The organism is Lachnospira multipara ATCC 19207 (genome assembly GCF_000424105.1).
Taxonomy (GTDB): Bacteria; Bacillota; Clostridia; order Lachnospirales; family Lachnospiraceae; genus Lachnospira; species Lachnospira multipara.
In genome coordinates this window covers 1-57,671 of record NZ_AUJG01000007.1, presented here as the reverse complement: position 1 = coordinate 57,671, position 57,671 = coordinate 1, and the positions used below count along the sequence as shown (strand labels likewise).

Annotated in this window: 56 protein-coding genes and 1 rRNA gene (1 of these 57 running past the window's edge); all 57 read left to right on the top strand. The window is 36.1% G+C overall.

All coding sequences use genetic code 11. The features are described from left to right. On the top strand, nt 1-260 hold the 3' portion of the coding sequence (locus G600_RS0107360; RefSeq protein ID WP_027431369.1) for a DUF5057 domain-containing protein. 2,311 nt of this gene lie to the left of the window's left edge; only the last 260 of its 2,571 coding nucleotides appear in the window; the start codon falls outside the window, past its left edge; the stop codon is at nt 258-260. Between the two features lie 113 nt (nt 261-373). Further along, complete coding sequence (locus G600_RS0107355) at nt 374-1,921, top strand: YifB family Mg chelatase-like AAA ATPase (RefSeq protein ID WP_027431368.1); 1,548 nt, start codon at nt 374-376, stop codon at nt 1,919-1,921. Nucleotides 1,922-1,948: 27 nt separating this feature from the next. Next, nucleotides 1,949-3,100 carry a DNA-processing protein DprA gene (gene dprA, locus G600_RS0107350; protein WP_051195418.1) on the top strand — a complete coding sequence of 384 codons (1,152 nt, stop codon included), beginning with the start codon at nt 1,949-1,951 and terminating at the stop codon, nt 3,098-3,100. Between the two features lie 22 nt (nt 3,101-3,122). Then, nucleotides 3,123-5,201 carry a type I DNA topoisomerase gene (gene topA / locus G600_RS0107345; RefSeq protein ID WP_027431366.1) on the top strand — a complete coding sequence of 693 codons (2,079 nt, stop codon included), beginning with the start codon at nt 3,123-3,125 and terminating at the stop codon, nt 5,199-5,201. An 18-nt stretch (nt 5,202-5,219) separates the two neighbouring features. Next, nucleotides 5,220-5,999, top strand: coding sequence for a GTP-sensing pleiotropic transcriptional regulator CodY (codY, locus tag G600_RS0107340; protein ID WP_027431365.1), 780 nt, complete (start codon nt 5,220-5,222; stop codon nt 5,997-5,999). Nucleotides 6,000-6,316: 317 nt separating this feature from the next. Continuing rightward, entirely contained in the window at nt 6,317-6,709 is a 393-nt protein-coding gene (gene flgB / locus G600_RS0107335; RefSeq protein WP_027431364.1) for a flagellar basal body rod protein FlgB, read from the top strand. Nucleotides 6,710-6,738: 29 nt separating this feature from the next. Continuing rightward, nucleotides 6,739-7,224, top strand: coding sequence for a flagellar basal body rod protein FlgC (gene flgC / locus G600_RS0107330; protein ID WP_027431363.1), 486 nt, complete (start codon nt 6,739-6,741; stop codon nt 7,222-7,224). 114 nt (nt 7,225-7,338) lie between these two features. Next, nucleotides 7,339-7,674, top strand: coding sequence for a flagellar hook-basal body complex protein FliE (locus G600_RS0107325; RefSeq protein ID WP_027431362.1), 336 nt, complete (start codon nt 7,339-7,341; stop codon nt 7,672-7,674). A gap of 36 nt (nt 7,675-7,710) precedes the next feature. Next, nucleotides 7,711-9,324, top strand: coding sequence for a flagellar M-ring protein FliF C-terminal domain-containing protein (locus tag G600_RS0107320; protein WP_027431361.1), 1,614 nt, complete (start codon nt 7,711-7,713; stop codon nt 9,322-9,324). A gap of 17 nt (nt 9,325-9,341) precedes the next feature. Beyond that, the gene (gene fliG / locus G600_RS0107315) at nt 9,342-10,364 is read left to right on the top strand and encodes a flagellar motor switch protein FliG (RefSeq protein ID WP_181022508.1); all 1,023 of its coding nucleotides are present in this window, start codon (nt 9,342-9,344) and stop codon (nt 10,362-10,364) included. Next, nucleotides 10,345-11,469, top strand: a complete 1,125-nt coding sequence (locus G600_RS15035; protein ID WP_162141497.1) for a FliH/SctL family protein — start codon at nt 10,345-10,347, stop codon at nt 11,467-11,469. Before fliG ends, G600_RS15035 begins: the two co-directional genes overlap by 20 nt. A 66-nt stretch (nt 11,470-11,535) precedes the next feature. Continuing rightward, complete coding sequence (fliI, locus tag G600_RS0107305) at nt 11,536-12,900, top strand: flagellar protein export ATPase FliI (protein WP_027431358.1); 1,365 nt, start codon at nt 11,536-11,538, stop codon at nt 12,898-12,900. Nucleotides 12,901-12,914: 14 nt separating this feature from the next. Further along, a complete protein-coding gene (gene fliJ, locus G600_RS0107300; protein WP_027431357.1) occupies nt 12,915-13,361 on the top strand; it encodes a flagellar export protein FliJ in 447 nt (148 codons plus the stop codon). Between the two features lie 244 nt (nt 13,362-13,605). After that, nucleotides 13,606-14,370, top strand: a complete 765-nt coding sequence (locus G600_RS0107295) for a MotE family protein (RefSeq protein ID WP_027431356.1) — start codon at nt 13,606-13,608, stop codon at nt 14,368-14,370. 199 nt (nt 14,371-14,569) lie between these two features. After that, nucleotides 14,570-16,000 (top strand): flagellar hook-length control protein FliK, encoded by a 1,431-nt coding sequence (locus G600_RS0107290; protein ID WP_027431355.1) that lies wholly within the window; start codon nt 14,570-14,572, stop codon nt 15,998-16,000. A 16-nt stretch (nt 16,001-16,016) separates the two neighbouring features. Then, nucleotides 16,017-16,484, top strand: a complete 468-nt coding sequence (locus tag G600_RS14040; RefSeq protein WP_051195416.1) for a flagellar hook capping FlgD N-terminal domain-containing protein — start codon at nt 16,017-16,019, stop codon at nt 16,482-16,484. Between the two features lie 21 nt (nt 16,485-16,505). Continuing rightward, entirely contained in the window at nt 16,506-16,928 is a 423-nt protein-coding gene (locus tag G600_RS0107280; RefSeq protein ID WP_027431354.1) for a TIGR02530 family flagellar biosynthesis protein, read from the top strand. Between the two features lie 134 nt (nt 16,929-17,062). Beyond that, nucleotides 17,063-18,385, top strand: coding sequence for a flagellar hook protein FlgE (locus G600_RS0107275; protein WP_027431353.1), 1,323 nt, complete (start codon nt 17,063-17,065; stop codon nt 18,383-18,385). Between the two features lie 548 nt (nt 18,386-18,933). Then, nucleotides 18,934-19,140 carry a flagellar FlbD family protein gene (locus tag G600_RS0107270; protein WP_027431352.1) on the top strand — a complete coding sequence of 69 codons (207 nt, stop codon included), beginning with the start codon at nt 18,934-18,936 and terminating at the stop codon, nt 19,138-19,140. A 30-nt stretch (nt 19,141-19,170) separates the two neighbouring features. Beyond that, the gene (locus G600_RS0107265; protein WP_027431351.1) at nt 19,171-19,959 is read left to right on the top strand and encodes a motility protein A; all 789 of its coding nucleotides are present in this window, start codon (nt 19,171-19,173) and stop codon (nt 19,957-19,959) included. Continuing rightward, nucleotides 19,959-20,762: an OmpA/MotB family protein gene (locus G600_RS0107260; protein ID WP_027431350.1), complete on the top strand. Its 804-nt coding sequence runs from the start codon at nt 19,959-19,961 to the stop codon at nt 20,760-20,762. The genes G600_RS0107265 and G600_RS0107260 overlap by 1 nt, the downstream gene beginning before the upstream one ends. A 35-nt stretch (nt 20,763-20,797) precedes the next feature. Then, nucleotides 20,798-21,310 carry a hypothetical protein gene (locus tag G600_RS0107255; protein WP_242826362.1) on the top strand — a complete coding sequence of 171 codons (513 nt, stop codon included), beginning with the start codon at nt 20,798-20,800 and terminating at the stop codon, nt 21,308-21,310. Between the two features lie 104 nt (nt 21,311-21,414). Then, nucleotides 21,415-22,398 (top strand): flagellar motor switch protein FliM, encoded by a 984-nt coding sequence (gene fliM, locus G600_RS0107250; protein ID WP_027431348.1) that lies wholly within the window; start codon nt 21,415-21,417, stop codon nt 22,396-22,398. A 4-nt stretch (nt 22,399-22,402) separates the two neighbouring features. Further along, nucleotides 22,403-23,650: a flagellar motor switch phosphatase FliY gene (gene fliY, locus G600_RS0107245; RefSeq protein WP_027431347.1), complete on the top strand. Its 1,248-nt coding sequence runs from the start codon at nt 22,403-22,405 to the stop codon at nt 23,648-23,650. Between the two features lie 97 nt (nt 23,651-23,747). Then, on the top strand, nt 23,748-24,110 hold the full coding sequence (locus G600_RS0107240; protein WP_027431346.1) for a response regulator: 363 nt from the start codon (nt 23,748-23,750) through the stop codon (nt 24,108-24,110). Continuing rightward, nucleotides 24,111-24,488, top strand: coding sequence for a flagellar biosynthetic protein FliO (locus G600_RS0107235; RefSeq protein ID WP_027431345.1), 378 nt, complete (start codon nt 24,111-24,113; stop codon nt 24,486-24,488). Between the two features lie 17 nt (nt 24,489-24,505). Continuing rightward, on the top strand, nt 24,506-25,306 hold the full coding sequence (gene fliP, locus G600_RS0107230; protein ID WP_051195415.1) for a flagellar type III secretion system pore protein FliP: 801 nt from the start codon (nt 24,506-24,508) through the stop codon (nt 25,304-25,306). Between the two features lie 95 nt (nt 25,307-25,401). Next, on the top strand, nt 25,402-25,671 hold the full coding sequence (fliQ, locus tag G600_RS0107225; RefSeq protein ID WP_027431343.1) for a flagellar biosynthesis protein FliQ: 270 nt from the start codon (nt 25,402-25,404) through the stop codon (nt 25,669-25,671). A 23-nt stretch (nt 25,672-25,694) separates the two neighbouring features. After that, nucleotides 25,695-26,471, top strand: a complete 777-nt coding sequence (gene fliR, locus G600_RS0107220; RefSeq protein WP_027431342.1) for a flagellar biosynthetic protein FliR — start codon at nt 25,695-25,697, stop codon at nt 26,469-26,471. 11 nt (nt 26,472-26,482) lie between these two features. Continuing rightward, a complete protein-coding gene (gene flhB / locus G600_RS0107215; RefSeq protein ID WP_051195414.1) occupies nt 26,483-27,649 on the top strand; it encodes a flagellar biosynthesis protein FlhB in 1,167 nt (388 codons plus the stop codon). 79 nt (nt 27,650-27,728) lie between these two features. After that, on the top strand, nt 27,729-29,774 hold the full coding sequence (gene flhA / locus G600_RS0107210; protein ID WP_034245903.1) for a flagellar biosynthesis protein FlhA: 2,046 nt from the start codon (nt 27,729-27,731) through the stop codon (nt 29,772-29,774). Beyond that, the gene (gene flhF / locus G600_RS0107205; protein ID WP_027431339.1) at nt 29,775-31,169 is read left to right on the top strand and encodes a flagellar biosynthesis protein FlhF; all 1,395 of its coding nucleotides are present in this window, start codon (nt 29,775-29,777) and stop codon (nt 31,167-31,169) included. Next, entirely contained in the window at nt 31,169-32,047 is an 879-nt protein-coding gene (locus G600_RS0107200; RefSeq protein ID WP_027431338.1) for a MinD/ParA family protein, read from the top strand. The genes flhF and G600_RS0107200 overlap by 1 nt, the downstream gene beginning before the upstream one ends. Before the next feature lie 45 nt (nt 32,048-32,092). Then, on the top strand, nt 32,093-32,818 hold the full coding sequence (locus G600_RS0107195) for a flagellar brake protein (RefSeq protein ID WP_027431337.1): 726 nt from the start codon (nt 32,093-32,095) through the stop codon (nt 32,816-32,818). A 2-nt stretch (nt 32,819-32,820) separates the two neighbouring features. Beyond that, nucleotides 32,821-34,005, top strand: coding sequence for a chemotaxis-specific protein-glutamate methyltransferase CheB (gene cheB / locus G600_RS0107190; protein WP_027431336.1), 1,185 nt, complete (start codon nt 32,821-32,823; stop codon nt 34,003-34,005). Beyond that, the gene (locus G600_RS0107185; protein WP_027431335.1) at nt 34,006-36,117 is read left to right on the top strand and encodes a chemotaxis protein CheA; all 2,112 of its coding nucleotides are present in this window, start codon (nt 34,006-34,008) and stop codon (nt 36,115-36,117) included. A gap of 12 nt (nt 36,118-36,129) precedes the next feature. After that, a complete protein-coding gene (locus G600_RS0107180; RefSeq protein ID WP_330361992.1) occupies nt 36,130-36,609 on the top strand; it encodes a chemotaxis protein CheW in 480 nt (159 codons plus the stop codon). A gap of 16 nt (nt 36,610-36,625) precedes the next feature. Further along, a complete protein-coding gene (locus G600_RS0107175; RefSeq protein WP_027431333.1) occupies nt 36,626-37,249 on the top strand; it encodes a chemotaxis protein CheC in 624 nt (207 codons plus the stop codon). An 89-nt stretch (nt 37,250-37,338) separates the two neighbouring features. Next, entirely contained in the window at nt 37,339-37,824 is a 486-nt protein-coding gene (locus tag G600_RS0107170) for a chemotaxis protein CheD (RefSeq protein WP_027431332.1), read from the top strand. A 20-nt stretch (nt 37,825-37,844) separates the two neighbouring features. Beyond that, on the top strand, nt 37,845-38,162 hold the full coding sequence (locus G600_RS0107165) for a hypothetical protein (RefSeq protein WP_027431331.1): 318 nt from the start codon (nt 37,845-37,847) through the stop codon (nt 38,160-38,162). 31 nt (nt 38,163-38,193) lie between these two features. Next, the gene (locus tag G600_RS0107160; RefSeq protein ID WP_027431330.1) at nt 38,194-38,952 is read left to right on the top strand and encodes a FliA/WhiG family RNA polymerase sigma factor; all 759 of its coding nucleotides are present in this window, start codon (nt 38,194-38,196) and stop codon (nt 38,950-38,952) included. Between the two features lie 17 nt (nt 38,953-38,969). Next, entirely contained in the window at nt 38,970-40,580 is a 1,611-nt protein-coding gene (locus tag G600_RS0107155; RefSeq protein WP_027431329.1) for a FapA family protein, read from the top strand. Nucleotides 40,581-40,672: 92 nt separating this feature from the next. Next, complete coding sequence (locus G600_RS0107150) at nt 40,673-40,987, top strand: hypothetical protein (protein ID WP_027431328.1); 315 nt, start codon at nt 40,673-40,675, stop codon at nt 40,985-40,987. A 20-nt stretch (nt 40,988-41,007) separates the two neighbouring features. Next, entirely contained in the window at nt 41,008-42,246 is a 1,239-nt protein-coding gene (locus G600_RS0107145; protein ID WP_027431327.1) for a DUF6115 domain-containing protein, read from the top strand. Nucleotides 42,247-42,257: 11 nt separating this feature from the next. Further along, on the top strand, nt 42,258-42,761 hold the full coding sequence (locus G600_RS0107140; protein WP_027431326.1) for an endolytic transglycosylase MltG: 504 nt from the start codon (nt 42,258-42,260) through the stop codon (nt 42,759-42,761). Between the two features lie 261 nt (nt 42,762-43,022). Next, nucleotides 43,023-43,757 carry a 30S ribosomal protein S2 gene (gene rpsB, locus G600_RS0107135; RefSeq protein WP_027431325.1) on the top strand — a complete coding sequence of 245 codons (735 nt, stop codon included), beginning with the start codon at nt 43,023-43,025 and terminating at the stop codon, nt 43,755-43,757. Between the two features lie 94 nt (nt 43,758-43,851). Then, the gene (tsf, locus tag G600_RS0107130) at nt 43,852-44,778 is read left to right on the top strand and encodes a translation elongation factor Ts (protein ID WP_027431324.1); all 927 of its coding nucleotides are present in this window, start codon (nt 43,852-43,854) and stop codon (nt 44,776-44,778) included. A 169-nt stretch (nt 44,779-44,947) separates the two neighbouring features. After that, complete coding sequence (locus G600_RS0107125) at nt 44,948-45,673, top strand: polymer-forming cytoskeletal protein (RefSeq protein WP_027431323.1); 726 nt, start codon at nt 44,948-44,950, stop codon at nt 45,671-45,673. Nucleotides 45,674-45,705: 32 nt separating this feature from the next. Next, a complete protein-coding gene (pyrH, locus tag G600_RS0107120; protein WP_027431322.1) occupies nt 45,706-46,398 on the top strand; it encodes a UMP kinase in 693 nt (230 codons plus the stop codon). A gap of 26 nt (nt 46,399-46,424) precedes the next feature. After that, nucleotides 46,425-46,976, top strand: a complete 552-nt coding sequence (gene frr, locus G600_RS0107115) for a ribosome recycling factor (protein ID WP_027431321.1) — start codon at nt 46,425-46,427, stop codon at nt 46,974-46,976. A gap of 139 nt (nt 46,977-47,115) precedes the next feature. Continuing rightward, complete coding sequence (locus G600_RS0107110) at nt 47,116-47,850, top strand: isoprenyl transferase (RefSeq protein ID WP_027431320.1); 735 nt, start codon at nt 47,116-47,118, stop codon at nt 47,848-47,850. A gap of 2 nt (nt 47,851-47,852) precedes the next feature. Next, on the top strand, nt 47,853-48,662 hold the full coding sequence (locus G600_RS0107105; RefSeq protein WP_034245900.1) for a phosphatidate cytidylyltransferase: 810 nt from the start codon (nt 47,853-47,855) through the stop codon (nt 48,660-48,662). A gap of 54 nt (nt 48,663-48,716) precedes the next feature. Then, the gene (locus tag G600_RS0107100) at nt 48,717-49,868 is read left to right on the top strand and encodes a 1-deoxy-D-xylulose-5-phosphate reductoisomerase (RefSeq protein WP_027431318.1); all 1,152 of its coding nucleotides are present in this window, start codon (nt 48,717-48,719) and stop codon (nt 49,866-49,868) included. A 47-nt stretch (nt 49,869-49,915) separates the two neighbouring features. Then, complete coding sequence (rseP, locus tag G600_RS0107095; RefSeq protein ID WP_027431317.1) at nt 49,916-51,292, top strand: RIP metalloprotease RseP; 1,377 nt, start codon at nt 49,916-49,918, stop codon at nt 51,290-51,292. 143 nt (nt 51,293-51,435) lie between these two features. Continuing rightward, nucleotides 51,436-52,491, top strand: a complete 1,056-nt coding sequence (gene ispG / locus G600_RS0107090; RefSeq protein WP_027431316.1) for a flavodoxin-dependent (E)-4-hydroxy-3-methylbut-2-enyl-diphosphate synthase — start codon at nt 51,436-51,438, stop codon at nt 52,489-52,491. Nucleotide 52,492: 1 nt separating this feature from the next. Beyond that, a complete protein-coding gene (locus G600_RS0107085) occupies nt 52,493-56,989 on the top strand; it encodes a PolC-type DNA polymerase III (RefSeq protein WP_027431315.1) in 4,497 nt (1,498 codons plus the stop codon). 518 nt (nt 56,990-57,507) lie between these two features. After that, nucleotides 57,508-57,671, top strand: a 16S ribosomal RNA gene (locus G600_RS0107080); the annotation flags it as partial.

Sequence of the window (57,671 nt, the reverse complement as noted above, 5' to 3'; positions counted from 1 at the left end):
TGGACGGAGATGGAAGCTTTACAGAAGGAGTGGATGTGATATTAGAAGAATATGAGGGAGACAATTGCCTCAGAAATAAAGTGGAAAATGTACTGGATTTACGAGATTATCTAAATCTAACAAATAGTGAAGGAATAACCCTTTATGATAGTTTAACTAGGGGAGATTTAGTAATTACAATCTATGCAGAGGATGTTAATAAAACTAGGGGAACTACAAGCTTTAGTCTTGCAAGAAGGGATTTATTTGACTTAGATTAGAATTTATGATAGTCTAGGAAAGTCTTTTAGCTAGAATCTAGCAAAATTCCAATTAACAAAACAAAACTAAAGCAAAAAGTAATTAACAAAAGAATCAAAAGAAAGGACATTAGATGTATAGTTGTATTAAATCGGCCTCTGTTTACGGACTTGAAGCTATTTTAGTGGAAGTGGAAACAGATGTATCAGATGGTCTACCAGATTTTAACATGAGTGGTTTACTAAGTAGTGAAGTAAAGGAAGCTAAGGAAAGAATCAAGGTAGCAATTAAAAATTCAAATTTTAAACTTCTACCCCAAAGAGTAGTAGTAAACATATCTCCTGCAGATATTAGAAAGGATGGAACGGGCTTTGACCTGCCTATTGCACTTGGCTTACTTGCGGCAAATAATCTAATAACTAATGAATCTTTAGGAGAGTATTTCTGCATTGGAGAGCTTGGCCTTGATGGTAGTATAAAAGGGGTTAAGGGAATTTTGCCTTGCGTATTAATGGCTCAAAAAGCTGGCATTAAAAATGTAATTATTCCAAAAGCTAACAAAGAAGAGGCCCTAATTGTAGAAGATATAAATGTAATTACCGTATCTAATCTAAAGGAATGTGTAAATATAATTAATGGTAAATTAGAGCCTTCAAGTCTTAATTTTGATAGTCTAGACACATTTTCAAAATCCCCAATTATAGAAGAAAAGGATATAAAGACCCCGGATTTTAGTGATGTCAGGGGGCAAAATAGCGCTAAAAGAGCCACAATGATTGCAGTAGCCGGGATGCACAACATCATGTATATGGGGCCTCCAGGCAGTGGAAAAACCATGCTTGCAAGTAGAATTCCCTATATTATGCCAGATATGACAAAAGAGGAAAGGCTTGAGGTCACTAAGATTGAAAGTGTGGCAGGAATACTAAAGGAGGGCAGTGGTCTTGTAAAAAAACGACCTTTTAGAAATCCTTATCATAACATCACCTTGAATGCCTTAATGGGAGGTGGCGCTTTTGCTAAACCTGGGGAAATCACCTTAGCAAGTAAGGGGGTTTTATTTCTTGATGAAATCACAGAGTTTAATTCTAATGTTATTGAAAGTCTTAGAAGTCCTATTGAGGATAGAAAGGTTAAGGTTACAAGACTTAATTATTCTTATGACTACCCTGCAGATTTTATGCTAGTGGCGGCCATGAATCCTTGTAAATGCGGCTATTACCCTGATAGAACTCGATGTAAATGTAGAGAAGTAGACATAAGAAGATATATTGGAAAGATTAGTAATCCAATTTGGGACCGCTTCGACATTTGCATAAAAACTAATGAAATTAAGTTTAAAGATATAGCCTATGAGACGGAGACGGATGAAAATGTGCTCTCAAATAAAAAGATGAAAGAAATGATTTTAAGGGCTAGGAAGGCACAGCTAGAAAGATTTAAAGACACTAATATCAATTTTAATTCCCAGATGAATTCAGAAATGGTAAAGAAATACTGCCAGTTAAAGGATAGGGAAAAGGAGCTTATGGAGCGCTTTTATGAAAAAAAACATTTAACTGCTAGAGCTTATACAAGGATCCTTAAGACGGCTAGAACTATTGCGGATTTAGAAGGGGAGAAGGACATTAACTGGAGTCATATTTCAGAGAGCTTTTCCTATAGAAGGGTTAATGAATAAAAACAAAAGAAGAATAAGGAGAATTTTATGGAAAATTTAAGCGAGATTACAAAGGGATTTTACTGGTATTGGATTAATAGCATCCCAGGGGTGGGCCTTGTAAAAATCCACAAATTACTAGAATATTTTGGAAATCCTAAGAGGGTATTTTTTGCAAAGAAGTCGGACTATTTAAATATAGAAAAGATTAGTGAAAATGATGCTAAGGCCATTGAAGAATCAAAGGAGGTTGGCTACATTTTAAAGGACTATATTAAGCTTAGAAAGTCAGATATGAAATTTAGCTATCCAGGAAAGGAAGACTATCCAAAGCAGTTACTTGATATAGAAAATTATCCTGTGAATCTATATTATTATGGAAGACTTCCGGATTTTAATAAGCCAATTGTTTCTATTGTAGGGGCTAGGGGCTGTACTGATTATGGAAGAAGAATTGCCTATGAGTTTGCAAAAAGCTTTGCAGCTAATGGTATTCAAGTAATTAGTGGCATGGCCCTAGGAATTGATTATTATGGACAAAAGGGGGCTATTAGTGCTGGCGGTTATTCTTTAGGAGTTCTTGGAACTGGGGCAGATGTATGTTATCCAAGAAATAATTTAGAGCTATATCTTCATTTAAAAGAGCATGGAGGAATACTGTCAGAATATAAGCCAAATACTCCTGCAATTCCCGGACATTTTCCAGAGAGAAATCGTATTATTAGCGCACTAAGTGATGCGGTAATTGTAGTTGAGGCAAGGAATAAAAGTGGTAGTAAAATTACGGTGGATTGGGCTCTAGAACAGGGAAAGGACGTCTTTGTAGTGCCGGGGAGAATCTCTGATCCTTTATCAGTTGGATGTTTAGAATTATTGAATGAAGGTGCTAATCCTATACTTAGACCAGAAGATATTTATCAATGCGATTTAATTTCTACTAAAAGCAATAAAAATCAGGCTTTATCTAGTGAAATTTCCCCACAAAATGAACAATTTAGACACAATTTAAATAAATTGCCTATTGCCAGTCAAAAAAATATGGTGTATAGTGAACTCGATTTGTATCCTTGTGCGTTAGATGATTTAGTAACTAAAACAGGGTTACCTTTAAGTATCGTGGTGGAAAATTTATTAGAATTAGAGCTAGAGGGTTTAGTGGAGGAGACAACGAAGAATTGCTATGTAAGGGTACAAATCTAACATAGTAACGGAGGAATATGAAGTGGCTAAGTATTTAGTAATAGTAGAGTCGCCAGCTAAGGTAAAAACAATTGGGAAGTTCTTGGGTTCAAATTACAAGGTAATGGCCTCTCAAGGACATGTACGTGACCTTCCAAAGTCACAGATGGGTATTGATCCAGAAAACGATTATGAACCTAAATATATAACAATTAGAGGTAAGGGTGAATTACTTGCTGCCCTAAGAAAGGAAGCAAAGAAGGCAACTAAAGTATATCTTGCAACCGATCCCGATCGTGAGGGAGAGGCTATTTCTTGGCATTTAGCAGCAGCTCTTAAATTAGAAGATAAGGACATTTATAGAATTACCTTTAATGAAATTACAAAGGGTGCAGTTAAGGAATCTTTAAAGAATGCAAGAAAGATTGATATGAATCTTGTTGATGCACAGCAAGCAAGACGTGCCCTTGATAGAATCGTGGGTTATGGAATCAGTCCTCTTTTATGGGCAAAGATTAAGAGAGGTTTATCAGCTGGTAGAGTTCAGTCTGTTGCACTTAGAATCATTTGCGATAGAGAGAAGTTAATAGATGAATTTATTCCAGAAGAGTATTGGACAATTGAGGCTAATTTAAATATTGAAGGTGAGAAGAAGCCTATTGTTGCCCAGTTTACAGGAACATCTAAGGGTAAGCTTGAAATCAAATCAAAGAATGAAGCAGATGAGATTTTAGCTAAACTTAAAAAAGAGAAATTTAGTGTTGATCAGATAAAGAAGGGTGAGAGAAATAAAAAAGCTCCACTTCCATTTACAACAAGTACAATGCAGCAGGAAGCAGCTAAGGCCCTTAACTTTGCAACTCAAAAGACCATGCGAATTGCACAGCAATTATATGAAGGTATTGAAATTGAGGGAAGAGGTAGCGTAGGTTTAATTACTTATTTACGTACTGATTCTACAAGAGTTGCAGATGAGGCAGTAGCTACAACAGCAAGCTTTATTAATGATAATTATGGTAAAGAGTATGTAGCTGGTAATCATATTGAGGCAAAGAAGGATGAGAAGAGAATTCAGGATGCCCATGAGGCAATTCGTCCTACAGATTTAACTCTTTCACCAGTTGTTGTAAAGGATTCTCTATCTAGAGATCAGTTTAGATTATATCAATTAATATGGAAGAGATTTATTGCAAGTCAGATGACTCCTGCAGTTTATGAAACAACTTCTGTTAAGATTAAGGCAGGAGATTATAGATTCTCAGTATCTGCATCTAAGGTTAAGTTTGAAGGTTTCATGGCAATTTATAAGGAAGCTGATGATGAAGAGAAGTCTAATACTTTAGCTAAGAGCTTAGATGAGAATTCAAAGCTTAGCTTAGAAAATGTTGAGGGAATTCAACATTTTACACAGCCACCTGCACACTACACAGAAGCTAGCTTAGTAAAGAGTCTTGAAGAGCTTGGTATTGGTAGACCATCTACTTATGCACCAACTATTTCAACAATTATTGCTAGACATTATGTGGCAAAGGAACAGAAAAACCTTTATGTAACAGAGCTTGGTATTGCAGTTAATAACGCAATGACAACAGCCTTCCCAGTTATTGTAGATACACAATTTACAGCTAACATGGAATCTTTACTTGATGGAGTTGAAGATGGATATGTGGATTGGAAGGATATTATTAGAAACTTCTATCCAGATTTAAAGGAGGCAATTGATACAGCCTCTAAGGAATTGGAAAATGTAACAATTGAAGACGAGGTTACAGATGTTATCTGTGAAAACTGCGGTAGAAACATGGTTATTAAATATGGCCCACACGGTAAGTTCCTTGCTTGCCCTGGTTTCCCAGAGTGTAGAAATACAAAGCCTTATCTAGAAAAGATTGGCGTTCCTTGTCCTAAGTGTGGTAAGGATGTTGTTCTTAAAAAGACTAAGAAGGGTAGAATCTTCTTTGGTTGTGAAGGCTATCCAGAATGTGACTTTGTTTCATGGCAGAAGCCATCAGTTAAGCCATGTCCTGAATGTGGCGGCTATATGGTTGAAAAGGGTTCAAAGCTTGCTTGTGCTAACCCAGAATGTGGCCATGTAGAAGCGTTTAAAAAGAACGAAAACTAGTATTATAGGGGTGAATTTATGAGTATACAATTATTGGACAAAACTCGTAAAATTAATAAGTTGTTACACAATAATCACACCTTAAGAGTAAATTTTACAGATATTTGTCTTTGCCTTTCAGAGATTTTATTATCTAATATTATTGTTACTAGTAAAAAGGGCAAAGTCCTTGGAATGGCTAATTTAGAGGAAGGTCCCTTTATAAAGGATTTAGTAATATCTAAGGGAGGTTTTATTGACCCAGAGCTTAATGAGAGATTCTTAAGTGTCCTTAGTACTAATGAAAATGTTAATCTTGCCATCTTAGGTTTTGATAGCAAGGATGTAAAGAATATTACAGCCCTTATTACACCTATTGAAATTGCTGGCGAGAGACTTGGTACACTTTTTATGTATCGAAAGAATAATAATTATGATATTGACGATATTATTCTTAGTGAATATGGAACTACAGTAGTAGGCCTTGGTCTTATGCAGTCTGTTAATGAAGAGTCTGCAATAGATGCAAGAAAGCGCCAGATTGTAAAGTCTGCAATCTCAACCCTTTCTTCTTCAGAGCTACAGGCTATGAAGTATGTTTTAAATGAACTTGATGGAACGGAAGGAATATTAGTTGCCTCAAGAATAGCTGATAAGGTAGGCATTACTCGTTCTGTTATTGTAAATGCCCTAAGAAAATTTGAGTCGGCTAATGTAATAGAAACTAGATCTTCAGGTATGAAGGGAACTTATATTAAGGTTTTAAATGACTTAATATTTGACGAGGTTGAGGCTAAGGATGGCAGTCTTTCTCTTTAGCTTATTAGGCTAAAAATCATAGAAAGACGAAAAATCCTACTAAAATTACTAAATATATAAACAGTCTTGCTTTTTTACTATAAAGATAGTACAATATTACTATCCAAGGAGGATAAAGCGACGAATGGATGGATCCACATTAGTGGGTCCATTTTTTGTTTTATCCTGAAATACGTGATTTAAAGATCTTGCAAGACTTTGGCAAGGCAAAATTTACTTGTAATTTTATTAATTTATTTTATAATTAAATTAGTATTATTCGTGAATTAAATATACTCATAGTAAATAAAAAGCTTTTTCTTTTGAAAGGAGAATCTATGGCGACAGGAGCATTTGGTTATGTAAACCTATTAACAACTGCTGCTAATGCAAGTTGGGCGAGGGAAGAAGTACTAAGTAATAATATTGCTAATGTTGATACTCCAAACTATAAAAGGCAAGACATAGAATTTACTACATTTTTAGAAAATGCCCTTCAAAGAGCAGGTAGCGATGCCACCTCTCTTAGTCAGAGAGTAAACAATGTTAATTACAATGATATTGCAATTAGAACTTATACAGATAATTCTACACTTTCATATAGAACAGATGGAAACAATGTGGATTTGTCCACTGAAAATGTAGAATTAGCCTCAGAACAGTTAAACTATTCGGCATTGATTGACAGCATTAAAAATGAGTTTAATAGGTTTGGTTATGTGATTAAGTAGTAGGAATAGTCTAGCTAAAGGAGGATTATATGGCACTTTTTACATCCTTTAACATTAGCGCTTCTGGAATGACAGCACAGCAGCTAAGAACTGATGTTATTGCAGAAAATATTGCTAATGCGGATACAACTAGAACTTCTGATGGAACAGCATACGTAAAGAAAAACGTTGTATTTACAGAAAAGACTTTAACAGGCACAGCACTTGGAAAGAAAGCAAGTGTTTATCAGAGCTATTCTACATTTGCAGACGCACTTCGTATGGCAAATGGAGGAATTGTAGGAAATGGTGTTAAGGTAACAAGCGTTTATGAAGATACAAATACAGATATGAATATTGTTTATGATCCATCTCACCCAGATGCAGATGAGAACGGTTATGTAACATATCCTAATGTAAATGTAGTACAGGAAATGACAGACTTAATTGATGCTTCAAGATCTTATGAGGCAAATATTTCAGCCTTTAATGCAGCAAAGGCTATGGCTCAAAAAGGCTTAACCATTGGAGAATAGGAAATAGAAATTATTAGTAAAAGAAATCATAAAGAGAATTATAAAGAGAGATTATAAAGAGAAATTAGTAAGGTTTATAAAGAGAAGTAAGATACTAATATTTGGAGGTGGCTTATGGATGTTACACAGGCTGTAAATAATTTAAATTCAGACTATGTCTATAAGGTAACAAATGCCATGAATCAAGGGACACAAGAAAAAACTAGTGAAACTAATTCAGGGGATGCTTTTAGTGCAGTCTATTCTTCTGTTACAAGCTTACTTGAAAGTACTAACGACTATATTAAACAAGCTCAGCAGGCAGAAGTTGACTTCGCCCTTGGAAACTTAACGAACACACATGAATTAGGGGTATATCAGCAACAGGCAAATATTGCATTGCAATACACTGTTGCCATAAGAGATAAGGCGCTAGAAGCCTACAACGCAATAATGAATATGCAGATTTAACAAAACCATTTTTGAAGGATTTGGGGTGTGAGAATTATGTTAGAGAGAATTAGGGAAATACCGGCTAAGCTTCTAGACATTTGGAGAAGTTTTTCGAAAGCTCAAAAAATAATTATTGTCAGTGGTATAACTGTCTTTATTGTAGCAGTAATAGTACTTGCTTTTGTGCTGTCTAGACCTAAATACGAAGTCTTAAAGACTTGTAGTGATTATGAGACTTTAGGAGAGGTACAGACATTACTTGATGAAAACCAAATCAAATACAAAATTGATAATCTTATAGTTTATGTCGAAGATAAGGATTTAACTAAGGCTAAGGTAGCAATTGCCTCAGGTAATTTAAAAGCTGATGGTTATACCTTTGAAGAGGCAATGTCTAATGATCTAACAACAACAGACTCCGATAGAATTAAGAAATATGCCAACTATTTGCGAAGTAAATTATCCGCTGACCTTGAAGGCTATAATGGCATTAAGTCCGCTGAGGTAAATGTAACAATACCAGAAGATACCTCAAGCTTTTATGCAAACTCAGCTGAAACTACTGTAGCTGCAAAACTTACAACTACAGGAAGCTTTGATGAGTCACAGGCAGAGGCGATTGCCCTTTTCCTTGCAGCCTCAGTTGGTAATTCCTCAACAGATAACATTACCATTACAGATGATAATGGAAATGTATTGTTTAGCGGTATTAATTCTGACTCCACATCCACAGTTACATTAAATAAAAAGCTTAAATACAAATCAACAATAGAAAATACAGTGGTTTTATCTCTTCAAAAGGCCATTACAAGTAGTGGTTTATATGATGAGGTAAATGTTGCTATTAATCTAGATTTAGACTGGGATACTATCAATGAAATCTCAACTACTTATACAGCACAAGAAGGTAGAGAAGAAGGTCTATATTCAGAAAGTTATGAACTTGAATCTACTGGAAATACAGGGGCTAGTGGAACTCCTGGAACTACAAGTAATGATGAGACAACTTATGATGTTACAGATGGCACAAATTCTACATCTACTTATACAGTAAAGCAGTATTCATATTTGCCAAATGAAATCCGAAAGACTACTACTAGTTCTCCTGGAGATATTGTTTATGATTCATCTACAATTGCAGTAACCCTTATACAAAAGGTTGTTTATAAGGAAGAGGAGGTGCAGGATGCTGGACTCTTGTCTGGTACAACTTGGGACCAATATAAGATAGATAATGCTGAATCTGTAAAGTTAGAGGTAGATGATGACTGGATTCAGATTATTGCTAAGGGTACAGGTATTACAAACACTGATAACATTTCAGTAGTTGCCTACCAGGTACCATATTTTGAAGATAAGCCAGCAACTAATATTTTAAAGACAGCTAGCTTCTGGATTCAGATTGTGCTTGCTGTGGCTATCTTAGCAATTCTTATCTTAGTAGTTCTTAGAAGTACAAGACCTCTTACAGTTGAGGAGACAGAGCCTGAGTTATCTGTGGAAGATATGTTAGCTACTACTAAGGAAGCAACTGCTACACAAACAGTTGATGATATTGATGTACAAGAAAAATCAGAAACCCGAATTGCTATTGAGAAATTCGTTGATGAAAATCCAGAGGCCGTGGCGCTATTGCTGCGTAACTGGTTAAATGAAGACTGGAATTAGTAAGGGAGGAAGAGTATATGCCAAAAGTACCTAATGGTGAAAATGAGATGGATGGCGTTGAAAAAGCCGCCACACTATTAATTGCACTTGGACCAGAAAAATCAGCTAAAATATTTAAACATTTAAAGGAAGAAGAAATCGAACAGCTTACTCTTGAAATTGCCAACACAAGTAGTGTTTCACCACAGACTAAAGAGGCAATTCTTTCAGAGTTCTATGAAGTTTGTTTGGCTCAGCAGTATATTGCTGAAGGTGGTATTTCTTATGCTAAGGAGCTTCTTGAGAAAGCCCTTGGTGAAGATAAGGCTAAGGATGTTATTGGTAAGTTAACTGCCAGTCTTCAGGTTCGTCCCTTCGAATTTATTAGAAAGACTGATTCATCACAGTTACTTAACTTCATTCAGGATGAGCATCCACAGACTATTGCCCTTATTTTATCCTACCTACCAGCAAGCCAAGCTTCAATGGTTGTAGGTTCTCTAGCACCAGAAAAGCAGGCAGATGTTGCAAAACGTATTGCCTTAATGGATAGAACAAGTCCTGATGTAATTAAGCAGGTTGAAAAGGTATTAGAGCGTAAGCTATCAAGCCTTGTAAATCAGGATTACACAATCGTTGGTGGTGTAGATGCCATTGTTGAAATTTTAAATACTGTTGATAGAGGAACAGAAAAGCATATCATGGAGACTTTAGAAGTAGAAGAGCCAGAGCTTGCTGATGAAATCAGAAAGAAGATGTTCGTATTCGAAGATATTCTTTCACTTGATGATAGATCTATTCAGAGAGTTCTTCGTGATGTTGAAAATTCCGACCTTTCTCTTGCCCTCAAGGGTGCCACAGAGGAAGTTCAAAATGTTGTGCTTAACAACCTTTCAAGCCGTCTTGCTTCTATGATCAAGGAAGATATGGAATTCATGGGTCCTGTTCGTATGAAGGATGTTGAAGAGGCTCAGCAGAAGATTGTTAATATTATTAGAAAGCTCGAAGATTCAGCAGAAATTGTTATTGCTAGAGGTGGAGGTGACGAAATCATTGTCTAATCTTCTTAAACGTGGAAGTATTGTTAATAAGGACGAAAGAGTCATTGATTACAATGAAATAATACAAAAAAAGATCGAGGCTCTTAGTGAAAGCTACGCAAGAAGAGATGAGGATGGTTTTGTTAATGGCCTTGATGCAGATTACATAGACTATGATGACTATGAAAATGATGAGGATATAGATTCCTTACTTGAAGATGGTGAAGGGCATGAGGAAGATTATTCAGAGCTTACAGCTGATGTAGATGAGGAATTACAAAGGCTTTATAATCTTGAGAATATGGGCTTTGATGATGATATATCACCAGAGGAACGAGACGCCATTTTACAAACAAGAGAAAGAAGAAAGCAGGCTCTTTTAGAAAAAAAAGAGGAGCTAATTGAGGAGGCAAGAAAGCTAAGAGGCAAATCTAAGCCAAAGGAAAGACAGGCAAGATCTGCACCTAGGCCTACTTCTAATATTACTACAGAGAGTCTAGCCCAAATTAATAAACAGTCTGAGGAAATACTTGCTGCTGCCAATGAAGAGGCAGAAAGAATTTTAGAGGAAGCAAGACAAATGGCTGAGGGCATTGTTAATAAGGCCAATGAAGAAACAGAGGCTATTAAAAATGATGCAGCCCAGTCAGGTTACAACGATGGTTGTATTAAAGCGGAAGCTAAAATTGAAGAAATGCGACAAGAACTTGATAATGAATATAATCAAAGAAAAGAAGAGCTTGAAAGAGAGTACGAAGAAAAGAAGGCCAATATTGAGCCGGAGCTTGTGGACATTTTAACAGATGTATTTAAAAAGGTGACCTTAACTGTGGCAGAGGATAATCAAGAGATTATTATGCATTTAATTAATGGGGTTATGAGAAATGCAGATAGCAGTCATAACTTTATTATTAAGGTTTCACCAGATGACTATAAATTCCTGATTAATAATCAGGGAAAGCTTTATGTGGCCATGTCAAAAGAAGTTAATATTGACATATTAGAGGATCCAACCATGAAGCGAAATGAGTGTATCATTGAAACAGATACGGGAGTATTTAATTGCGGCCTTGATATTGAGCTAGATAATCTAATTAAGGATTTAAAGCTACTTAGCTGCATTTAGTTATTTAGATATTTACATTAGTAGATACATTTTTATTAGTAAATAAGAATAAGAGGGGGAGTGGCATTGGTGTCATTAGTAGACAGAAATAAATACTATGCTTTAACAGATAAGTCTTTTTATGACAAACTTGGTAAGGTTACCAAAATCGTAGGACTTACAATTGAATCTATTGGCCCAGATGCTAAGTTAAATGATTTATGTCGCATTGTATCTGCGGATAAATCTGTGGTTTTATATGCAGAGGTAGTAGGCTTTAGAGATTCCAGGGTTTTACTTATGCCCTTTGATGTAGTAGATGGCATAGGTCCTGGTTCCGTTGTGGAAAATACAGAACATCCCCTTTCTGTTAAGGTAGGAGATGAAATTTTAGGTCACACCCTAGATGGTCTTGGAAATCCCACAGATGGCTTTAAACTTGAAACTAGCAAAGAGTATTCTGTTGAGGCCGCACCACCAGATCCTATGGATAGGGTAATTATTAATGAAGTGCTTCCTCTTGGAGTTAAGGCAGTAGATGGACTTCTAACTGTTGGTAAGGGGCAAAGAATCGGTATATTTGCTGGTTCAGGTGTTGGAAAATCCACCCTTCTTGGTATGTTTGCAAGAAATACTAAGGCGGATATTAATGTAATTGCCTTAATTGGCGAGCGAGGAAGAGAAGTAAGGGAGTTTATTGAAAGGGATTTAGGTCCTGAGGGTATGAAGCGAAGCGTGCTTGTAGTTGCTACCTCAGATAAGCCTGCCCTTATTAGAAATAAGGCAGCAAAAACTGCCACAGCCATAGCAGAATATTTTAGAGACCAGGGAAAGGACGTGCTTTTAATGATGGATTCTCTGACACGTTTTTCCATGGCACAACGTGAAATAGGTTTGGCCTCTGGTGAGCCGCCAGTTACAAGAGGTTATCCACCTTCAGTTTATTCTGAAATGCCAAAGCTACTTGAAAGGGCTGGAATGTCAGATAAAGGTTCTATTACAGGTCTTTATACAGTCTTAGTTGATGGCGATGATTTTAATGAGCCCATTACTGATACTGCAAGATCTATTCTTGATGGTCATATTATGTTATCTAGAAAACTTGGACATCAAAATCACTATCCAGCAATTGATGTTTTACAAAGTATATCAAGATGTATGAGCCAGATTGCAAGCCCTGAACATAAAAAAATGGCAGGACGACTAAAGACTGTTATGGCAACCTATAATGAAGCAGAGGACTTAATTAATATTGGAGCCTACAGGTCTGGTTCTAATAAAAATATTGACTATGCCGTTTATAAAATCGACAAGGTTAACGCCTTTTTATGCCAGCAAACAGATGAGAAGTTTAGTTTTGATGAAGAACTTGCCCTTTTAGCTGACATTTTCTCAGATTATGAAAGCTTTGAAAAAGGGGAACTTAACCTATCTGGTATAAAGCGAAAGTAGGGAGTGAGTAGTCTATGGCAAAGTTTGTTTATAGGATGGAAAATGTATTAAAACTTAAGGAACAAATCGAGAGCCAAAGACAGATGGAATTTGTACAGGCACAAAATAAAGTTCTTGAAGAAGAGGAAAAAATGAAGGCCTTAATTAATCGTTACAGAGGATATGTAAATGATCAAAAAGAGGCCTCAAAAAATAAAATTAGCATTGTAAATTTACGACATTTTGGAGACTGTATAAGAGTTACAAAGGAGCTAATAAAGGCAGAAACGGTGCAAGTTAAGGTTGCAAAAAAGAATTTGGAGGTTGCACAAAAACGACTTGCAGATGCAGTTATGGAAAGAAAGATTCAGGATAAGTTAAAGGAAAGAGCCTTTGAAGAATTTAAGCAGGAATTAAGTAAGGAAGAAATGAAAGAGATTGACGAAGTTATTAGTTTTAATTACAATAATCGTAGTATTTGAACGCAGTGTAAGCGATCCCCGCTTCAAAAGCGTAAGCTTTAAGCGGGGGTATAAAGCTTACTAGTGTCAGAAGGGGTTAAAGCCCCTTCTGACAGGTGGCACAAAGTGCCACTGCGTTCATGAGGAAGTAGCGAAGCGGATTCCGAATGTCCGCTTTACTTGTATTAAATTAATAGTTTTAAAATAACGCAGGGGATGAAATTTTAAAGAGTAGCTAGTTTACTAGACAAAAGGGGAGGTCTATATGGCTAAGAAAAAGTCTAAGGACGAAATTGAAGACGAGTTACAAAACGAAGATGAGGAAAAAGAAGGCGGGATATTAGCTAAACTTGGCAGTATCTTTATTGCTTTAATTGTCATCGCTATTTGGCTTGCAATCTTTGCCCTACTGATTAAGATGAATGTAGGGGGGATTGGTAGTATGTTGCGCCCTTATTTAAAAAATGTACCTGTAATAAATATGATTTTGCCAGAGGGTTCTGATGAGGAGACTGCAAAAGAAACTGGCAGCAGCTATAAAACCCTAGCAGAAGCCCTTGATAGAATTAATGAGTTAGAGGCTCAAATTGAGGAGTATGAAAATAATGGCCAGACAGAAAAAATCTCAGAGCTTGAAGCAGAGGTAGCAAGACTTAAGGTCTTTGAAGAGAATGCAGAATACTATCAGCAGCTAAAGGATAAGTTTGATACAGAGGTTGTTTATACAGATAACGCCCCTGATATTGAAAACTATAAATCCTGGTATGAGTCTATTGATGCAGATAATGCGGCTAAAATCTATGAGCAAGTTATAAAGGATTTAGCATATTCTGAGGCAGTTAAGGAATGGGCTAGTACCTTTGGTAGTATGGAAGCTGCCAATGCTGCAGCAATTTTAGAAGAAATGACAGGAGATACAGACCTTGTGGCAGATATTTTACTAAATCTTGATACAGATGTTAGAGCTGCTATTATGGCAGAGATGGATACTGTCTTTGCTGCTAAGCTAACAAAGATTATGTACCCATAGCTTTAACTCAGTCGGAGTACAAGCTCCGACTGAGTTAAACGCTCCTCGATGATAAAGATTACAACCCTTTCTAATTAGGAAAGTTTTTTTAGGAAAATGTTACTAATTAGGAAGGGTTATTTTTGTGCCTGTAATTAGAAAACTTGTACTAAATTAGCAGCTATTCACTTCCGATATATTCTTTGAAAGGAGGTAGTAGATGCAACTAGCCAATTTAGAAACTAGCTTAAAGCTAAACTTTAACAGGGGTCCAAACAGCACATCATCAAAATTATCGGGCCCTGAGACTAATCCTTTTGGACAAGTTTTAAAAAACACACTAAAGACAAGTAAAAGCACATCAAAAGAAACTAATGAAAGCTTTGCAAGTACACAGACAAAGCAAGTTAAAACTAATGATAATAATACTAATAAGGCTGATTTTGATAATGAGATTAAAACTTCTAATAATGAATTAGAATCAAGCGTAAACAAGTTAGAAGAAGTAGATGAAAGCACATCAATTCCTACAGATCTTATTAATGAAGAAGCCAAGGAAATTATTAGTGAAATTGCAGACCTACTTGATATTGACAGCGATGAAATTATTGAAACCATGGCAAGTCTTAACATGAATGTATTTGACATATTTGATTTATCAAAGATTCAAGAACTTATGTTAGAACTAAATGGCGAGGGTGAAATTGCTTTAATTGTAGACGGAGATTTTTCATCTAAGCTTGAAGACATATTAGCATTTGTAAAGGACAAAATAGAAGGCTTAGCAGAAAGTTTTGATATTCCAGTTGAAGATCTTAGAAAAAATTTTGAGGGAGAGAAAAATATCTTTGAGGGAATATTCCTTAAAGAAGACAATAAAGAGTTAGTAGATACTAGTAAGCTAAATGCACAAAGCCAGGTTATAAGTCCTAAGGAAGCTTTTAACGAAGCTTCATTAGAAGAACCAAAGGAGGATTCACTAGAATCGGTAATTGAAGAAAAAACAATTATTAATCTAGAAAAAAATCCGGCCCAGGCAAATGAAAATGCAAGTTCTAATGAAAAGGGACAAGACATTTTTAATAACAAAAAGGAAGACTTAAATACAGTAACAGTTAATAATCAGACAGTAACTTCCGATGTTTATAAAAATTTTGCCAACGCATTAGAATCCATTGAAAACACTACAATCAATCAGGTAGACGTAGCAAGACAGGTAATTGATCAAATCAAACTAACTAGCAGTCAGAATCTAAATCAGATTGAGGTAATGTTAAATCCTGAAAATCTTGGCTCAGTACATGTAACAGTTACAGCTAAGGAAGGAATTATAACAGCAGAACTTACAGCTACTAATGAGGCGGTTAAGAAAGCCCTAGAAAATCAGATGCAGACCTTAAAGGAAAACTTTAATAATCAGGGAATTAAGGTTGAGGCAGTTTCAGTAACTATTGAGAGCCACTCTTTTGAGGGAAATACTAGTTTTGAAGGGGATACAAGCAAGGACAATTTAGGACAGGATAAGAAAAAAAGAATGAATCTTGATTTAAGTTCGATAAATGACCTTGATTTTGAAGAGCTAACTGCCGATGAAATAAGAGCAAGGGATTTAATTGAAAACGGCGATGCTTCCGTTTCTTATTTAGCATAAAAGAAAGGAGTTTTTTATGGCATCAGAAGTAGGAGTTTGGTCGCAGGTTAATGCCGATGGCAGCGTTTCACAAACCGCTACAACAATGAGTTCAAGTCTTAGTTCTATGGGTTCTACAAAAAGTAAGACAACAATTGATGTAGACGGATTTTTACAGTTAATGGTAGCTGAAATGCAAAACCAAGACCCATTAGAGCCAACAGATAATTCAAAATACATGGCTCAGCTTGCTACATTTACACAGGTAGAAGCAACAACAGAAATGAATGACAATCAGATTAAGCAAACAGCTTCTAACTTAGTTGGTAAATACGTAATTATGAAAACTAGTACAAATAATGACGGTTTTGTTGGTGGCAAGGTTGATTATTGGGAAGAGATAAGCGACGTTTTATATCTAGGCATTGGAGATAAATTATATGACATTAAGGATTTAGACACAGTAATGGACGATGAATATTTCGACGTTTGGTCAGCACAGTAATCTAAAGAAGAGGTGACCGATATGAATAATATTGTAAATGGAAATATTAACTCAATTGAAGCTATGACCGATGCCGTACTTAAGTCTACTAAGCAAACTAGTAAGAAAAATGAGTATAGCGGTCCAAGTTTTAAAGAGATATTTAATTCAAAAGCTTCTATTGATTCCGTTATTTCAAATAGTAGTATTGGCCAGGTAAAATTTTCAAAACACGCAAATCAGAGACTTGAAGAAAGAGACATAAATTTAAGTGATGAACAATTAAACAGGCTAGAAGAAGGAACACAAAAAGCAATTTCTAAAGGAATAAAGGAATCTTTAGTATTAGTTGATAACCTTGCATTTATAGTTAATACAACTAACAAAACAGTTGTAACAGCGATGGATAGTCAATCTAATGAGGAAAACGTATATACCAATATTGATGGAGCTGTTGTAATTTAGCCGGACCTTTTGGAGGTTAACATCCCAGACTGCTTGAAGGGATGAGCAACATTTTCTATTAATATGGTGTCATCGTGATTAACCTAATTGCATTAGTGGAAACACTATCAACCTAAATTAGGAGGACAAATATTATGATGAGATCATTATTCTCTGCTGTGTCAGGTTTAAAGGCACATCAGACAAGAATGGATGTAGTTGGTAATAATATTGCCAATGTAAATACAGTGGCTTATAAGTCACAGTCAATGACATTTTCAGAAGTTTTTTATCAGACAACACAAACTGCTTCAGGACCTAACGATAATAAAGGTGGTACAAACCCAAAACAGATTGGTTTAGGTTCATCTGTAGGAAGTATTGCTACTGCAGTTTCAACAGAAGGTGCTTCAGAGCGTACAGATAATCCATATGATTTACAGATTTCTGGTGACTCTTTCTTTATTGTAAGTAGTGCAGGAAATACATACTTTACAAGAGCTGGTAACTTTAAGGTAGATGAAAGTGGTGCTTTAGTTACATCAGACGGTGCTAATGTAATGGGTTGGCAGACAGATGATGATGGTAATGTTGTAAAAGATATTGTGTCAAAGCTTTATGTTACAAGTTCACAGTTTACTTATACAGCACCTGCAAGAACAACTGCTCTTACACTTTCAGGTAATATCAATGCTTCTTCAACAGAAGCAATAACAACAACTATGAACTTCTATGATAGTTTAGGTAATTCTTATCAGGCAACGGTAACACTTGATTATGTAGACTCAGGCTCTGATACAGTAAAAACATATAATATTAATCCAGTTTCAATTTCACAGAATGGTTCAATTACAAATCTTTCCTTTGATGTTTCAGGTCAGATTAGCTTTAATGCCGTAACTGGTGCCTCACTTGAATCAAACAGCGAAATCGTTTTAACTCTTAATAATAACGGCAACGGTTCTACAGATGTTTTACTAGATACTGTAGGTGCTGAAAATACATATCAGATAAGTCTTGATGCCACAGGTCTTACAATGTATTCAGATAAGACATCAGTTAAGTCTTCAATGGGTATTACAAATGATGGTTTAACTACTGGAGCTGGTAAGGCTACAGGTACAATGACTTCTGTAGGTATTGATACTTCAGGCTGTATCGTTGCAAGTTACAGTAACGGTGATACAGTAACAATTGGTCAGATTGCAGTAGCAACTTTTGCTAACCCAGAAGGTCTTGAAAAAGCAGGCGAAAACCTTTGGGCTGCAACTCTTAACTCAGGTTTATTTGATGGAATTGGTACAGATGTAACAGCTGGAGATGGAAAAATTACCTCTGGCGTATTAGAGATGTCAAATGTAGACTTATCATCAGAGTTTACAACAATGATTACAACTCAGAGAGGTTTCCAGGCAAATTCAAGAATTATTACAGTTTCAGATACAATGCTTGAGGAATTAATCAACTTAAAGAGATAAATTTTAGCATTTAACATAAGAGGCGCTAATTTTTTAGCGCCTCTTTTTTTCTCCGTGCTAATAAAGCATTTTAACTCAGTCGGGGTACAAACTCCGACTGAGTTAAACGCTCCGCGAGGATGCGCACGGATTCGGACAGGAATTTGTCTGCTGAAGGAACATCAGCCATTAGAATTTTGCTTGAGCAAAATCGGGCTGACGCTACATCGTAACTGCTTCGCAGTTGCGACATCTGTAGCAGACCCGAATCCGGCGCGCAAGACTCGCGAGCGAGTCTTGACAAACTAATCTTTATGAAAATGTATTTATAAGGATAATTCGTATAATATAACTAGGTAATAAGTACTATACAATTAGTGTAAAAGTATTGAAAAACTAAAATAATAGAAAAATATTAGCGAAAAACGATACATTTTCAAAAAAATATGTTAGAATAAAGAAAAATAGTGGTTAAAATAAATATATATTATTGCTTTATTTAGCTAAAAGTGTTTTAATATTATTAGTGAACATCGTGACAAATTACATAAGAGTCTTGGGGGAAAGATATGATTGACGTTACTAGATTTAATGATAAAAAGTTCGTGCTTAATGCTGAGCTAATCGAATCCATAGAAGAGACTCCAGACACAGTCATTACTTTAACTAATGGGCATAAATATCTCGTAAAAGAGACGATTGATGAGGTTATAGATAAGGTCTATAGCTACAAGTCTAGGATATTTTCTCAATTCGCAAAGGTAAATGATAACTAATTAAACTTTTAAAGAAGGGTGGGTCTTTAAATGGATATAGCTACATTAGCGGGTATTGTCCTTGGTTTGGTCATGGTATTATTCGGTATTATTTCTTCAGGTGGTGTGGCTGCCTTAGGAAACTTCATTGATGTACCATCCCTTATTATTACAATTTTTGGTTCCTTAACATCCCTTATGGCCTCATATACAATGGCCGACTTTACCGGCGGTTTTTCAGGTATTGGCGTTGCTATGAAGGACCCTAAACTAGATCATGGTGCGGTAATTACTAAGATTATTGAGCTTTCAAATGTGGCTCGTAAGGAAGGTTTACTTGCTCTTGAAGAGATTGCTAGAGGTCTTGAGGATCAGTTTATGCAAAAGGGAATTTTACTTATTGTAGATGGTACTGAACCTGAACTTGTAAGAGGAATTCTTGAAACAGAACTTATGAATATGGAAGCAAGACATAAAAACAAAGCTGGCTTTTTTGATGCTTGGGCAGCTCTTGGTCCTGCTTGGGGTATGATTGGTACACTGGTAGGTCTTGTTAATATGTTAAAGAACTTATCAGATGCTTCAACAATCGGTCCTAATATGGCCGTTGCCTTACTTACTACACTTTATGGTTCGCTTCTTGCTAACTGGATTTGTACACCAATTTCTAATAAGTTAAAGCAAAGAGCAGCTATTGAGTTTCAGTTAAAAGAAATTGTAATTGAAGGCTTACTTTCAATTCAGGCAGGTGAGAACCCTAGAGTTATTGAAGAGAAACTTAAGTCATTCTTAGCACCTAAGGCTAGAGAAGCTATTTCATCAGAAGGAGGTGCTGCTTAATGGCAAAGAAGCAAGAAGATGAAGCTCCTGCTGGATCTCCAGCCTGGATGGCCACTTTCTCAGATCTGATGAATTTGCTGCTTTGTTTCTTCGTATTGCTTTTCTCAATGTCTAGTACAGATGCTGGAAAATTTGAAGAGGTAGCAGCCAGCCTTGCAGCTTCCTTTAGTATTTTGCCATCAGGTGGTTCCGCACTATCCTCAGAAGGTGTTTTGGTAAATAGTGGCGCTAGCCAGTTAAATGAACTTAGCACCTACTATAATAGCATGGGTCTTAATGCAGAAGGTGAGACAGATACTGAAGTTCAAGATGCCTATGAGGAGGTTCAAGAAGAAGGTCAGGCAGAATCTGAGCAAATGGCAGAGGAAATTACTGAAAGCCTTGCAGCCTCAAATGTTGCAGATCAGGTAGAGGTAACAGCCACAAGTAAATACGTAGTATTAAATCTTAGTGGCGGTGTCTTATTTGAATCAGGAAGCTATGCCATAAGAGAGGATGCTAAAACCCTTTTAAAGGCAGTTTCAGTGGCAATAAAAGAATATGATGGAAATATTATTTCTATTGAAGGTCACACAGATAATGTGCCAATGCATTCAGCTCAAATTGAAGATAATATGATGCTCTCCCTTTATAGAGCTTATAGTGTTTACCGTTTCTTTGTAGATGAATACGGATTTTCTGAAGAGACCATGACAAGTTCTGGTCGTGGTGAAAATGTACCTATTGCCACAAATGAAACAGCAGAGGGAAGAGCATTAAACAGACGAGTAGAGATTAAGATATATAACAATATTAATTCATAAAATCTAAAGCGAGGTGGAAATTAGTGAAGAAAAGTATGTTAAACGTAATTATTTTGGCTCTTGTATTAATTAATTTAGTTTTAACGGCAGTATTGACATTTACATTAGTACAAACCAATACAAAGACTAATAGCCTTATAACCCATATTGCCGAAATAATCGATTTAGATGTTGCAGGGGGAACAACAGATTCAAGTTCTTCATCATCCTCAACAGATTTATCTAATATTGAGTATATCAGTGTAACAAATGGTGAAGAGACAACAATTACAGTAACTTATGTTGGCGCTCAGACTCACTATGCGGTATTAACTGTAACTATTGGTGTGAATAAGTCCCACAAAGACTATTCAGAAAAGATTACAACAATTAAAGACAACATGACTTTAATTGTTAACACAATCTCAACTCTAGCTACAGAAAAATATACATATCAGACAATTGCTACAAATACAAAGGATTTTCAGAATGACTGTTTAGAGGCATTACAAGATCTATTCCAGACTAACTGTATCTATTCAGTACTTGTAACACCAGTTGTTCAGTAATTGTAGCGTTTGTTTTACAAACGCTACACGTGTGCGAGCTGATTGCGAAGCGATTTGATTGTGTAAGAGGTAAGGAGAGGATTTGAAAAGAGAGGTGGGAGTAAATGAGTGAAGTTCTTTCACAAAATGAAATTGATAACCTCTTAAAAGCACTTAGTAGTGGTGAACTTGATGTAGATGAGATGAAAAACTCCGACGAAAAGCAAGTTAAGAATTACGACTTTGCCAGACCGTCTAAGTTTGCTAAGGAGCATTTAAGAACACTAGAGATTATTTTTGAAAATTTTGGACGTTTGCTTGCAACTAATTTACCAGCTTATCTTCGTAAATCAGTTACAGTAGATGTAGTAAACTCAGAAGTCGTAATTTATTCCGAGTTTTCAAACGCCCTTTCAAATCCTGTGTTACTAGGAGTTGTGGGAATGAATCCCCTAAATGGCTCTGTAATTATGGAAATGGCTTCAAACCTTGGTTTTGCCATAGTAGATAGACTACTTGGCGGACAGGGAAATGCCCTTGAAAAGGAAAGAGAATTTTCAGAAATCGAGCTTACTATTATTGAAAGAATTTTATCTATCTGTGTTAATCTAATGGAAGAGCCCTGGGAAAATGTGGTAAAAGTACAGCCAAGACTAGAAAGAATCGAGACTAATTCCCAGTTTGCTCAGATTATATCACCAACAGAGACCATAGCCATTGTAACTATGAATCTAAAGATTGGTGATGTGGAAGGCCTTATGAATGTGTGTCTTCCATTTACAACACTAGAACCTGTTATGGATAAGTTAAATACAAAATATTGGTTTGCTAACATGCAAGAAAAGGGTGGCGAGACCTTTGAACGTGAAATTGAAAGCATGATTTCAAGGTCAGAGATCCCAATTAAGGCAGTTTTAGGAAAATCAAATATTAGCGTGGCAGATTTTGTTGGCCTACAATATGGGGATATTATTAGAGTCAACAAAAAGGTAGAACAAGAGCTTGATATTTACGTAGGTAATATTAAAAAGTTTAAAGCCTTGCCAGGTTATTTTGAAGATAAATATGCAGTGAGGGTTACAGAAGTTATAAGAGAGGAGGATACATAAAGCTATGGATGGAATGCTATCACAAGATGAAATCAATGCTCTCCTAAGTGGTATGTCCACAGATTCAGACGATGGCGGAGGGGTAGAAGAACCATCTGAGAGTGCTGCTGCTGAGTTATCAGGAGAAGATGCATTTAGCTTAGCTGATTCAGAAAAAGATGCTGTAGGAGAGATTTCTAATATAAGCATGGGGACTGCGGCTACAACTCTAAGTTCTCTTCTTAATCAAACAGTTAATATTACAACACCAAAGGTAGATGTATGCAGCTGGGATGACTTATCTCATAAATATGATAGACCGTGTGTTATGATGCAGATTTCCTATAAGGAAGGTCTAGACGGTAATAATGTTTTAGTTTTAAAGGAAAACGATGTAAAGATTATTACTGACCTTATGATGGGTGGAGCAGGTGTTGCAAATGATGACGAACCTTTATCAGAGCTTCATTTAAGTGCCATTGGCGAAGCTATGAATCAGATGATGGGTTCGGCAGCTACATCTCTTTCATCAATGTTTAATAGGAAAATCGATATTAGTCCACCAGTTTCAAACCTTGTTGAAACCTACAATGATGTGGATGAAAATTTACCAAAATTCTTATCAAAGCCTTTTGTTATGGTTGCCTTTAAAATGCAAATCGGTGATTTAATCGATAGTGAAATCATGCAGCTATATCCTAAGGAATTTGCAGAAGAATTACTAGAAATGTTTATGCCAAAGGAAGAGGAAGCACCAGCACCGGCGCCAGAACCAACACCGGCACCAGCAGCCACCACACCACCACCACAGGCAGCCCCAGATCCAAATGCTATGAATGCAGGAATGGGAATGCAGGGAATGCCAATGCAGGGAATGCCAATGCAGGGAATGCCGATGCAGGGAATGCCGATGCAGGGAATGCCAATGCAAGGAATGCCAATGCAGGGAATGCCAATGTATGGCTATGCACAGCCTGATGTTAATGTGGCACCAGCTTCCTTCCAGCCATTCTCACAAGACCTAGGACAGTTAACTGCCCAAGAAAATATTGGTCTTATTATGGATGTACCTCTTGAGGTAACAGTAGAACTTGGTAGAACCTCAAAATCAATTAAAGATATTCTAGATTTTGCACCAGGTACAATTATTGAACTTAATAAAATCGCCGGTGAGCCAGTAGATATCCTAGTTAATGGCAAGTATGTAGCCAAGGGCGAAGTAGTTGTAATCGAAGAAAGCTTCGGTGTTAGAATTACAGAAATTATTAAATAACAACTTTTTTGTAAAAAACAATAGTAAATTTATGATAAATGGTGTATAATACAGTTAAATGATTTTGTGAAAATTTAATTCAGATAGGAGATATTGTATGGCAAAGAATATTTTAATTTGTGATGACGCGGCATTTATGAGAATGATGATTAAAGATATTCTAACTAAGAATGGTTATAATATTGCTGGTGAGGCTGAAAATGGCGCGAAAGCAGTTGAAAAGTACGCTGAATTAAAGCCAGATCTTGTTCTTATGGATATCACTATGCCAGAGATGGATGGAATTGAGGCTTTAAAAAAGATTAAGGCTTCAGATCCTAACGCATCTGTAATTATGTGTTCTGCGATGGGACAGCAGGCCATGGTTATTGAATCAATTCAGTCAGGCGCTAAGGACTTTATCGTAAAGCCATTCCAGGCTGATAGAGTTATTGAGGCAGTGCAGAAAGTAGTAGGATAAATGACAACTAACTTGATTTTAACTAACAGCTTAGACGAAATCGCTGAGTTTGTTACATTACTAGTTATTTTTATAATAGTCATAGGAATTACTTATTTTTCAATAAGAATTGTAGGAAATATTCAAAAAGAAAAGCTTGGGCGTGGAAACATACAAATTCTTGAGACACAAAAGGTATCTAATACCAAGTATATTCAAATTGTGAGGATAGGAAAGAAGTGCTTTGCGATTGCTATATGCAAGGATAGCATAAGCTATTTATGTGAAGTGGATGAGGGAGATTTACAATTTAACACAGATTCATCTATCTCTAAGTCGAACGCCGAAAGTTTTAAGGCTATAATAGATAAGTTTAAGAAGGACAAGCCAGAAGATTGATGGGGTAGGGATGATTTATGTTGCAGTGGATGAAGAGGCATAAGAAGGCAATTTGTAAAATTTGGCTAATTACTAGTCTAGTTATTTTTGTTAGTCTTTTTGCTAGTGTAAATGTATTAGCAGAAGAGGAGACAACAGCTAGCGCTAATAATTTGATTGATGTTAATATCTCAGCTGGGGATGGCTCTGATATGGCAAGCGTTTTACAGATGCTCTTAGTGTTGACAGTTATTGCATTAGCTCCGTCAATACTTATAATGCTGACTTCTTTTACCCGTATTGTAATAGTGCTTCACTTTACAAGAGCGGCCATTGGAACACAGACTGTTCCGCCTAATCAAGTAATTATAGGTTTGTCCTTATTTTTGACTTTTTTTGTTATGCAACCAACTTTCAATGAGGTATATACCAATGCCATAGAGCCCCTCTCTAATAATGAGATATCCTTAGAAGAGGCCTATGATATAGGAGTAAAGCCTATTAGAAAGTTTATGTTAAGCCAGGTATCTACAAAGGATCTAGACACATTTTTTAGCGCAGCAGGTGTAGAAGAAGGCTCAATAGAATCTGAAGATGATATTGAAATGCGAGTATTAGTTCCAGCCTTTATTATTAGCGAACTAAGAATCGCATTCATTATAGGTTTCTTAATTTATCTTCCATTTATTGTTATTGATATGGTAGTTTCTTCAACCCTTATGTCAATGGGTATGATGATGTTACCGCCAACTACTATTAGTGCTCCATTTAAGATTTTGCTCTTTGTAATGGCAGATGGCTGGAATTTAATAATTGGAAACCTTTTAAAGACCTTTTAGATAGAAATCGTAGTTAGTATAGCTAGCTAAAGAGATTTGGATTTGAATTTTTTAATGTATTACTAAAGGATTTGAGGTTTGTTGGGGGATTTAGGATGCAAGTAGGAGACGTAATAACAGTTGCAAGACAGACAATTTGGGTAATTGTTAAAACTTCTGTTCCGCTATTATTAGTATCTATGATAGTGGGTCTAGTTATCAGTTTGTTCCAGACATTAACATCTATTCAGGAACAGACTCTTACTTTCGTGCCAAAATTATTAGCAATAATGTTGGCTCTTATGATTCTTGGAAACTGGATTCTTTCAACAATCGTGGAATTTATGAACAACCTATGGGGAAACTTTGCTACATATATTCGATGATTAAGAGTCTAGAGGATTAAAATATGATAGAATACTCAATTATTATTGACCAGTTTTTAATTTTTATATTGATTTTAATAAGGCTCGCATCATTTTTGTATGTTGCGCCTTTTTTTAATACTAAGGGAATACCAGGCAGAATTAAAATCGGCCTAGCCTTTTTTATTAGCATGATAGTTTATGCTGCAAACCCTAGTTTATCCATTGAGTATAACAGCATGCTTGGCTATTCAATACTTGTATTAAGAGAAGTTTTAGTGGGACTAATACTAGGTGCCCTAAGCCTTATGAGTGTGCAAATTATTTACTTTGCAGGAAAAACTATAGATATGGATATAGGTCTATCTATGGCCCAGCTATACGACCCGACTACTAGAATGCAAACCGGTATTATGGGAAATTTTTATTATTATCTAATTATGCTTATTCTAGTAATTTCAGGCCTTCACAGATACCTAATTGGGGCAATAGTAGAGACCTTTAAAGTAATTCCTCTAGGGGGAGCTATATTTAAGGCAAGCATCTTTGATATAGTTCTAGACTTTATGTCTGACTATTTTATCATCGGCTTTAGAATTGCCCTGCCAGTATTTGCAGCAACTCTTTTACTAAATTGCGTTTTGGCAATTCTTGCAAAGGTGTCGCCTCAGATGAACATGTTTGTTGTAGGTATGCAGCTTAAGATTTTTGTAGGTATCTTTGTAATTCTAGTTACCATCTCTATGCTACCTTCCATTGCAAACTTCCTTCAAACTGAGATAAAGACCATCCTTGCCAAACTTGTAAAGAGCATGTATTAGGGGGATTTTTTATGGAAAATGTATCTCTTAATATAAATGAATATAAACTAGCAATAAAACTAAACCTTCAGTTCTTTGCACAAGATGGACCTGGTGGTGAAAAGACAGAGCCTGCAACTAATAAAAAGTTAAAGGATGTAAGAAAAGAAGGTCAGGTAGCAAAAAGTAAGGAAATAATTACAGCAGTGTCCCTGCTCTCCATTTTCATTCTTTTAAAAATTTATGTGGCAGGCATTGGAAATGGCTTTTTAAAGGCTTTCAATGAAATTTATTCCTACTTTGAAACAGTGACTAGTACTAGTGGCTTTGGACTTGAATCAGAGATGGCTATGGATATTTTAAAAAATGTTGGCATGATGATTATTACCATTATTGCACCGGTTTTAATTGTTGGTGTAGTTATAGCAATTTTAGGAAATGCCTTGCAGCAAAGCTGGATGGTAACTGCTAAACCACTAAAGCCTAAGGCTAGTAAAATAAGCCCGCTAAATGGCTTTAAGAGAATGTTTTCCTTTAAGCAGGTTTTTGAACTTATTAAGGCTATTGCCATGATGACAATTTTAGCGATTGTTGTATGGTCAATGGTAAAAAAGCAGGTTTATGTCATATATTCCTTTTATGATGTGTCTCTTTATACGGCCATTGTAAGAACCGGTCAGATAATTATTGATTTAGGAATTAGGGTTAGCCTAGTTTTTCTAATAATTGGCGTTGTGGATTTAATTTACCAAAGACATAAATTTAAAAACGACAATATGATGACAAAGCAAGAAATTAAGGATGAGTATAAGGATTCTGAAGGTGATCCACAGGTTAAGGGCATGATTAGAAGAAGAATGAATGATATTTCTAGACGTAGAATGATGCAGCAATTACCTGAGGCAGATGTAGTTATTACAAACCCAACTCACTTTGCAGTAGCCCTTAAATACGATCCTGAATCTGGAAAAGCTCCTATAGTTATTGCAAAGGGTGCAGATTATCTTGCTTTTCAGATTAAAGATAAAGCAAAAGAATATAACATTGAAATTGTAGAGAACAAACCACTTGCAAGAATTCTTTATCACAATATTGAAATCGGTGAGGAAATACCTCCTGAATTATATGTGGCAGTTGCTGAAATTCTTGCAGCAGTAATGAAAACAAAGAATAGAAACTTAACTAGCACTATGGTATAATTTTAATGAATGAATAATATTTTATGTAATAAAATTACCATTTTGCTAAGGTGTTATTCATGAAAGGGGGAATAGGAATATGAAAATCAGTCTAAAAAAGACAGATTTGTTTGTAGGAATTTACCTACTTTCTGCAGTTATGTTCTTTATTATTTCCATCCCTTCATGGTTGCTAGATTTTTTACTAGCCTTTAATTTAAGTGTTGCCTTAATTGTACTTTTTAATGCTCTTTTTGCTAAGGAAGTACTTGATATGGCCTCTTATCCAACAATTTTGCTTTTCACAACAATCTTTAGAATTGGCTTAAATGTATCATCAACTAAGCTGATTTTAAGAGATGGTGATGCAGGTAAGGTCGTTCTTACTTTCGGTCAATTCGTTGGTGGCGGTAACTTAGTAATTGGTATTATCATTTTCATAATTATCATTATCATTCAGTTCATAGTTATTAATAAGGGTTCTGAAAGAGTAGCAGAAGTAACAGCAAGATTCACTCTTGATGCTATGGCTGGTAAGCAGATGGCTATTGATTCAGACCTTAATACAGGTGCTATTACAGATAAAGAGGCAGCAGAGAAGAGAAAGAAATTACAGCAAGAGAATGCTTTCTTTGGTTCTATGGATGGTGCTACTAAGTATGTAAAGGGTGATGCAACCGCAGGCCTTATTATTACAGGTATCAACTTAGTTGGTGGTATTGTAATGGGTATGCTCTACAGTGGTCTAACAGTAAATGAGGCCCTAAATAAGTATACAATCCTTACTATTGGTGATGGTTTAAGTTCACAGATTCCATCCCTTCTTATTTCTTTGGCAACTGGTATTTTGGTAACTAAGGCAAGTTCTGATGGCGAGCTTGGTGATGAAATCGTCGGTCAATTATTTTCAATTGATAAGGTATTAATGATGGTTGGTGCAGCCCTTGTGGTTATGGGCCTTTTTACACCTCTACCAAATTATATCTATATTCCTTTGGGAATAGCATTAATTGTAGTTGGCAGAAGATTAAAGAAGAGAACTGGAGTAGAGGCAATAGAAGAGGAAGTAGAGGAAAGTGAGGCAGAAGCCCAAGAAATTCGAAAACCAGAAAATGTGGTGAATTTACTAAATGTAGATCCTATTGAATTGGAATTTGGTTATGGAATTATTCCCCTTGCTGATGTAAATCAAGGTGGTGATTTACTTGATAGAGTTGTAATGATTAGACGACAGGTGGCCCTAGAACTAGGTGCCGTTGTTCCAATTATTAGACTTAGGGATAATATTCAGTTAAATCCTAATCAGTATATAATTAAGATTAAGGGTATTCAGGTTTCAGATGGTGAGATTTTATTTGATCATTATATGGCTATGAATCCAGGCTATGTAGAAGAGGAAATCACAGGTATACCAACCTTTGAACCATCCTTCCATCTACCAGCTATTTGGATTACTGAAAGTCAGAGAGAAAGAGCAGAATCCCTTGGCTACACTGTAGTAGACCCACCTTCAATTATAGCTACTCATCTTACAGAAATTATAAGACAGCATATATCTGAGCTTCTTACAAGACAGGATGTATCTAATCTTATTAATAACATTAAGGACAATAATCAGGCATTAATAGATGAATTAGTGCCAAAGCTACTTGGTATTGGTGAAATCCAAAAGGTTTTACAAAATCTTTTATCAGAGGGTATCTCTATTAGGGATTTAGTTACTATTTTTGAAACTCTAGCAGATCATGCATCTGTAACAAGAGATACAGATATATTAACAGAATATGTAAGACAAAGTTTAAAGAGAGCAATTTCAGGCAAGTATTTCCCATCAAATGAAACTACAAGTGTAGTTACTCTTGATCCAAATATTGAGCAGGAAATTATGAGCTCTGTTAAGAATACCGAGCAGGGGTCATATCTTTCTCTTGATCCTGAGAGAACTAAAAAGATTATGGCTTCTACAGGAAGTGAGTTAAAGAAATTAGAGGATATGGGAAAAAATCCAATAGTTATCACTTCACCAATTGTGAGATTATATTTTAAAAAGCTTGCAGTTGACTACTATAAGGACATAATAGTGATTTCCTATAATGAAGTGGAATCCAACGTAGAATTACAATCAGTGGGGATGGTGACAGCGTAAATGATAGTTAAGAAATTTCAAGCGCCAACAGAAAATGAGGCAATGAAAAAAGCTAAGGAGGAGCTTGGGGCCAATGCTGTGGTCCTAAATATTAAGTTTTTAAAGGCCAGAGGACTTTTTAGAATTTTCAAAAAGGACCAGGTGGAGATTACTGCGGCTCTTGAAGAGAAGGAATTTATAAAAAATGTAAACACAAGAAAACCAGAAATGAAGACGGTTGATCCTAAAAAATCTAATGACAATGCTTCTCTTGATTTAAGAGCTGATGAGGACATTGATTTAAATGATCCAAAAAGAATCGAGGAAAGACTAGATGCTCTTCAAAAACTTATGAAGGAATCTAGTGCTAATAATCAGAAACTAAGACAAGACAATCGCTTTGATTCTAAGAATAGAAAAAGCGAAATCTATAGAAATCCTGATATTATTTATGAGGATGAGGAAGTAAAAAAGAATACTAAGCTAGAAGCTAAAACAGAAGCTAAAACAGAAGCTAAGCTAGAAGCGAAGACAGAAACTAAGACAGAAAATAAGACAGAAGCTAAGACATTAGAGGCAGAACTAACAAAAACAAGTCCTAAGGAAAACTCCTCTAATGATACATTTTTAAAGCTAATCCATAAAAAGCTAGTAGATAGCGAAGTGGATGAAAAGTATGTAGATGAAATTCTAGGAGAGATTGCCTTATCTATGCAAAAGGATTCTGACATTGATAGCATTCTTTCTGCAGTTTATCAAAAAATCATACTTAAGCTTGGGGAGGCTAGTCCGGTTAAACTTAATTCAAAGCCAAAGCTTGCCTTCTTTATTGGACCTACAGGAGTTGGAAAAACTACAACTATTGCTAAGATTGCATCTAAGTTTAAGCTTGAAAAATACGCAAAGGTTGCTTTTATAACTTCAGATACCTATAGAATTGCAGCGGTAGAGCAGCTAAATACCTATGCTTCAATTATTGACTGCCCTGTGGATGTAGTCTATGGACCAGAGGAGTTAAGGGAAAGCCTTGAAAGCTTTAAAAACTACGACTTAGTCTTAGTGGATACTGCAGGTAGATCTCATAAGTCTGAAGAACAGATGGAAGAGTTAAAACGCTTACTTGAGGTAGCAACGGATTATAAGGAAGACTATGACCTAGATATTTACTTAACTCTTAGCGTTACAACAAAGTATAAGGACTTAGTTAATATTGCTAAGAAATATGATGACATAAAGGGCTGGAAAATCATTTTTACAAAGCTAGATGAAACTTGTTCTCTAGGCAATATTATTAATGTGAAAATGCTTACAAATGCCCCTTTATCTTACACAACATCAGGACAAAATGTTCCTAATGATATTGAGCTTATCAATGAGCAATTTATTGCTAAACAGCTATTGGGAGGTAACACATAATGGATCAAGCCCAGACTTTACGCAATATAATAAAATTTCAAAATCAAAACTATCAGGCAAATGCTAGAGTAATAGCCGTAACTAGTGGTAAGGGTGGTGTAGGCAAGAGCAATGTCTCTATTAATCTTGCCATCCAGCTAGTAAATATGGGGAAGAAGGTTATTATTCTAGATGCCGATTTTGGCCTTGCTAATATCGAGGTAATGTTTGGGGTTATACCAAGGTATAACCTTAGTGACATTTTATATAAGGGCAAGGATATAAAGGAAATTATAACAAAGGGGCCTCTTGATATAGGTTTTATATCTGGTGGGTCTGGTATTGCTAAGCTCGTAAATCTTGACAGTGAGCAGATTAAGCGCCTAGTTAATAAAATGAGCGAGCTTGAAAGTCTATGCGATGTAATAATTATTGATACAGGGGCTGGTATTGCAGATTCTGTTATGGAGTTTTTAGTGGCAAGCCCAGAGACCATTATTGTTACAACCCCTGAACCTACCTCTATTACTGATTCCTATGCACTACTTAAATCTTTAAGTATGCATCCGCTCTTTAGCAATGAAAACTGTAAGATTAAGATGATTGCAAACCGCGTGGAATCTGAAAAGGAAGGGGAGCTTTTATACGAAAAGCTTAATTTAGTAGTTTCTAAGTTCTTAGATATTGATGTGGAATATTTAGGTTTAATACCACAGGATAATAACGTAACTAAGGCAGTTATGAAGCAAAATCCTGTGTCTATTATTTATCCTAATTCCCCAGCGACTAAGGCTTTTGAAAATATAACTAAAAAGATAATTGACTCAAAAGATGAAATCCCTGTAGCTAAAAGGGGCATAAGAGGATATCTAAAAAATGTATTTGCTAAGATGTTATAAGTTCTATTTGCCTTAGCTTTTAAGAGGAGAACTGGAGGTGAGTGTATGCTTGATAATATTGTACTTGGAACAAAAATCGAATTACAAAAAAGAATGGATAGGTTTAGTTTGTCCCCACAATCAAAGAGAAGCTACATAAGTCAGGTGCTTGATTACTCTGAGGAGGATGAGGATGAGTTAGTTTGTGCTATGCCTATTTTTGAGGGCAGAATAATCCCACTTGAAGTCAACTCTGAATATGATGCTTTCTTTTATACAAGTAAAGGCATCTATAAGGCAGCAGTTAGCATTACAAGAAGAGCAAAAGAAAGAAATATCTATACAGTTAATCTAAAATTATTATCAAATCCAGAAAAATTTCAACGACGTGAATATTATAGACTTGAATGCACAATTGAGGTGCAATATAGCCTCTTTAATGAAGAGGAAACCCAGTATTTTTTAAGACATTCAAAATTACCTAATAACTTGCAAGCAAACCCCGTTAAGGCTATAATAGTAGATATAAGTGGCGGTGGAGTAAGAGTGTTTACTCAAGAACAATTAAATACTGGAAGTTTTATAATGCTTAATTTTCAACTATTTATTTCAGGGAAATTAAAGCAGTTTAATGTGGCAGGAAAGATAGTAATGTCCCTTGAAAGTCCTAATGTTAGTGATATATACGATACTAGAATAGAATTTAAGCGAATTGCTGATAATGAGAGAAGCGAGATAGTAAAGTACATTTTTGAACAACAAAGGCAACTTCGTAATAAGGAAAGGGGATAGTCATGGCTAAAAAAATTTTGATTATTGATGACTCTGCACTCATGAGAAGGGTAATATCTGATATAATAAACGAAAGTAATGAGTACGAAGTCGCGGATTTAGCTAGAGATGGCTTGGAAGGTTTTGATAAAATTGTTTCAAATCCTAACTTGTATAGTGCAGTAATTCTAGATATTAATATGCCGAAGATGAATGGTATTGAACTACTAAAGAAGCTTCAGCAAAACCGTATTGATCAGACGGTTATAGTTGTTAGTACAGTCGCAAAGGAAGGTGCTAAGGAAACTATACAAGCCCTAGAATATGGAGCCTTTGATTTTGTTACAAAGCCAGAGAATTATCTTGAAACTAAAAGCGAAATATTTAAGAAAAAAATTCATGAGATGCTAGATGTTGCTACTAATACAAGGGCATCCCTTCAAAGAGTGGCAAGAGGCGCATCTTTTTCACCTTCAAGCAATACTAATACTAGAGATAATAAAGATACAAAAGTGGGATTGTCATCAAAAGATAGACCTACTTCTAGCTTTCAAAGATCTAGAGAAGACAATACCTTTAAAGCTAGTAGGGTAACTCCTTCTCAGTATTCAGGTATTAAAAAGGGCAAGAGTAAGTTAATTGCTCTAGCCTGCTCAACAGGTGGACCTAAATCATTACAATCTGTAATACCAATGCTTCCAAAGAATTTGGACGCACCAATGGTTTTAGTTCAGCACATGCCAGCAGGATTTACAGCAAGCCTTGCAGCAAGACTTAACGAAATGAGCGAGCTTAATGTAAAAGAGGCAGCAGACGGTGATGTCATTACTAAAGGTAATGTCTATATTGCCCCTGGTGGTAAGCACATTAAGGTTATGAAGGAAGGTGCAAGCTACGTTATTAGACTTAACGAAGCACCTGCTATAGATGGACTTAGACCATGCGCCAATGTAATGTATGATTCCCTTCAAAATTCTAATTTTGATGAGATAACTTGCGTAGTGTTAACGGGAATGGGAGCTGATGGAACCAATGGCATAAAGGGCCTAGCAGCCAGCCATAAGAACATACATGTCATCGCACAGGATGAACAATCTTGCGTAGTTTATGGCATGCCAAAAGCACTAGCTTCAACAGGTTTAGTTAACGAGGTTGTACCTCTTAATAAGGTAGCTGAAGCAATAACTAAGAACGTGGGGGTATCTTAAATGGATGTAAGCCAGTATTTAGAGATATTTATTGATGAATCAAGTGAACATTTACAGTCTATTTCAGACGGCGTAATGGTCCTCGAGAAGGAACCAGACAATCAGGATACTATTAATGAAATTTTCCGTGCTGCTCACTCTCTTAAGGGTATGGCAGGTACAATGGGTTATAAGAGAATGCAGAACTTAACTCATGATATGGAAAATGTATTCTCTGAGGTTCGTAATGGCAATATCAGTGTTACATCTGATATGTGTGACGTTTTATTCCAGTGTATGGATGCACTTGAAAGCTATGTTGATAATATTCGTAATAACCAGGATGAAGGTACAGAGGATAACGAAGATATCATTAAGGCTTTAAATGCCTTCATTGAAGGAATTGGTGGTGACGGAAAGAAAGAAGCTAAAAAGGAAGAGACAAAGGCTGAGGAAGCAAAGGAAGAGCCAAAGCAGGAAGAAGCTAAGGCGGCTAAATCAGATAATAATCAGCTTGAAGGCTTAACACTAGCAGACTTTGAAAGGTCAGCAGTAAATGAAGCTCTTGAAAAGAATATTAGCGTCTTTAATATTAAGGTAGAGGTTGAAGAGAGCTGTGTACTTAAGGCAGCTAGAGCCTTCTTAGTGTTTAAAAACTTAGAGGGCCACTGTGAAGTTATTAAGTCAGAACCTACTACTCAGGATATTGAAGATGAGAGATTTGAATTTGAATTTAGACTTCTTATTACAACAGAAGAGGAAATCGATTCTATTGTAAGCATCATTAAGAGCGTTTCTGAAATTAAGGATGCAACTCCAATTCAGGTAACAGATAAGCTTGATGAGGAAGAAGAAAAGCCAGAGGAGAAGCCAAAGGAAGAGAAGAAACCTGCGACAAAGGAAACAAAGCCAGCTTCAAAGGAAGAGAAAAAGCCAGCAGCAAAAGAACCTGCAAAGGGTGGTGGCAAGGCTGTTTCTCATACAGTTAGAGTAGATATTGAAAAGTTGGATGTATTAATGAACTTAGTATCCGAGCTTATTATTGCAAAGAACGGTTTAGTTTCAGCTAGTAATGATGGAGAAAATGGTGGCATTAAGTCAGCTAACTTTACAGAGCAGATCGAATATTTAGAGAGAGTTACAACAAATCTTCATGAGTCAGTTATGAAGGTTCGAATGATGCCTATTGAAAGTGTTATTTCTAAATTCCCTCGAATGGTTCGAGACTTATCAAAGAAGCTTGATAAGAAGATGGAATTATATATCACTGGTGAAGATACAGAACTTGACCGTACTGTAATTGATGAAATCGGCGATCCAATCATGCATATGATTAGAAACTCTGCCGATCACGGGCTTGAACCTACAGATGTTCGTATTGAAAGAGGTAAGCCAGAGGTAGGTACTATCGCTCTTAACGCCTTCCAGGAAGGTAATAACGTAGTTATTGAAGTTAAGGATGATGGTAATGGTATTGATACAGAAAGAGTTAAGGCTAAGGCTGTTGAAAAGGGTGCAATCACTCAGGAACAGGCTGATTCAATGACAGAAAAAGAAGCTGTTGACTTACTCTTTAGACCATCCTTCTCTACAGCAGAAAAAATCACAGATGTATCTGGTAGAGGTGTAGGTCTTGATGTAGTTAAGTCAAAGATTGAAGCCTTAGGTGGTGATGTTGAGGTTAAGACAGTTTATGGTCAGGGTTCAACATTTAGCATTAGACTTCCACTTACTCTTGCTATTATTCAGGCTTTAATGGTAAAGCTTGGCGAAGAAAAATATGCTATTTCCCTTGGTTCTATTGAAACCATTGAAGATATTGCAATCAGTGAAATTAAGTATGTACATGCCAAGGAAGTGATCCATTTAAGAGGATCAGTTATTCCTTTAATTAGATTAAGAGAACTTCTTGATGTTCCAGGTGAACCTGAAGAGTCAGATACAATCGTAGTTGTAATTGTACGTAAGGGTGATAAGCTTGCAGGACTTGTAGTAGATAGCTTAATTGGACAGATGGAAATCGTTATTAAATCACTTGGTAAGTATATCAGCATTAATAAGATGATTAGTGGTGCAACAATCCTTGGTGATGGTTCTGTAGCATTAATTATTGATGCTAATACATTAGTATAGGGGGTAACGGCTGTGGATAATGTTAATGCTATTGAAGATAAGAGCATGGAGAGTACAACTTCCGTGCAGTATATTGTAGTAAAAATTGGTAGCGAACAGTATGGTATCAATATTAATTATATTGACAACATCGTAAGAAGCGAACCAATTACAAGAGTTCCAAAGACTCAGACATATTATAAGGGCGTAATTAACCTTCGTGGTGAGATTATTCCTGTAATGAGTGTAAGAATTAAGCTTGGCCTTGAGCCAGACGAATTTACAGATAAGACACGTTTTATCATTGTAAAGGTAGATGGCGCTACAATTGGTGTAATTGTAGATCAGGTTAAGGAAGTAGTAACACTTGATAATGACAGTATAGAAAAGGTTAATAAGGCCAATAATTCTGATGCTGCTGCAAATTACATTGAGAGCATTGGTAAGAGTAATGGTGAGTTAATTTCCTTACTAGATATTGTTGGTTTAATTGTGGAGGCTAGTGAGAAGTAGCTAGAATGGTGGTATCATGTCCAAGATAAATTTAGAAGAACTTAGTGATATGCAATTTGATATATTAAAAGAAATCGGTAATATTGGCGCAGGCAATGCAACAACTGCCCTTGCAAAGATGTTACAGATGAAAATGGATATGTCAGTTCCTAAAGTAGCTCTCTTGCCCTTTAAGGATATATCCCAGTTGATTGGTTCTGAAGACCAAATAGTAGTGGGTATATTACTAGACATGGGGGGTGAAATTAACGGAATGATGATGTTTCTTTTTGATACAAAATCGGCTCATCATCTAGTTAATAAACTTATGATGCAGGAAGACGTGGTAGATGATTATGCAACAGATTTTACAGAGATGGAAATGTCTGCAATTAGTGAAATTGGTAATATTGTATCCGGCTCTTATTTAACAGCCCTTGCAAGTCTTACTAATTTAAAGGTTCAGGCAAGCGTTCCTTCCCTTACAGTTGATATGATTGGAGCTTTAATGTCGGTACCTGCCTCAGAATTTGGTAAATATGGAGATAAGCTTCTATTAATCCAATCTCAGTTTGGAGAAGAGGGTTATGTAAATGGATACTTTATGTTAATTCCAGAGTTAGAATCTTATGACAAAATTTTATCAGCTCTTGGTATGTGAGTTTTTTAATCCAAATGTCCATTAGTAGTTTAGGATTACTATGGGCATTTGGATTGAATTTGAGTAGTGTATAAGGATTGACTATGAATATAAACAGTATGATTAAGGTCGGAATGGGCGATTTAAAAGCTTGTAAAAGCCCAGAAGTTTTGACTACCCTTGGCCTTGGCTCATGTGTAGGTGTGGCCCTATACGATCCGGTAACTAAGGTTAGTGGCCTTCTGCATTGCATGTTACCAGATAGTAAACAATTTAAAAATGCATCAAATGTTGCAAAATATGCGGATACCGGTTTGGTTGAATTAGTTAATCAAATGGAGAAACTAGGAGCTAATAAGACAAGATTAGTTGCAAAGATAGCCGGAGGTGCCCAGATGTTTTCAACTAATACCAATAACGAAAACTTAAAGGTAGGCCAAAGAAATGTAATGGCAGTCAAGATGAAGTTATCGGAGATGCGTATTAAATTACTAGCAGAAGACACAGGATTAAATTTTGGTAGAACAGTAGAATTTTATTCAGAAACAGGAAAGTATAAGATAAAGGCTGTGGGTAAACCAGAAAAGTTAATTTAGGCTAGTTTAGAGGTGACTATATGAGTAGATATAGAGTGGTGCCTGCAATAGTTACTTTACTTGCAGGTTTTATTACAAGCGTACTACTTATTTTAAACAAATACAGTTTAGAAGTATTTGTCTGGATAGTGCTTCTTGTAATGGTTTGCTTCTTTGTTGCTAGCTGGCTTGTAGTTTATGCTCTTAATCGCCTAGCGGATAAGATGGAAGAAGAACAAAAAGAGGAAGAAAACATTGATCAAGACGAGGATATACCTGATATTGATCTAGATAATATAGATAGTATTGAAGGGGTAGACGGCAAAGATTTTGATTATAGTGATTTTAGGGATGAATAAAGTAACTTATTAAAATGGGGGACATGTAAACATGGATGAAGCAGGCAGAAATAAACTTTGGCAAAGTTATATGACTAACAGGTCTAGCGAAACAAGAGACCAACTTATAATGGAATATGCTCAGTTGGTCAAACTTGTGGCCGGCAGAATGAACATGTACTTAGGTTACAACGTTGAATATGATGACTTAGTAGGTTATGGAATTTTTGGCCTAATTGATGCTATTGATAAGTTTGATTATGGTAAAAATGTAAAGTTTGAAACCTATGCAAGTTTAAGAATCAGGGGTGCAATTCTAGATCAAATTAGAAAAATGGATTGGATTCCTAGATCTTTGCGTCAAAAGCAAAAAAAGATAGATGCTGCTATGGCAAAGATTGAGGCAGAAACTGGCCATGTGGCAACGGATGAGGATATTGCTAAGGAATTAGGTATTTCAGAGGATGAATTACTAGAGTGGCAGGGTCAAACTAAGGCTACTAATCTCATTTCCTTAGATGAATATACAGAAGCTGGCAGCGAAGTAAAAATGGATAGCATCGGCAATTCCCACTTTGAACAGCCAGAAGAAGCTATTGAAAAAGAAGAATTAAAGCAGCTTATGGCAAAGGCAATTGAGAGTCTAACTGAAAAAGAAAGACTTGTAATTACCCTTTACTATTATGAAGAAATGACACTAAAGGAAATCAGTTTAACTCTTGAAGTATCCGAATCAAGAGTTTCACAGTTACATACCAAGGCCTTAATTAAGATGAAGGCATTACTTGGAGATTATGTATTCCCAATGTAGGCAAAAAGGAGCGGCTTATGATAGAAAAATGTAGAGTGGGCTATTTTCAATTTGAAAACAAGAGCGACGGCTTATATGTAAATGTTTACCCTCCTAAAGAGGAAACATTTTCACCCGCCAAAATTGACGATGCCATGTTTTATATTGATAAGAAGAAAATAAGCTGCGACATTGTAAAATTAGATGAAGCTATTAAAACAGGAGCATCAAAAGAGGTGTGCCAAAAGATTAGCGAGGAGTGCCCAAATCCGGTAGGAGAATTTGCAGATTATTACATTAATCCTGATGGAATGAGTGTGGAAGCTATCTTTTATCCACCTTTCGTTGGGGCTTCTTTTTTAGATTTAGAGGAAATAAAAAAGGATATTACATTTAAGGGCGTTAGGTCAGGTACTGATGAGGCAGCCATTAATGACTTCTTAGAAAATAAAGAGTACGGTAAGGTCTATGTGCTAGCTAAGGGTAAGGAGCCAAGACAGGGAACTGACGGCTTTATAGAATATAAATTTAATACAGATTTAAAGCCAAGGCCTAAGATTAATGAGGATGGAACGGTAGATTTTCATTCCCTTGAAAATCTTAATCATATAGAAAAAGGCGACGTGGTGGCTATTCTTCACCCAGAAGATAGAGGCGAGGAGGGTATTGATTGCCTTAATAGAAAGGTCAATCCAAGACCTGTAAAGCACGTGGTCTTTAGATATGGTAGAAACCTTGTGATTTCCGAGGATGGACTAAATCTTATCTCAAAGGTAAGTGGTCATGTAATGCTTGAAGGGGACAAAATTTTTGTATCAGACGTCCTTGAACTTGTGGATGTAGGTCCTCAAACCGGAGATATTGATTATGATGGAAATGTATTAATTAAAGGAAATGTACAAGCAGGCTTTAAGATTAAAGCTAGCGGGGATATAAGCGTTAGCGGACTTGTTGAAGGAGCTGAGGTTATTGCTGGTGGTACAATTACTCTTAATCGCGGTGTGCAGGGAAAGACAAAAGCAGTAATTAAGGCAGGTAAAAACATTGTAGCCAAGTTTTTAGAGTCTTGTGAGAGCGTATATGCCGGAGGAGATATTGAGGCGGATTCCATTTTGCATAGCAAGGTTATTGCTAAGGGAAAGATAACTGCTAATGGTAAAAATGGACTTATAATCGGAGGGGATGTTAGAGCCACTCTTTGCATCGAAGCCAAAAATATTGGCAATGAAATGGGCACAAATACCACAGTTGCCGTAGGAGTTGACCCTGCTATGAAGAGGCGCCTAGAGGAATTAAAAAAGATTTTAAATGATCTAGGAAAAAATAAGATTCAGCTAAATCAGTTACTAGAAGCCCTAAGAAAAAAGCAACAGGCGGAAGGAAGTCTAGCTCCTGAAAAGCAGGAGATGATGACAAAGACTATGCGAAATGTAATTATGCTTGAACAAGAAATTGCTAAAAATAAAAAGGAATTTGAGGAATTAAGGCAGTCTATTGGGGAAGAGCAAAATGCCATAATTAGGGTAGCAGACGCGGCATATCCAGGAACCAAAATTGTCTTTGGAGATGTGTCCATGTTTGTAAAAAAGAAATATGATTTCTGCTCTTTTGTCAGGGATGGCGCAGAGGTTAGATTATCAGCATATTAGTTAATGGCTCTTGGGGATAAAATCTTCAAGAGCTATTGTTTGTTTTAAGAAATTATAGTATATTTAGACGTGTGCTATGATTGGAGGTTGTTATGGTAATTAAACCAGTAGAATTTGGAATGATACAACAGCAAAACCTAGTATCAAGTGAGCAGGCAGCAGAGAATAACAGACCTGTGGCCAATCAATCTAATATTCAGACAACTATAGAGCATAATGTGGAAGCTAAGGCAGAAACTGTAACTAACAAAGACGATACAGAATTAAATAGTGGAAGCTTTGATGCTAAGGAAAAAAGTAATAATGAATACAATAAGGACCGCGCTAAGGGTAAGAATAATAAGAAAAGCGATGGCCGCGTATTTATTAAAGGACAGGGAAGCACGGATTTTGATATTAAAATCTAATAAATTAATGGGAGGGTTATATGACAACCGTTAGTGTAACTTTAATTATTATTGGAATTATCTGTGTCGTATTAAGCATTGTATTTAATTTCGACAAGGATAACAAGGAAAGCCAGGGGATATCCTCTGAACTTACAAAGGAGCAGCAAGATAAGTTAAGAAAGCAGATCAACGAAATTATTGATGCTCAGATTCTTAATGTAACAGAGAAGACTGAAAGTTCTCTTGATAAGATTTCTAACACTAAGATTTTAGAGATGAATGAGTATGCTGAAAATGTACTTGGTGAAATCAACAGAAATCACAACGAAACAGTATTTTTATATGACATGCTCAATGAAAAGGCTAAGGAAATCAAGTCAACTGTAAAGGATGTTAATATAACAAAGAGACAGGTTGAAAAGATTCATGCTGAGGTTAAAGAAAATGTCAACAAAGAAGAGGAGTTAAATTCTGAGCCTGAATTAAATGAAGGTGAGGAAGTAAAGGATTTGGCCCGTCAAAGATTAGAAGAGCTAGTAAAGAAAAGCGATTCTAATAGAGATAAGAATTTAACTATGAGAAAGACTCAAGCAGAAGAACTTGAAAGAAAGAAGGTAGCTTCTGAGGTAGATAAGGAAGTCTTTAAGGTAGTTGATTTTGCTAAAGAAAAGGAAAATATTATCCTTTCTGAAGAGAATCAAAAAAAGGACTTTATTAAAGCTGAGGATGCCAATCCATTTTCAGATGTAATCACAGATATTGAAGAGATAAAGAAATCTGCCAAGAAATCAACTAGTAATGAAGCTAAGGAAGATGCAGAATTAGATGCTGAGGCAGATGTATTAGAAGGTTTTGAATTTGAAGAGTCAGTTGGCTTTGAAGAAGTTAAGGCAGAGGCTACTAGTGCAGCTGCAGCTACAGAAACAGCTACAGAAACAAAGACTTCAAAGCTTTCAGAAGCAGCAGACACTACAGAAGTTCCTGAGGTGGCAGCAGACGAAGTTAAGAAGGTTTCGAAGTCAAGAAAGAAGTCTGAAACAACAGTAAAGAAGAGCACTACAAGAAAGACAAGCACTAAAAAGACTTCTGATCAAAGAAAGCTAGACCTTTTAAAGAAGAATATTAGCGATGTCGAATTTGACAGCGACGCTTCTAATAATGATAGAATCTTAAAGCTTTCAAGCTTAGGTTTCTCTAATAAGGATATTGCTAAATACTTAAATCTTGGTATTGGCGAGGTTAAATTAGTAGTAGATCTTTATAAAGAAACTAAGTAAGGAGGGGTAATATGAGATTCAAGCAGTATTTAGGTGGTTTTGGCGCAGGAGTTATTGTTAGTGCAAGCATTTTAACTATAGCTAATGCAGTCACAACTAACACAACAGCAAACGAAGACACAACATCAGCATATATTTCATATACAGTTCAGGAAGAAAATGGTGACACAATCTCTTTTGAAACTAAGAGCTCTAATGAAAATGTAGAAGAGACAACTCTAGCTACAGAAAGTCAGACAGAAGCCACAACTGAAGCTACAACAGAGGCCACAACGGAGGCAACTACAGAAGCTACTACAGCTGCTTCAACAACAGCTACAATTGAAATTCCATCAGGTACTTCAACAAAGGAAGTATTTAATATTATTTACAATGCAGGGGTAATCTCAGATGTATCTGCATTTAGTAAGTATATGTATGATACTGGTTATGATACAAAGATTAGAATAGGAACTTACACTTTAACAAAGGGTGATTCCTATGAGAATATTGCAAAGATTATTACACATCAGTAAAATGCTTTGCTAATATCTAATAAAAATTAATAAACATGAATTTAGATCCTCGCTTAAGTATTACTGATTTAAGCGAGGATTTTTAAATTAAGCTAAAATTCAAACTATAATAGACTTGCATATTTTGTAAATAACTGATATAATATCATGGTTTGAGACTAAACATGTAGGTGGATTTTGGATTTGGTGCCGATAGTAACGCATCGGTGGTTCTAAAAGAAGAAGCCTATAGAAGATTATTTAACCAATGGAGGTATAACAATGAGCGTTATTTCAATGAAGCAGTTACTTGAAGCTGGTGTACATTTTGGTCACCAGACTAGAAGATGGAACCCTAAGATGGCTGAGTACATCTACACAGAAAGAAATGGTATCCATATTATCGATTTACAGAAGTCTGTAGGTAAGGTTGACGAAGCTTACAAGGCAATTTCTGATATCGTAGCAGAAGGCGGTACAGTTCTTTTTGTAGGTACAAAGAAGCAGGCTCAGGATGCTATCGCAACAGAAGCTGAAAGATGTGGTATGTACTACGTTAACGAAAGATGGTTAGGTGGTATGTTAACTAACTTCAGAACAATTCAGTCAAGAATTGCTAAGCTTAAGGAAATCGAAGCTATGCAGGAAGATGGAACATTTGATGTTCTTCCTAAGAAGGAAGTTATCAATTTAAAGAAGGAACTTGAAAAGCTCCAGAAGAACCTTGGTGGTATCAAGGATATGACTAAGATTCCAGATGCTATCTTCATCGTAGATCCTAAGAAGGAAAGAATTTGTGTTCAGGAAGCTCAGGCTTTAGGAATTAAGTTAATCGGTATCGCAGATACAAACTGTGATCCAGATGAATTAGATTATGTTATTCCTGGTAACGATGACGCTATCAGAGCTGTTAAGTTAATCGTTGCTAAGATGGCAGATGCTGTTATCGAAGCTAATCAGGGTGCAGAAGCTGATTCTTATGTTGAAGAAACAGAAGAAGTAGCAGACGCTGAATAATTTAACTAATATAACCAATATAATTAAGTTGTGTCTGTCATTTAGGCAGACACAACGTTTATAAAGAGAATAATTTTTTTATGGAGGTTTTGACATGGCAGCAGTAACAGCAGCAATGGTTAAGGAATTAAGAGAATCAACAGGTGCCGGCATGATGGATTGTAAGAAGGCACTTTCAAACACAGATGGTGATATGGATAAGGCTGTAGAATGGTTAAGAGAGAATGGTCTTGCTAAGGCAGCTAAGAAGGCTGGTAGAATCGCAGCTGAAGGTATTGTTAAGACTGTTATCGAAGGTAACAAGGCAGCAATCGTAGAAGTTAATTCAGAAACAGACTTCGTTGCTAAGAACGCTGATTTCCAGGCATACGTAGCAGAAGTTGCTAATCAGGCTCTTACAACAACAGCTACAGACATTGATGCTTTCTTAGCAGAAAAGTGTGCAACTGATGAATCTAAGACAGTAGCTGAAGAACTTGCTAGCAAGGTAGCTATTATCGGTGAGAACCTTAAGATCAGAAGATTTGCTCAGGTTGAAGCAACTAACGGTTTCGTAGCTGATTACATCCACATGGGTGGTAAGATCGGTGTTTTAGTTGACGTTGAAACAGATGTTGATAACGAAGCTATTAGAGAAATGGCTAAGAACGTAGCTATGCAGGCAGCAGCTCTTAAGCCACTTTACACAACAAGAGCAGAAGTTGATCAGGAATATCTTGCTAAGGAAACAGAAATCATTACAGCAGCAGCTAAGAATGAGAAGCCAGATGCTAACGATAAGATTATCGAAGGTATGGTTAAGGGTAGAATTAACAAGGAACTTAAGGAAATCTGTTTAGTAGATCAGGTTTATGTTAAGGCTGAAGATGGTAAGCAGTCAGTTGCTCAGTACGTTGCAGAAGTAGCTAAGGCTAACAATGCTAACATCTCAATCAAGAGCTTTGTTCGTTTCGAAACAGGCGAAGGTATCGAGAAGAAGCAGGAAGATTTCGCAGCAGAAGTTGCAGCTCAGTTAGCTTAATTCTATATTTAATAAATAATAATTTATTAGAAAAAGTTAGAATTTATGGGCGTCAGTCACTTGTGTGGCTGACGCTTTTATGCTATACTAACTTAAAAATGTTTATATGAGTAGATGTAGACATTTTGCTTGTTTAAGCTAGATGTAATTTATGGGAGGAAATGTATCGATGGGTTTTTTTAAGGATTTCAAAGATGACATATCAGAAGATCTTAATGATTTGACAGACGAGAATTACGAGAAAGAGAATGAGGAAGTAGAAGAGATGGTAGACACATTGGATGATCCAGAATTAGCTCAGATGGCTGCTGAATTAAAGAAGGAGGCAGAAGACACTATTTCAGATAAGCTTAATACAAAGCTTGAAGAAAAAGAGTATAAGAGTGTAAAAGAAACTAAACAGGAAACTGCTAGTAAGGAAGAAGAAGTTAGCGATGATGGAGAAGAGATCGCTGATGAAACAGCTGTTATTACAGCTGGTTTAAAAGTAACAGGCGATTTAGAGTCAGTAGGCTCAATCGATATTTTTGGTTCCGTAACAGGAAATGTAGCTTGTAGAGGAAAGTTAACAGTAAGTGGCGTTCTTGCTGGTAATTCTCAAGCTAATGAAATCTTTGCTAATAGCGCTAAGATTAATGGCGATATTAATGCAAAGGGTTCAGTAAAGGTTGGACAGGGCACAGTTATTGTTGGTAACATTACTGCAACATCAGCTGTAATTGCTGGCGCTGTTAAGGGCGATATTGATGTGCAGGGTCCAGTTATTGTTGATTCAACAGCAATCGTTGTTGGTGATATCAAGTCTAAGTCAGTACAGATTAACAATGGTGCAACTATCGATGGTAGATGCTCACAGTGCTACTCTGATATTGATACTAACGCAATTTTTGGATAAAAAGCAATTAATGGAGGCTTATTGTGAAGGATATTAAGAGAGTAATACTTAAGCTTAGCGGTGAAGCATTGGCTGCTAAGGAAGGCGGTTATAACGATGCACTTATTGAGAACATTGCAGGTCAGGTAAAGCAAGTTATCGATAAAGGAATCGATGTAGGCGTTGTTATTGGTGGTGGAAATTATTGGAGAGGACGTTCTAATAATAACATCGATAGACCAAAGGCTGATCAGATTGGTATGTTAGCTACAATCATGAATTGTATCTATGTATCAGAGATTTTTAGATCATGTGGTCTTAAAACTAATATTCTTACTCCTTTTGAATGTGGTAGTATGACAAAACTTTTCTCTAAGGATAGAGCTAATAAGTATTTTGAGAAGGGTATGGTAGTTTTCTTTGCAGGTGGTACAGGACATCCATTCTTCTCAACAGATACAGGTATTGCCCTTAGAGCAATTGAACTTGATGCAGATGCAATTTTACTTGCAAAGGCAATTGATGGTGTTTATGATAGTGATCCTAAGATCAATCCTAATGCTAAGAAGTATGATTCTATTTCAATTGAAGAAGTAGTTGAGAAGAAGCTTGGTGTTATTGATTTAACAGCATCAGTTATGTGTATGGAGAATAAGGTTCCTCTTATGATCTTTGGTTTAGAGGAAGAGAATAGTATTGTTAATGCACTTACTGGTAAGTTTAACGGAACTATCGTTACAGCATAAAAAGATAATAAGAAAGGTAGAAGACAATGAGCGATATTAAAGAATTCGAAGATAGAATGAAGAAATCAATTGATGCTTTATATGATGAATATTCAAGCATTAGAGCTGGAAGAGCTAACCCACATATTTTAGACAAGATTAGAGTTGATTACTATGGAACTCCATCACCTCTTCAGTCAGTGGCTAACATTTCAGTTCCAGAAGCTAGAATTATTCAGATTCAACCATGGGAAGCTAGCTTAATCAAGGAGATCGAAAAGGCAATCTTGATTTCAGACTTAGGAATTACTCCTAATAACGATGGTAAGGTTATTAGATTAGTATTCCCTGAATTAACAGAGGAAAGACGTAAGGAATTAGCTAAGGATGTTAAGAAGAAGGGTGACAATGCTAAGGTTGCAATTCGTAACATCAGAAGAGATGCTAATGACGATGTTAAAAAGCAGAATAAGGCTGGAGATATTTCAGACGATGAAGCTAAGAACTTAGAGGATGATGTTCAGAAACTTACAGATAAGTACGTTGCTTTAATTGACAAGGCAATCGAAGATAAGTCAAAGGAAATCCTTACAGTTTAATTACTAGCTAAACTAAAAGTCTAGGCTCCATTAAGCAGACTGAAGTAGGTGTGCTTAATGGGGCTTTTTATGTTATAATACAGGTGGTTTTTAAAGACCATTTTCATGTGATTATATTAGAATTTATTGGAGAAGAAGAATGGACTATTATAACAAAGAATTAGATTTGAAAATTCCTGCACATGTGGCAGTTATTCTAGATGGTAATGGTAGATGGGCTAAGGCAAAGCATATGCCAAGAACCTATGGACACCTACAGGGTAGTAAGGTGGTTGAGAAGATGCTCTATACTGTAGATGAACTTGGAGTTAAGTATTTTACTGTATATGCCTTTTCTACTGAGAATTGGAAACGTTCTGATGAAGAAGTAGGAACACTTATGAATATCCTAAGAACTTATCTTAAGGACTGTGTAAAGAAGTCTATGAAGAACAATGTTCGCTGTAGAGTTATTGGTAGAAGAGATGAGTTATCTGATGATATTAATGAAGCTATTGACAACTTAGAGGAGCAGACAAAGGATAATACAGGTCTTACATTTACAATCGCAATTAATTATGGTGGCCGTGATGAAATTACTAGAGCTGTTAGAAAGCTTGCAGATAAGGTAAAGTTAGGAGAGTTAAAGCCTGAAGATATAACAGAAGATATGATTTCTGCTAATTTAGACACTAATTATATGCCAGACCCAGATTTACTTATTAGAACATCTGGCGAGCAAAGACTATCTAATTACCTACCTTGGCAGTTAGCTTATACAGAGTTTTATTTCACAGATTGCTATTGGCCAGATTTCAACAAAGACGAATTGGTTAAGGCCTTTATAAAATATAATAAACGCGAAAGAAGATTTGGCGGTGTTAAGGAGGACTAGTTGTGAAAACTAGAATTATTAGTGGTATTTTCTTGGTTATAATATTAGCTCTTACAGGAGGCTTTGGGGGATGGCTATTATTTGGCGCCTGCCTATGTATTTCCCTAATTGGAATGTATGAGTTAAACAGAGTTAAAAACCTTGAGAGAACAGGAATAGCTATTATTAGCTATATTTCAGCAATAGCTTATTATGCTTTACTTTTACTAGATCCAACAAAGTATAATATGATTGTTGTTATTATTTCCTTTTTAGTATTAATGAGCTTTTATGTATTTAGATTTCCTAAGCATAAGGCTGAAGACATTATGTGGACATTTTTCTCACTTATTTATGTAGCTGTAATGATTTCTTATATCTATCTTGTAAGAGATATGGATAATGGAATTTACCTTGTTTGGTTAATTTTTGTAGCTTCATGGGGTAATGACACATTTGCCTACTTTACAGGTGTATTTCTTGGAAAGCATAAGATGGCACCAGTTCTTTCACCTAAGAAGTCCGTTGAGGGCGCAATTGGTGGAGTTTTAGGGGCTTGCTTGCTTGGCGCAATTTATGGCTTTGTTATAAGTGAAGTTTCAGCAGATGTATCATCAGTGGCTATTATTGTTTATGCTGCAGCATCCTTAGTTGGTGCCCTAATCTCTATTATTGGTGATTTAGCAGCATCAGCAATTAAGAGAAATTATGATGTTAAGGATTATGGCAACTTAATCCCAGGACATGGCGGAATCCTAGATAGATTTGATAGCGTAATTTTTACAGCACCAGTAGTTTACTGGATTATCTACTTAGTTTCAGGTATGTTCTAAATTATAAGACCCTTTAGTCTTAAATTTTTGTAACTATTAATTGGAGGCAGTTTTATGAAAAATGTATCAATCTTGGGATCAACAGGTTCCATCGGAACACAGACACTTGATGTTTGTAGAAATTATAAGGATGATCTTAATGTTGTTGCATTAGCATGTGGAACAAGAATTAATGATTTAGCTAAGCAGATTGAGGAGTTTAAGCCTGAACTTGCCTGTGTGGCAACTAAGGAATTAGCAGAAGAATTGGCTAAACTAGTAGATAATAAGAATTTAAAAATCGTTTATGGCATGGAAGGTTTAATTGAGGCGGCTACAATTTCAAGCGCTGATATTGTCCTTACAGCAGTTGTGGGCATGATGGGTATTAAGCCAACAATTGAGGCCATTAATGCAGGCAAGGATATTGCCCTTGCTAATAAAGAGACTTTAGTTTGCGCAGGCCATATTATTATGAAGCTTGCAAAGGAGAAGAATGTAGCTATTTTACCAGTAGATAGCGAGCATTCAGCAATTTTCCAATCCTTAAATGGAGAGAAGAAGTCTCAGCTTAGAAAGATTTTACTAACAGCTAGTGGCGGCCCATTTAGAGGTAAGGATAGAGCCTTCCTTGAAAATGTAAAGCTTGAGGACGCACTAAAGCACCCTAACTGGTCCATGGGTAGAAAGATTACAATCGACTCATCCACTATGGTTAATAAGGGCTTAGAGGTAATTGAGGCTAAGTGGTTATTTGGAGTAGATGCAACAGACGTGCAGGTGGTAGTTCAGCCACAAAGCGTTATTCATTCAATGGTAGAATTTGAAGATGGCGGTGTTATGGCCCAGCTTGGAACACCAGATATGCGTCTTCCAATTCAGTACGCCCTTTTTTATCCAGATAGAAAGCCTATAGCTAATTCAGAATTTCTTGATTTTTATAAATTAGGACAGATTAGTTTTGAAAAGCCTGATATGGATACTTTTGTGGGCCTTAAGATGGCTTATGAGGCTGCAGCTAAGGGAGGCAATATTCCAACAGCTCTTAATGCAGCTAACGAATATGCTGTAGCCCTTTTCTTAGATAGAAAGATTAAGTATTTACAGATATACGATATGATTAGATTTGCAATGGATAATGTCAGATTTATTGACAATCCAACAGTAGAGGAAATTTTAGAAACAGAGCAGGAAGTGTATAAGCTATTAAAGGAAAACTTTAATTAAGCTCAAACTAGCTTAAAAGCTTAAGCATATAATTTGGGAGGATTACAATGATTTTAAATGTCATTTTGGCAATCTTAGTTTTAAGTATAATTATTATTGTTCATGAATTTGGACATCTTATAATTGCAAAGGCAAATGGAGTACACGTACTTGAATTTGCAGTAGGCATGGGACCTAAGTTTTTAACAATCAAGAAGGGTGAAACTAAGTATAGTTTCTCACTTTTCCTTTTTGGCGGATATTGTATGATGCTTGGGGACGAATACATGGAAATGGCTGTCACAGATAGCCTTGATGCCGATGAAGATGATGAAGATTTTGAAGATAAGAAGGAAGCCGCAAAGAAAGAATTCGCAAAGAAATATGATGAATCAAGATCATATGACAATAAGTCTGTTTGGGCTAGAATTGCAATCACTCTTGCAGGCCCAGTCTTTAACTTCTTTTTAGCCCTTGTTTGCTCAATTATTATTATTGGTAATATTGGCTATGACCCTGCAACTATTGACTATGTTGCCGATAATTCAGTAGCATCCACTGCAGGTCTAGAAGAAGGAGATTTAATTCTTGCAATCAATAATGATAAAATCAACTTTGCAAGAGAGTATAACTTCTTTATTAATTATCATGCAGATGAAACATTTACCATAACTTATTTAAGAGATGGTCAAAAGTATAAGACAACAATCACACCTGAATATCAGGTTACAAGTAAGTACCTTCTAGGTCTTATGATTAGTGAAAATTGTGGCGTAAGCTCCGTTAGTGAAGATTCTGCCGCAAGTGAGGCTGGCTTTAAAGATGGTGATGTAATTAAGAGTGTAAATGGTAATGAAGTTTCTACAAACACTGAAATAACAGATTATATCACTTCGTCAAATGGTGAGGAAATGACTTTTGTGGTTTCTCGTAATGGAGAAGATGTAACACTAGTTGCAACTCCTAGATTAAGTGAGTCAGAAGGCTATGTTACAGGCTTTAGCTGTTATGGCCAAAGAGTAAAGTTATCACCAATTCAGTCGGTTAAGTATGCCTTCCTAGAAGTAGGCTATGATATAGGCACAGTTGTTGATAGTCTTGGCATGTTATTTACAGGAAAATTATCAGTAAATAATCTTTCAGGTCCTGTGGGAACTGTAAGTGCCATGAGCGAAATTGTAGAAGAAAGTAAGTCTGATGGTGCATTTTATGTGTTCTTAAACTTAATTAATTTATGTGGACTTATTTCAGCAAACCTTGGAGTAATGAACCTTTTACCAATTCCAGGTCTTGATGGTGGTAAGCTGATTTTCTTGCTAATTGAAGCGGTTAGAGGTAAGCCAATAGATAAGAAGTATGCCGGTATTGTAACAATTATTGGCGTAATCTTTTTAGTAATTTTAATGGTTTATGTTTTATTCCACGATATTTATTCTTTATTCTAATTTAATTATTCCCTTAAAGTCGCATTTTATTTGGCTTTATTAGGAAAATGTAATTAATTATGAAGGCTTTCTACTTTACAAAAAAATTTAAAAGGCATATAAAGTATAGTGAAATAAAAATTGTTTTTTGAATGGAGTTTAATATGTATAGAGATAATACTAAAGTTGTAAAAATTGGTAATAAGGTCATTGGTGGCGGAAATCCTATTATGATTCAGTCCATGACTAATACTCATACAGAGGATGTTGTAAAAACAGTTGCTCAGATTAAAGCATTAGAAAAAGCTGGTTGTGACATCATTCGTGCCACTGTTCCAACTCACGAGGCAGCCCTTGCCTTTAAAGAAATCAAAAAGCAAATTAACATCCCATTAGTTGCAGATATTCATTTTGATTATAGACTTGCAATTGAAGCTATGGAAAATGGAGCTGATAAGATTAGAATTAACCCTGGTAACATCGGCGGTAAGGATAAGATTAAGGCTGTAGTTGACGTAGCAAAGGAAAGAAATATTCCTATTAGAGTTGGTGTAAATTCAGGTTCTCTTGAGAAAGATATCCTTGAAAAATACCACGGCGTAACAGCTGAAGGTATTGTAGAATCAGCCCTTGATAAGGTAAAGATAATTGAGGACTTAGGCTATGATAATTTAGTTGTAAGTATTAAGTCATCAGATGTATTAATGAGCGTTAAGACCCATGAATTAATTTCAAAGGAATGTAATCATCCACTTCACGTAGGTATCACAGAGGCTGGTACTGCATTTTCAGGAACAATCAAGTCTTCAATCGGACTTGGACTTATTCTAAATCAGGGAATTGGTGATACAATCAGAGTTTCTCTAACAGATGATCCTGTTAAGGAAGTTTTAACAGCTAAGCAGATTCTAAGAACGCTCGGGCTAAGAAAGGGCGGAATCGAAGTTGTATCATGTCCTACATGCGGTAGAACACAGATTGACTTAATTAGTCTTGCAAAGCGCGTAGAGGAAGAAGTAGGCAATTACGACCTAGACCTTAAACTCGCAGTTATGGGTTGCGTTGTAAATGGACCTGGTGAAGCTAAGGAAGCAGATCTTGGTATTGCTGGCGGTAAGGGCGTTGGCGTTTTAATTAAACATGGGGAAATTGTAAAGAAGGTTCCTGAAGAACAGCTATTTGATGTTCTAAAGGAAGAACTAGATAATTGGGAGAAATAATATGTATAACTTTTTTGATGTTTTCAAGACACTAAAATTACCAGACAACTTAAGAGCGTACTTTGAAGATGTAGAGGTAATTAAGGTTACTAAGACATCAACTAATTCTCTTGCTAGAATTTATATAAGTTCTAGCAGGATTATTGAAAAAGAAGTTGTTTATAAAGTGGAATCTGCCTTAAAAAGGCAGGTTTTTCGCATCCAGAACATGGATGTAAGAATTATCGAAAGATATAAGCTATCAAAAAATTATAATCCACAGAATATTATGGATATTTACTATGACAGTATTTTATTTGAATTAGAGAAATACTGGACGTTAGAGTATAACATTTTAAAAAATTCCAAGTGGGAATTTAGAGCTAGCGATAATCTAGCCCTTTATATTGAAGATAGTTTCCTATCAAGAGCCCATGGCGAAGATCTAGTGGATTATTTTAAGCAAATATTCTTAAACCGTTTCGGTTTTGAAATTGATGTAGAATATGAATTCGTTGAGTCTAAGTCTTCATTTGAAGAAGAGAAGGCCTACAAGGTTAGACGAAGGGTTGAGGAAATTCAAAATAACATCAAGGAAGTTGACGAAGAGGTTAAGGCTGCTAAAAAGCTTAAGGAAGAAAAGGAAGCTAAGCAGAAAGCATACTTAGAAAAGATGAATGCAAGAGAAAGGGGAGGAAGCAGAAACTCTCTTAATTTTGCACGCCAAAAAGCCAACGACGATGTGCTTTGGGGTAGAGATTTCTTTGATGATCCAATTGAGATAAAAACTATAGACTCAGCCATTGGCGAATGTGCCATCTCAGGTATGATAAGATCCATTGATCTTAGAGAAATCAGAAACGAGAGAACTATTGTAAGCTTTGTAATGACAGATTTTACAGATTCTATCGTTGTAAAGATTTTTAGTAAAAATGAAATGCTTCCGGAACTTTTAGACGTAGTTAAAGAGAAGAATTTTATTAAGTTAAAGGGTATTGCCCAGCTTGATAAATACGACGGTGAAATAACTATTTCTAACGTTTCTGGTATTAGAAGAGCTAATGATACAAGAGTAGTGCGCTCAGATGACGCTCTTTATAAAAGAGTTGAGCTTCACTGCCATACTAAGATGAGTGATATGGATGGTGTTTCCTATGTGCAGGATATTATTGATCAGGCCTATAAGTGGGGACATAGAAGTATTGCCATTACAGATCACGGTGTAGCCCAAGCTTTCCCTGATGCCTTCCATAAGGTGCAAGCATTAGAAAAGAGTGCTAAAAAGGCAGGCAAGGACTTTGATTTTAAGGTAATTTATGGAGTTGAATGTTATTTAGTTGATGATACAGTAAAGATTGTAACGGACTCAAAAAGCCAGTCCTTAAGAGATAGCTTCGTTGTATTTGATATTGAAACAACAGGTTTTTCAGCCATTGAAGATAAGATTATAGAAATTGGTGCTGTAAAGGTTGAAAATGGAGAAATCACAGATAGATTCTCTACCTTTATCAACCCACAGATTCCAATTCCTTTTAGAATTGAGAACTTAACTCATATTAATGACCAAATGGTAATGGATGCTCCAACTATAGATGTTGCCCTTCCGAAATTCTTAGATTTTTGTAAGGGAAGCGCAGTGGTTGCCCATAACGCCATGTTTGATACAAGTTTTATAGGCCATAAGGCTGAAGATTTAGGACTAGAGGTGGACTTTACAATTATTGATACAGTGCCACTTGCACAGTTCCTTATGCCAAATCTTCACAACTATAAGCTTGATACACTTACAAAGCATTTAGCAGTTGTACTTGATAGCCACCATAGAGCGGTTGATGATGCAGCAGCTACAGCAGATATATTTGTGAAATTTATAAAGATGCTTGAAGAAAGAGATATATTTACTCTAGACCAGTTAAATGAAAAAGCTAAGATGACAGATGATATTATTAGAAAATTACACCAGTATCACTGTATTATTCTAGCTTCTAATGAACTTGGAAGAATAAATCTATATAGACTTATTTCGGCATCGCATCTACAGTATTTTAGCCGTTTTCCAAAGATGCCAAAGAGCCTTATTAATAAATATCGTGAAGGCTTAATTATTGGTTCAGCCTGTGAGGCAGGCGAGCTTTTTAGAGCTTTGGTAAATGGTCGTTCAAATGCAGAAATAGCAAGAATTGTAAGCTTTTATGACTATCTTGAAATTCAGCCAATTGGCAATAATGCCTTTATGATTGAAAAGGAAGATTACTATGTGAAGTCAGAAGAAGACTTACGTGATTTAAATAGAAAGATAGTAGCTCTTGGCGAAAAATTTAAAAAGCCAGTAGTAGCTACCTGTGATGTACATTTTCTTAATCCAGAAGATGAAGTCTATAGACGAATTCTTATGGCGGGTAAGGGCTTTGATGATGCAGATAATCAGGCACCTCTATACCTTCATACCACTGAGGAAATGTTACATGAGTTCGATTATTTAGGAGAAGAGAAGGCCTTTGAAGTGGTTGTAACTAATCCTAATAAAATTTCAGATATGTGCGAGAAAATCGAGCCAGTTAGACCGGATAAGAGACCGCCTGTCATTGAAAATTCAGATGAAATGCTAAGGAAAATTTGTTATGACAGAGCTCATGAACTATATGGCCCAGAACTACCAGAAATCGTATCAGAAAGACTAGAAAGAGAGCTAAATTCCATTATTTCCAATGGATATTCCGTAATGTATATCATTGCCCAGAAGCTAGTTTGGAAGTCTAATGATGATGGTTACCTAGTAGGTTCAAGAGGTTCTGTAGGTTCCTCTTTTGCAGCTACAATGGCCGGTATCACTGAGGTTAATCCCCTTAGCCCTCACTATCTTTGCCCTGAGTGTTATTATGTGGACTTTGATTCAGAGGACGTAAAGGCCTTTGCCGGTGGTGCTGGTTGTGATATGCCAGATAAGGTTTGCCCAAAATGTGGTCATAAACTAGATAAATTAGGTTTTGATATTCCCTTTGAAACTTTCCTTGGCTTTAAGGGAAACAAAGAGCCTGATATCGATCTTAACTTCTCTAATGAGTATCAGTCAAAGGCCCATGCCTACACTGAAGTTATTTTTGGTAAAGGTCAGACCTTTAAAGCTGGAACTGTAGGTACTGTTGCAGAAAAGACAGCCTATGGATACGTTTTAAAATATATCGAAGAAAAGAATGAAAAAAGAGCCGCCCAGGGACTACCACCGATTGTTAAAAGAAGATGTGAAATCGAACGAATCTCTAATGGTTGCATAGATGTTAAAAGAACAACAGGACAGCATCCTGGTGGTATTGTAGTACTTCCACTTGGCGATGAAATCCATACATTTACACCGGTACAGCACCCTGCAAATGATATGACATCCCCAATTATTACTACACATTTTGATTATCACAGTATTGATCATAACTTGTTAAAGCTGGATATTTTAGGACACCTTGATCCTACTATGATTCGAATGCTACAGGATTTAACAGGAATGGATCCACTAACAATACCGCTTGATTCTAAGGAAGTAATGTCTTTATTTATGAACACATCTGCCCTTGGAATAAAGCCGGAAGATATTGATGGCTGTAAGCTTGGAGCTCTTGGTATCCCTGAGTTTGGTACAGATTTTGCCATGCAGATGCTTATTGATACAAAGCCAACTAAGTTCTCGGATTTAGTTCGAATTGCAGGTTTATCTCATGGTACTGATGTATGGCTAGGTAACGCCCAAGAATTGTTAAAAGAAGGCAAGGCCACAATCAGTACAGCGATTTGTACTCGTGATGATATTATGACTTACTTGATTTATAATGGAATTGAATCAGAGACAGCCTTTAAAATCATGGAAGCTGTAAGAAAGGGTAAGGTAGCTAAAGGTGCCGAGCCTAAGTGGGAAGAGTGGAAACAAATGTTACTAGATAAGGGAATTCCTGACTGGTACATTTGGTCCTGCGAAAAGATTCAGTACATGTTCCCTAAGGCCCATGCCGCAGCTTACGTAATGATGGCTTGGCGAGTAGCCTACTGTAAGGTATTCTATCCACTAGAATTCTACACAGCCTTCTTCTCAATTAGAGCTAAAGCCTTTGATTATGAGAAAATGGCCATGGGACGCGATAGACTTGACTACTATATTAATCTATATAAACAAAAGAAGGCAGAAGGCACACTTTCTAATACGGAAGATGATGAACTTCACGATATGCGTATTGTGCAGGAAATGTATGCTAGAGGCTTTGAGTTTATGCCAATTGATATATATAAAGCCAAGGCAAGAAGCTTCCAGATAATAGACGGCAAGATTATGCCATCCTTTAAGGTAGTAGAAAAGATTGGTGAATCTGCCGGTGAAAATATTGAAATCGCCGCTCGTGCAGGTAAGTTCCTATCTAAGGAAGACCTACGTACTAGAGCTAAGATTGGACAGACTGTAATAGATAAGCTATCAGATCTAGGCTTACTAGAAGGTATGGCTCAGTCTAACCAGTTGTCTTTATTTGATTTTTAAGAAAATGTAACATAAAACCCTCTTTACTATATAAGTATGAAAGAAGTTTTTTAGATAACTTATATTAGTAAAGAGGGTTATTTTTATAGAAAAATTTAAGAGCATTTTTATACTAAAACTATAGTAAAATTTGACCTGATTTTAACGAAACTCGCAACCATGCGGATTTAATCAAGTCTATTTTTTAAAGGATAGATAAGGATAAAATATACAGTAAAAAAATTGGCAAAAAAAGCGAAAAAGGTGTTGACATAAAGTGTTGGGGATGATAATATGTATAAGCCGTTGCGACAGAGCAACAACAAAACATCAACAAAGCCAGTAAACACAAGGCTTTGAAGATAAGAACCTTGACAACTGAACAGAATGACAACCTTGAAAATTCTTTGAAATATTCAAGCGAGTAATCAATCGTAAAACAAATTTTGTTTTGAAATGATTATCCTTAATAACAGTAATGTTAAACGGAAACGAAACTATTAAGCTAGTTCGTTCAGAACTAAGCTAAGGTAAAACTTTTTTATGAGAGTTTGATCCTGGCTCAGGATGAACGCTGGCGGCGTGCTTAACACATGCAAGTCGAACGAAGCAACTTATCACGATTCCTTCGGGATGACGATTTGTTGACTGAGTGGCGGACGGGTGAGTAACGCGTGGGTAACCTGCCTTATACAGGGGGATA

Coding starts and splice junctions, on each gene's coding strand:
- frr (WP_027431321.1), top strand. CDS start 46,425: ATGAGCGATATTAAAGAATTCGAAGATAGAATGAAGAAATCAATTGAT.
- tsf (WP_027431324.1), top strand. CDS start 43,852: ATGGCAGCAGTAACAGCAGCAATGGTTAAGGAATTAAGAGAATCAACA.
- flhA (WP_034245903.1), top strand. CDS start 27,729: ATGAAAATCAGTCTAAAAAAGACAGATTTGTTTGTAGGAATTTACCTA.
- fliY (WP_027431347.1), top strand. CDS start 22,403: ATGGATGGAATGCTATCACAAGATGAAATCAATGCTCTCCTAAGTGGT.
- rpsB (WP_027431325.1), top strand. CDS start 43,023: ATGAGCGTTATTTCAATGAAGCAGTTACTTGAAGCTGGTGTACATTTT.
- G600_RS0107195 (WP_027431337.1), top strand. CDS start 32,093: ATGCTTGATAATATTGTACTTGGAACAAAAATCGAATTACAAAAAAGA.
- G600_RS0107270 (WP_027431352.1), top strand. CDS start 18,934: ATGATTGACGTTACTAGATTTAATGATAAAAAGTTCGTGCTTAATGCT.
- G600_RS14040 (WP_051195416.1), top strand. CDS start 16,017: ATGGCATCAGAAGTAGGAGTTTGGTCGCAGGTTAATGCCGATGGCAGC.
- G600_RS0107275 (WP_027431353.1), top strand. CDS start 17,063: ATGATGAGATCATTATTCTCTGCTGTGTCAGGTTTAAAGGCACATCAG.
- dprA (WP_051195418.1), top strand. CDS start 1,949: ATGGAAAATTTAAGCGAGATTACAAAGGGATTTTACTGGTATTGGATT.
- fliM (WP_027431348.1), top strand. CDS start 21,415: ATGAGTGAAGTTCTTTCACAAAATGAAATTGATAACCTCTTAAAAGCA.
- fliP (WP_051195415.1), top strand. CDS start 24,506: ATGTTGCAGTGGATGAAGAGGCATAAGAAGGCAATTTGTAAAATTTGG.
- cheB (WP_027431336.1), top strand. CDS start 32,821: ATGGCTAAAAAAATTTTGATTATTGATGACTCTGCACTCATGAGAAGG.
- flhB (WP_051195414.1), top strand. CDS start 26,483: ATGGAAAATGTATCTCTTAATATAAATGAATATAAACTAGCAATAAAA.
- G600_RS0107235 (WP_027431345.1), top strand. CDS start 24,111: ATGACAACTAACTTGATTTTAACTAACAGCTTAGACGAAATCGCTGAG.
- fliQ (WP_027431343.1), top strand. CDS start 25,402: ATGCAAGTAGGAGACGTAATAACAGTTGCAAGACAGACAATTTGGGTA.
- flgB (WP_027431364.1), top strand. CDS start 6,317: ATGGCGACAGGAGCATTTGGTTATGTAAACCTATTAACAACTGCTGCT.
- G600_RS0107165 (WP_027431331.1), top strand. CDS start 37,845: ATGAGTAGATATAGAGTGGTGCCTGCAATAGTTACTTTACTTGCAGGT.
- fliR (WP_027431342.1), top strand. CDS start 25,695: ATGATAGAATACTCAATTATTATTGACCAGTTTTTAATTTTTATATTG.
- codY (WP_027431365.1), top strand. CDS start 5,220: ATGAGTATACAATTATTGGACAAAACTCGTAAAATTAATAAGTTGTTA.
- G600_RS0107325 (WP_027431362.1), top strand. CDS start 7,339: ATGGATGTTACACAGGCTGTAAATAATTTAAATTCAGACTATGTCTAT.
- rseP (WP_027431317.1), top strand. CDS start 49,916: ATGATTTTAAATGTCATTTTGGCAATCTTAGTTTTAAGTATAATTATT.
- G600_RS0107150 (WP_027431328.1), top strand. CDS start 40,673: ATGGTAATTAAACCAGTAGAATTTGGAATGATACAACAGCAAAACCTA.
- G600_RS0107295 (WP_027431356.1), top strand. CDS start 13,606: ATGGCTAAGAAAAAGTCTAAGGACGAAATTGAAGACGAGTTACAAAAC.
- G600_RS0107100 (WP_027431318.1), top strand. CDS start 48,717: ATGAAAAATGTATCAATCTTGGGATCAACAGGTTCCATCGGAACACAG.
- G600_RS0107265 (WP_027431351.1), top strand. CDS start 19,171: ATGGATATAGCTACATTAGCGGGTATTGTCCTTGGTTTGGTCATGGTA.
- G600_RS0107280 (WP_027431354.1), top strand. CDS start 16,506: ATGAATAATATTGTAAATGGAAATATTAACTCAATTGAAGCTATGACC.
- G600_RS0107140 (WP_027431326.1), top strand. CDS start 42,258: ATGAGATTCAAGCAGTATTTAGGTGGTTTTGGCGCAGGAGTTATTGTT.
- G600_RS0107355 (WP_027431368.1), top strand. CDS start 374: ATGTATAGTTGTATTAAATCGGCCTCTGTTTACGGACTTGAAGCTATT.
- G600_RS0107155 (WP_027431329.1), top strand. CDS start 38,970: ATGATAGAAAAATGTAGAGTGGGCTATTTTCAATTTGAAAACAAGAGC.
- fliJ (WP_027431357.1), top strand. CDS start 12,915: ATGGCAAAGTTTGTTTATAGGATGGAAAATGTATTAAAACTTAAGGAA.
- G600_RS0107320 (WP_027431361.1), top strand. CDS start 7,711: ATGTTAGAGAGAATTAGGGAAATACCGGCTAAGCTTCTAGACATTTGG.
- flhF (WP_027431339.1), top strand. CDS start 29,775: ATGATAGTTAAGAAATTTCAAGCGCCAACAGAAAATGAGGCAATGAAA.
- G600_RS0107175 (WP_027431333.1), top strand. CDS start 36,626: ATGTCCAAGATAAATTTAGAAGAACTTAGTGATATGCAATTTGATATA.
- ispG (WP_027431316.1), top strand. CDS start 51,436: ATGTATAGAGATAATACTAAAGTTGTAAAAATTGGTAATAAGGTCATT.
- G600_RS0107110 (WP_027431320.1), top strand. CDS start 47,116: ATGGACTATTATAACAAAGAATTAGATTTGAAAATTCCTGCACATGTG.
- G600_RS0107125 (WP_027431323.1), top strand. CDS start 44,948: ATGGGTTTTTTTAAGGATTTCAAAGATGACATATCAGAAGATCTTAAT.
- G600_RS0107160 (WP_027431330.1), top strand. CDS start 38,194: ATGGATGAAGCAGGCAGAAATAAACTTTGGCAAAGTTATATGACTAAC.
- G600_RS0107185 (WP_027431335.1), top strand. CDS start 34,006: ATGGATGTAAGCCAGTATTTAGAGATATTTATTGATGAATCAAGTGAA.
- G600_RS0107145 (WP_027431327.1), top strand. CDS start 41,008: ATGACAACCGTTAGTGTAACTTTAATTATTATTGGAATTATCTGTGTC.
- G600_RS0107085 (WP_027431315.1), top strand. CDS start 52,493: ATGTATAACTTTTTTGATGTTTTCAAGACACTAAAATTACCAGACAAC.
- G600_RS0107290 (WP_027431355.1), top strand. CDS start 14,570: ATGCAACTAGCCAATTTAGAAACTAGCTTAAAGCTAAACTTTAACAGG.
- fliG (WP_181022508.1), top strand. CDS start 9,342: ATGCCAAAAGTACCTAATGGTGAAAATGAGATGGATGGCGTTGAAAAA.
- flgC (WP_027431363.1), top strand. CDS start 6,739: ATGGCACTTTTTACATCCTTTAACATTAGCGCTTCTGGAATGACAGCA.
- G600_RS0107200 (WP_027431338.1), top strand. CDS start 31,169: ATGGATCAAGCCCAGACTTTACGCAATATAATAAAATTTCAAAATCAA.
- G600_RS0107260 (WP_027431350.1), top strand. CDS start 19,959: ATGGCAAAGAAGCAAGAAGATGAAGCTCCTGCTGGATCTCCAGCCTGG.
- G600_RS0107240 (WP_027431346.1), top strand. CDS start 23,748: ATGGCAAAGAATATTTTAATTTGTGATGACGCGGCATTTATGAGAATG.
- G600_RS0107255 (WP_242826362.1), top strand. CDS start 20,798: ATGTTAAACGTAATTATTTTGGCTCTTGTATTAATTAATTTAGTTTTA.